The organism is Comamonas flocculans, from assembly GCF_007954405.1.
GTDB lineage: Bacteria > Pseudomonadota > Gammaproteobacteria > Burkholderiales > Burkholderiaceae_C > Comamonas_C > Comamonas_C flocculans.
This window is the reverse complement of sequence record NZ_CP042344.1, coordinates 3,067,030-3,121,965: the sequence shown is the minus strand read 5'-3', so window position 1 is coordinate 3,121,965 and position 54,936 is coordinate 3,067,030. Positions and strand designations below refer to the sequence as shown.

At 68.6% G+C, this 54,936-nt stretch carries 51 protein-coding genes and 1 pseudogene (2 of these 52 cut by a window edge); 24 read left to right on the top strand and 28 right to left on the bottom strand.

Going from position 1 to position 54,936, the window contains the following annotated elements:
• Window positions 1-1,491, top strand: the 3' portion of a protein-coding gene (locus FOZ74_RS14885) for a phospholipase D-like domain-containing protein (RefSeq protein ID WP_255437664.1). It extends 3 nt beyond the left edge of the window; 1,491 of the gene's 1,494 nt are visible here — the last part of the coding sequence; its start codon lies beyond the left edge, outside the window; the stop codon is at window positions 1,489-1,491.
• On the opposite strand, the pseudogene FOZ74_RS14880 reads toward FOZ74_RS14885, so the two are convergent.
• Window positions 1,482-2,057, bottom strand: a pseudogene (locus FOZ74_RS14880) (ABC transporter ATP-binding protein); the annotation flags it as partial. The gene FOZ74_RS14885 and the pseudogene FOZ74_RS14880 overlap by 10 nt on opposite strands.
• 124 nt (window positions 2,058-2,181) lie before the next feature.
• On the opposite strand from FOZ74_RS14880, the gene FOZ74_RS14875 reads away from it, so the two are divergent.
• Window positions 2,182-2,832, top strand: a complete 651-nt coding sequence (locus FOZ74_RS14875) for an arylesterase (protein WP_146913789.1) — start codon at window positions 2,182-2,184, stop codon at window positions 2,830-2,832.
• Between the two features lie 42 nt (window positions 2,833-2,874).
• Here FOZ74_RS14875 and FOZ74_RS14870 read toward each other — a convergent pair whose 3' ends face one another.
• Window positions 2,875-4,098, bottom strand: coding sequence for a PLP-dependent transferase (locus tag FOZ74_RS14870; protein ID WP_146913788.1), 1,224 nt, complete (start codon window positions 4,096-4,098; stop codon window positions 2,875-2,877).
• A gap of 30 nt (window positions 4,099-4,128) precedes the next feature.
• Between FOZ74_RS14870 and FOZ74_RS14865 the strand changes: the two genes are divergently transcribed.
• The 3 genes from FOZ74_RS14865 to FOZ74_RS14855 all read left to right on the top strand — a co-directional run bounded on the left by FOZ74_RS14865 (window position 4,129) and on the right by FOZ74_RS14855 (window position 7,477).
• On the top strand, window positions 4,129-5,805 hold the full coding sequence (locus tag FOZ74_RS14865; RefSeq protein WP_146913787.1) for a SulP family inorganic anion transporter: 1,677 nt from the start codon (window positions 4,129-4,131) through the stop codon (window positions 5,803-5,805).
• A 72-nt stretch (window positions 5,806-5,877) separates the two neighbouring features.
• Window positions 5,878-6,624, top strand: a complete 747-nt coding sequence (locus FOZ74_RS14860; protein ID WP_146913786.1) for a GGDEF domain-containing protein — start codon at window positions 5,878-5,880, stop codon at window positions 6,622-6,624.
• A 10-nt stretch (window positions 6,625-6,634) separates the two neighbouring features.
• Entirely contained in the window at window positions 6,635-7,477 is an 843-nt protein-coding gene (locus tag FOZ74_RS14855) for a MinD/ParA family protein (RefSeq protein WP_146913785.1), read from the top strand.
• 16 nt (window positions 7,478-7,493) lie between these two features.
• Here the strand turns inward: FOZ74_RS14855 and FOZ74_RS14850 are convergent, their stop codons facing one another.
• The 5 genes from FOZ74_RS14850 to FOZ74_RS14830 all read right to left on the bottom strand — a co-directional run bounded on the left by FOZ74_RS14850 (window position 7,494) and on the right by FOZ74_RS14830 (window position 11,029).
• Complete coding sequence (locus FOZ74_RS14850) at window positions 7,494-8,465, bottom strand: adenylate/guanylate cyclase domain-containing protein (RefSeq protein WP_146913784.1); 972 nt, start codon at window positions 8,463-8,465, stop codon at window positions 7,494-7,496.
• Between the two features lie 98 nt (window positions 8,466-8,563).
• Window positions 8,564-9,532, bottom strand: coding sequence for an LD-carboxypeptidase (locus FOZ74_RS14845; protein ID WP_146913783.1), 969 nt, complete (start codon window positions 9,530-9,532; stop codon window positions 8,564-8,566).
• Window positions 9,519-10,538 carry a tRNA adenosine(34) deaminase TadA gene (gene tadA / locus FOZ74_RS14840; RefSeq protein WP_222434212.1) on the bottom strand — a complete coding sequence of 340 codons (1,020 nt, stop codon included), beginning with the start codon at window positions 10,536-10,538 and terminating at the stop codon, window positions 9,519-9,521. Before tadA ends, FOZ74_RS14845 begins: the two co-directional genes overlap by 14 nt.
• Window positions 10,539-10,625: 87 nt before the next feature.
• The gene (locus FOZ74_RS14835) at window positions 10,626-10,859 is read right to left on the bottom strand and encodes a hypothetical protein (RefSeq protein ID WP_146913782.1); all 234 of its coding nucleotides are present in this window, start codon (window positions 10,857-10,859) and stop codon (window positions 10,626-10,628) included.
• Complete coding sequence (locus FOZ74_RS14830; protein WP_146913781.1) at window positions 10,847-11,029, bottom strand: hypothetical protein; 183 nt, start codon at window positions 11,027-11,029, stop codon at window positions 10,847-10,849. The genes FOZ74_RS14835 and FOZ74_RS14830 overlap by 13 nt, the downstream gene beginning before the upstream one ends.
• A 241-nt stretch (window positions 11,030-11,270) precedes the next feature.
• Between FOZ74_RS14830 and FOZ74_RS14825 the strand changes: the two genes are divergently transcribed.
• Entirely contained in the window at window positions 11,271-12,551 is a 1,281-nt protein-coding gene (locus FOZ74_RS14825; RefSeq protein WP_146913780.1) for an O-acetylhomoserine aminocarboxypropyltransferase/cysteine synthase family protein, read from the top strand.
• A gap of 62 nt (window positions 12,552-12,613) precedes the next feature.
• Here the strand turns inward: FOZ74_RS14825 and FOZ74_RS14820 are convergent, their stop codons facing one another.
• The 4 genes from FOZ74_RS14820 to FOZ74_RS14805 all read right to left on the bottom strand — a co-directional run bounded on the left by FOZ74_RS14820 (window position 12,614) and on the right by FOZ74_RS14805 (window position 16,651).
• A complete protein-coding gene (locus FOZ74_RS14820; protein WP_146913779.1) occupies window positions 12,614-13,891 on the bottom strand; it encodes a TRAP transporter large permease in 1,278 nt (425 codons plus the stop codon).
• Entirely contained in the window at window positions 13,888-14,406 is a 519-nt protein-coding gene (locus tag FOZ74_RS14815) for a TRAP transporter small permease (RefSeq protein ID WP_255437661.1), read from the bottom strand. Before FOZ74_RS14815 ends, FOZ74_RS14820 begins: the two co-directional genes overlap by 4 nt.
• A gap of 109 nt (window positions 14,407-14,515) precedes the next feature.
• Complete coding sequence (locus tag FOZ74_RS14810; RefSeq protein WP_146913777.1) at window positions 14,516-15,508, bottom strand: TRAP transporter substrate-binding protein; 993 nt, start codon at window positions 15,506-15,508, stop codon at window positions 14,516-14,518.
• 138 nt (window positions 15,509-15,646) lie between these two features.
• Complete coding sequence (locus FOZ74_RS14805) at window positions 15,647-16,651, bottom strand: DctP family TRAP transporter solute-binding subunit (protein WP_255437660.1); 1,005 nt, start codon at window positions 16,649-16,651, stop codon at window positions 15,647-15,649.
• Between the two features lie 20 nt (window positions 16,652-16,671).
• Between FOZ74_RS14805 and FOZ74_RS14800 the strand changes: the two genes are divergently transcribed.
• Both FOZ74_RS14800 and FOZ74_RS14795 read left to right on the top strand, forming a co-directional pair.
• On the top strand, window positions 16,672-18,705 hold the full coding sequence (locus FOZ74_RS14800) for a sensor histidine kinase (protein WP_146913776.1): 2,034 nt from the start codon (window positions 16,672-16,674) through the stop codon (window positions 18,703-18,705).
• The gene (locus tag FOZ74_RS14795) at window positions 18,702-19,355 is read left to right on the top strand and encodes a response regulator transcription factor (RefSeq protein WP_146913775.1); all 654 of its coding nucleotides are present in this window, start codon (window positions 18,702-18,704) and stop codon (window positions 19,353-19,355) included. Before FOZ74_RS14800 ends, FOZ74_RS14795 begins: the two co-directional genes overlap by 4 nt.
• 119 nt (window positions 19,356-19,474) lie before the next feature.
• Here FOZ74_RS14795 and FOZ74_RS14790 read toward each other — a convergent pair whose 3' ends face one another.
• Window positions 19,475-20,590 (bottom strand): NAD(P)/FAD-dependent oxidoreductase, encoded by a 1,116-nt coding sequence (locus FOZ74_RS14790; protein WP_146913774.1) that lies wholly within the window; start codon window positions 20,588-20,590, stop codon window positions 19,475-19,477.
• A gap of 140 nt (window positions 20,591-20,730) precedes the next feature.
• Here FOZ74_RS14790 and imuA point away from each other — a divergent pair, with 140 nt between their 5' ends.
• From imuA to FOZ74_RS14775, 3 genes are read left to right on the top strand one after another with little or no spacing between them, the layout of a single operon-like run.
• A complete protein-coding gene (imuA, locus tag FOZ74_RS14785; RefSeq protein ID WP_146913773.1) occupies window positions 20,731-21,561 on the top strand; it encodes a translesion DNA synthesis-associated protein ImuA in 831 nt (276 codons plus the stop codon).
• A gap of 4 nt (window positions 21,562-21,565) precedes the next feature.
• Window positions 21,566-22,852 (top strand): DNA polymerase Y subunit UmuC family protein, encoded by a 1,287-nt coding sequence (locus FOZ74_RS16425; protein ID WP_255437659.1) that lies wholly within the window; start codon window positions 21,566-21,568, stop codon window positions 22,850-22,852.
• A complete protein-coding gene (locus FOZ74_RS14775; protein ID WP_255437657.1) occupies window positions 22,845-26,159 on the top strand; it encodes an error-prone DNA polymerase in 3,315 nt (1,104 codons plus the stop codon). The genes FOZ74_RS16425 and FOZ74_RS14775 overlap by 8 nt, the downstream gene beginning before the upstream one ends.
• A gap of 13 nt (window positions 26,160-26,172) precedes the next feature.
• Here the strand turns inward: FOZ74_RS14775 and FOZ74_RS14770 are convergent, their stop codons facing one another.
• Window positions 26,173-26,637, bottom strand: coding sequence for a VOC family protein (locus FOZ74_RS14770; RefSeq protein ID WP_146913771.1), 465 nt, complete (start codon window positions 26,635-26,637; stop codon window positions 26,173-26,175).
• A 5-nt stretch (window positions 26,638-26,642) separates the two neighbouring features.
• Complete coding sequence (locus FOZ74_RS14765; RefSeq protein WP_146913770.1) at window positions 26,643-26,960, bottom strand: DUF167 domain-containing protein; 318 nt, start codon at window positions 26,958-26,960, stop codon at window positions 26,643-26,645.
• A gap of 144 nt (window positions 26,961-27,104) precedes the next feature.
• Here FOZ74_RS14765 and FOZ74_RS14760 point away from each other — a divergent pair, with 144 nt between their 5' ends.
• Window positions 27,105-27,440 carry a ubiquitin-like protein gene (locus tag FOZ74_RS14760; protein WP_146913769.1) on the top strand — a complete coding sequence of 112 codons (336 nt, stop codon included), beginning with the start codon at window positions 27,105-27,107 and terminating at the stop codon, window positions 27,438-27,440.
• A 29-nt stretch (window positions 27,441-27,469) separates the two neighbouring features.
• Here FOZ74_RS14760 and FOZ74_RS14755 read toward each other — a convergent pair whose 3' ends face one another.
• The 9 genes from FOZ74_RS14755 to scpA form a co-directional block, all read right to left on the bottom strand.
• On the bottom strand, window positions 27,470-27,868 hold the full coding sequence (locus FOZ74_RS14755; RefSeq protein ID WP_146913768.1) for a type II toxin-antitoxin system death-on-curing family toxin: 399 nt from the start codon (window positions 27,866-27,868) through the stop codon (window positions 27,470-27,472).
• Window positions 27,865-28,098, bottom strand: a complete 234-nt coding sequence (locus tag FOZ74_RS14750; RefSeq protein WP_146913767.1) for an AbrB/MazE/SpoVT family DNA-binding domain-containing protein — start codon at window positions 28,096-28,098, stop codon at window positions 27,865-27,867. The genes FOZ74_RS14755 and FOZ74_RS14750 overlap by 4 nt, the downstream gene beginning before the upstream one ends.
• A gap of 78 nt (window positions 28,099-28,176) precedes the next feature.
• Window positions 28,177-30,225, bottom strand: a complete 2,049-nt coding sequence (gene accC / locus FOZ74_RS14745) for an acetyl-CoA carboxylase biotin carboxylase subunit (RefSeq protein ID WP_146913766.1) — start codon at window positions 30,223-30,225, stop codon at window positions 28,177-28,179.
• Window positions 30,218-30,340: a hypothetical protein gene (locus FOZ74_RS16420; RefSeq protein ID WP_255437656.1), complete on the bottom strand. Its 123-nt coding sequence runs from the start codon at window positions 30,338-30,340 to the stop codon at window positions 30,218-30,220. The genes accC and FOZ74_RS16420 overlap by 8 nt, the downstream gene beginning before the upstream one ends.
• 19 nt (window positions 30,341-30,359) lie before the next feature.
• A complete protein-coding gene (locus tag FOZ74_RS14740) occupies window positions 30,360-31,892 on the bottom strand; it encodes an acyl-CoA carboxylase subunit beta (RefSeq protein WP_146913765.1) in 1,533 nt (510 codons plus the stop codon).
• Between the two features lie 32 nt (window positions 31,893-31,924).
• The gene (gene meaB / locus FOZ74_RS14735) at window positions 31,925-32,953 is read right to left on the bottom strand and encodes a methylmalonyl Co-A mutase-associated GTPase MeaB (RefSeq protein ID WP_146913764.1); all 1,029 of its coding nucleotides are present in this window, start codon (window positions 32,951-32,953) and stop codon (window positions 31,925-31,927) included.
• 7 nt (window positions 32,954-32,960) lie between these two features.
• On the bottom strand, window positions 32,961-33,377 hold the full coding sequence (locus tag FOZ74_RS14730) for a type II toxin-antitoxin system VapC family toxin (RefSeq protein WP_146913763.1): 417 nt from the start codon (window positions 33,375-33,377) through the stop codon (window positions 32,961-32,963).
• On the bottom strand, window positions 33,374-33,721 hold the full coding sequence (locus tag FOZ74_RS14725) for a ribbon-helix-helix protein, CopG family (protein ID WP_146913762.1): 348 nt from the start codon (window positions 33,719-33,721) through the stop codon (window positions 33,374-33,376). Before FOZ74_RS14725 ends, FOZ74_RS14730 begins: the two co-directional genes overlap by 4 nt.
• Before the next feature lie 50 nt (window positions 33,722-33,771).
• Window positions 33,772-35,928 carry a methylmalonyl-CoA mutase gene (gene scpA / locus FOZ74_RS14720; protein WP_146913761.1) on the bottom strand — a complete coding sequence of 719 codons (2,157 nt, stop codon included), beginning with the start codon at window positions 35,926-35,928 and terminating at the stop codon, window positions 33,772-33,774.
• Window positions 35,929-36,072: 144 nt separating this feature from the next.
• Between scpA and FOZ74_RS14715 the strand changes: the two genes are divergently transcribed.
• The 4 genes from FOZ74_RS14715 to FOZ74_RS14700 all read left to right on the top strand — a co-directional run bounded on the left by FOZ74_RS14715 (window position 36,073) and on the right by FOZ74_RS14700 (window position 40,033).
• Entirely contained in the window at window positions 36,073-36,708 is a 636-nt protein-coding gene (locus FOZ74_RS14715; protein ID WP_146913760.1) for a GntR family transcriptional regulator, read from the top strand.
• Window positions 36,709-36,849: 141 nt separating this feature from the next.
• Window positions 36,850-37,812: a tRNA dihydrouridine(20/20a) synthase DusA gene (gene dusA / locus FOZ74_RS14710; protein WP_255437654.1), complete on the top strand. Its 963-nt coding sequence runs from the start codon at window positions 36,850-36,852 to the stop codon at window positions 37,810-37,812.
• Between the two features lie 251 nt (window positions 37,813-38,063).
• On the top strand, window positions 38,064-39,401 hold the full coding sequence (locus tag FOZ74_RS14705) for a polyhydroxyalkanoate depolymerase (protein ID WP_146913758.1): 1,338 nt from the start codon (window positions 38,064-38,066) through the stop codon (window positions 39,399-39,401).
• On the top strand, window positions 39,398-40,033 hold the full coding sequence (locus tag FOZ74_RS14700; protein WP_146913757.1) for an RnfABCDGE type electron transport complex subunit B: 636 nt from the start codon (window positions 39,398-39,400) through the stop codon (window positions 40,031-40,033). The genes FOZ74_RS14705 and FOZ74_RS14700 overlap by 4 nt, the downstream gene beginning before the upstream one ends.
• Before the next feature lie 166 nt (window positions 40,034-40,199).
• Here the strand turns inward: FOZ74_RS14700 and FOZ74_RS14695 are convergent, their stop codons facing one another.
• Window positions 40,200-41,693 (bottom strand): methyl-accepting chemotaxis protein, encoded by a 1,494-nt coding sequence (locus FOZ74_RS14695; protein ID WP_146913756.1) that lies wholly within the window; start codon window positions 41,691-41,693, stop codon window positions 40,200-40,202.
• A gap of 141 nt (window positions 41,694-41,834) precedes the next feature.
• Here FOZ74_RS14695 and FOZ74_RS14690 point away from each other — a divergent pair, with 141 nt between their 5' ends.
• Together FOZ74_RS14690 and FOZ74_RS14685 are read left to right on the top strand one after the other, a co-directional pair.
• On the top strand, window positions 41,835-42,998 hold the full coding sequence (locus tag FOZ74_RS14690) for a PilT/PilU family type 4a pilus ATPase (protein WP_146913755.1): 1,164 nt from the start codon (window positions 41,835-41,837) through the stop codon (window positions 42,996-42,998).
• A 72-nt stretch (window positions 42,999-43,070) separates the two neighbouring features.
• Window positions 43,071-45,038, top strand: a complete 1,968-nt coding sequence (locus FOZ74_RS14685) for an ABC-F family ATP-binding cassette domain-containing protein (protein ID WP_146913754.1) — start codon at window positions 43,071-43,073, stop codon at window positions 45,036-45,038.
• Window positions 45,039-45,386: 348 nt separating this feature from the next.
• On the opposite strand, the gene phbB is transcribed toward FOZ74_RS14685, so the two are convergent.
• The 3 genes from phbB to FOZ74_RS14670 form a co-directional block, all read right to left on the bottom strand.
• On the bottom strand, window positions 45,387-46,124 hold the full coding sequence (gene phbB / locus FOZ74_RS14680) for an acetoacetyl-CoA reductase (protein WP_146913753.1): 738 nt from the start codon (window positions 46,122-46,124) through the stop codon (window positions 45,387-45,389).
• A 99-nt stretch (window positions 46,125-46,223) separates the two neighbouring features.
• On the bottom strand, window positions 46,224-47,405 hold the full coding sequence (locus tag FOZ74_RS14675; RefSeq protein WP_146913752.1) for an acetyl-CoA C-acetyltransferase: 1,182 nt from the start codon (window positions 47,403-47,405) through the stop codon (window positions 46,224-46,226).
• Between the two features lie 99 nt (window positions 47,406-47,504).
• Window positions 47,505-49,220: a PHA/PHB synthase family protein gene (locus FOZ74_RS14670; RefSeq protein WP_146913751.1), complete on the bottom strand. Its 1,716-nt coding sequence runs from the start codon at window positions 49,218-49,220 to the stop codon at window positions 47,505-47,507.
• Window positions 49,221-49,307: 87 nt separating this feature from the next.
• Between FOZ74_RS14670 and FOZ74_RS14665 the strand changes: the two genes are divergently transcribed.
• A complete protein-coding gene (locus FOZ74_RS14665; RefSeq protein ID WP_146913750.1) occupies window positions 49,308-49,595 on the top strand; it encodes a hypothetical protein in 288 nt (95 codons plus the stop codon).
• Here FOZ74_RS14665 and pgeF read toward each other — a convergent pair.
• Complete coding sequence (gene pgeF, locus FOZ74_RS14660) at window positions 49,512-50,318, bottom strand: peptidoglycan editing factor PgeF (RefSeq protein WP_146914223.1); 807 nt, start codon at window positions 50,316-50,318, stop codon at window positions 49,512-49,514. The two genes, FOZ74_RS14665 and pgeF, sit on opposite strands and share 84 nt — an antisense overlap.
• Window positions 50,319-50,387: 69 nt before the next feature.
• On the opposite strand from pgeF, the gene FOZ74_RS14655 reads away from it, so the two are divergent.
• The 5 genes from FOZ74_RS14655 to FOZ74_RS14635 form a co-directional block, all read left to right on the top strand.
• Entirely contained in the window at window positions 50,388-51,083 is a 696-nt protein-coding gene (locus FOZ74_RS14655; RefSeq protein ID WP_146913749.1) for a fumarylacetoacetate hydrolase family protein, read from the top strand.
• A gap of 67 nt (window positions 51,084-51,150) precedes the next feature.
• Entirely contained in the window at window positions 51,151-51,699 is a 549-nt protein-coding gene (locus FOZ74_RS14650; protein ID WP_146913748.1) for an NUDIX hydrolase, read from the top strand.
• Window positions 51,700-51,720: 21 nt separating this feature from the next.
• Window positions 51,721-53,196, top strand: coding sequence for a glycosyltransferase family 39 protein (locus tag FOZ74_RS14645; RefSeq protein WP_146913747.1), 1,476 nt, complete (start codon window positions 51,721-51,723; stop codon window positions 53,194-53,196).
• Complete coding sequence (locus tag FOZ74_RS14640; protein WP_146913746.1) at window positions 53,193-54,056, top strand: ChbG/HpnK family deacetylase; 864 nt, start codon at window positions 53,193-53,195, stop codon at window positions 54,054-54,056. The genes FOZ74_RS14645 and FOZ74_RS14640 overlap by 4 nt, the downstream gene beginning before the upstream one ends.
• Window positions 54,053-54,936, top strand: partial view of an ArnT family glycosyltransferase gene (locus FOZ74_RS14635; RefSeq protein WP_146913745.1) — the 5' portion only. 694 nt of this gene lie beyond the right edge of the window; the window shows 884 of its 1,578 coding nt (coding positions 1-884); it begins with the start codon at window positions 54,053-54,055; its stop codon lies beyond the right edge, outside the window. Before FOZ74_RS14640 ends, FOZ74_RS14635 begins: the two co-directional genes overlap by 4 nt.

Genomic DNA, 54,936 nt, shown 5'->3' with positions numbered 1-54,936 from the left:
ATCAGGCCCGCCCGCCCCGCCTGGTCCCGCATGCTGCAACTGCCCCATATCTCGCCGCTGGAACACACCGCCTTCGTGGCTGCGGGGCTGCTCACCTACGTGGTGGTCACGCGCATCCGCCAGCAGCGGCGCCACCCCTACGCGGCCATGGCCTGGGTGCTGGGCATCGCGGCCTTTCCCTATCTGGGCCTGCCCCTGTTTCTGGTCTTCGGCACGCGCAAGCTGATCCGCCCGCAAACCCCGGCCCAGCCCGCCCCCGCCGGCCCCTGGGCGCACGCCGCGCCGATCTGGGCCACGCGGCTGCTGGCCTCGCTCGGCGTGGCCGGCGCGCGGCCGCAGCGCAGCGTGCGCTTCGCCGCCGAAGGCCCCGAGGCGCTGGCGCAGTTGCGCGCGGTGATCGCGGCCAGCCGGCACACACTGGACATCTGCACCTACGTGCTCGGCGATGACGAGGTGGGCGCGGCGGTGGCCAGCGCGCTGGCCGAGCGAGCGCGCGCCGGCGTGCGCGTGCGCCTGCTGGTGGACAGCATAGGAAGCCTCAAGAGCGCGCACCGCCACGACGCCATGCTGCAGGCCATGGGCGTGCGCATGCGCCTGTTCGTGCCGGCGCTGGGTCTGCCCGGGCGCGGACGCACCAATCTGCGCAACCACCGCAAGGCGGTGATCGCGGACAGCACGCTGCTGTGGGCCGGCGGGCGCAACATCGCCAATGAATACTTCATCCGCGCCGGCGACGGCCCGCCCTGGCCGGACCTGAGCTTCGTCGCCGAAGGGCCGCTGGCCGCGCAGGCGCAGGCGCTGTTCGACGGCGACTGGCGCATCGCCCGCGGCGCGCGCAGGGCGCCGCGTCTGGGCTATGCCGAGCGTTTTGCGCGCCAGGAGGCCGCGCAGGCCGACCTGGCGGCGCAGCCGCCGGCCACGCACACACCCCTGCACAGCGACGAACCGCGCACGCTGCGTCTGGCGCAGTGGGTGGCCAGCGGCCCGGACTTCCATGAAGACGTGCTGCACGCGCTGGTGATGTCCGCCGCCTTCCACGCCGAGCGGCGCCTGCTGCTAGCCACGCCCTACTTCGTGCCCGACGAGGGCCTGCTGGAGGCACTGGTGCTGGCCGCCAAGCGCGGGCTGAACATCACCCTGGTGCTGCCGGCGCGCTCCAACCACCGCCTGGCGGACTGGGCGCGCGGGCGCGCGGTGCGCACGCTGGTGGATGCCGGGGTGAACGTGCGCCTGCTGCCCGCCATGGTGCACGCCAAGGCGGTGGTGGTGGACGACGCGCTGGCGCTGTGCGGCTCAGCCAATCTGGACAGCCGCAGCCTGTTCATCAACTACGAAGCCATGGCCGCGTTCTATGGCCCCGACGAAATCGAATGGCTGGGTCAGTGGATAGTGCAGACCGCCGAGCAGGGCGAGCGGGCGGCGTCAGGCACGCCGAACTGGCTGCGCGACCTGGCCGAAGGCATCGTCACCACCATCGGCTTTCAGCTCTGAGTGCGCTCCAGAATGCGCCCCGCCTGCAGCGTGATGCGCTGCTCGCAGCGCGCGGCAATGCCCTGGTCGTGCGTGACCAGCACCAGCGCCGTGCCCTGCTCGCGGTTGAGCTGCAGCATGAGCTGCATCACGCTCTCGCCGCTGGCGTGGTCCAGACTGCCGGTAGGCTCGTCGGCCAGCAGCAAGGCCGGCTGCACCACGAAGGCGCGCGCCAGCGCCACGCGCTGCTGCTCGCCGCCCGAGAGCACCCGCGGGTAGGCGCGCGCGCGCTGCGCCAGGCCTACGCGCTCGAGCATCTGCGCGGACCGGGCACGCGCGTCGCGCCGGCCCGCGAGCTCCAGCGGCAGCATCACGTTTTCCAGCGCGCTCAGGTGGCCGAGCAGCTGAAAGCTCTGGAACACGAAGCCGAGTTCGCGCGCGCGCAGTGCGGCGCGCCCGTCTTCATCCAGTGCGAACAGGTCCTGCCCGGCCAGCCGCACGCTGCCGCGCGTGGGCACGTCGAGCCCGGCGATCAGCGACAGCAGCGTGCTTTTGCCCGAGCCCGAGGCACCCACGATGGCCAGGGTCTGCGCGCGCGCCAGCGTCAGATCGATATCCGTGAGAATGTCGAAGCTGCCCGTGGCGTCGGTCACCGTCTTGCCCAGGCCTTGCACCTGCACCAGCGGGGTTTCGGAAGATGGATCCAATGACATGAAGAGCTTTCAGCGGCGCGCGGCCAATCGGCGCGACTTTATCCTGCTTGCCTGCACGGCCTGCGCGCTGCCGGCGCGCGCCGCGGACGCCGCGCCGGTGATTCTGGTGGTGGGCGACTCGATGAGCGCCGAATACGGCCTGCCCCAGGGCAGCGGCTGGGTGGCGCTGCTGCGCCAGCGCCTGGCAAAGCAGCTGCCGCAAGCCAGCGTGGTCAACGCCAGCGTCAGCGGCGACACCACGGCGGGCGGGCGCTCGCGCCTGGCGGCGGCGCTGGCGCGGCACAAACCGGACATCGTCATCCTGGAGCTCGGCGGCAACGACGCGCTGCGCGGCCTGCCGCTGTCCTCCACCGAGGACAACCTCGCGGCCATGGCGCGCCAGGTGCGCCAGGCGGGCGCGCGGCTGCTGCTCGTGGGCATGCAGGTGCCGCCCAACTACGGCGCCGACTACACGCGGCGCTTCGCCGGCCTGTTCGAGACCCTGGCGCGCGAGCACCAGGCCGCGCTCGTACCCTTTTTGCTCGAAGGCGTGGCCAATGCGCCCGACCCCACGGCGCTGTTCCAGGCCGACCGCATCCACCCCAGCGTGCAGGCGCAGCCGCTGCTGCTGGACAACGTCTGGAAGGAGCTTCAGCCGCTGCTGTCTTGAACGCTATTGATGCAATAGCTTTCAGCTCTTTACCAGCAAGGGCTAGAGGCCAAAAACACGCTCCATTGCCTGGGCCAGGTCGGCGCGCAGATCCTGCACCCCCTCCAGGCCGATCGCAAAGCGCACCACCGTGCCCGGCGCCAGTTGCGCCGGGGCGCGCCCGCGCATGGCCGCGAGCTGGTAGGGCATCACCAGGCTCAGCGGCCCGCCCCAGCTGTAGCCTAGGCGAAAGTGCTGCAGCGCGTCGCAGAAGGCGTCGACCTGCGCGCCGGTGTAGCGTGCGTCGATCACCACACTGAAGATGCCCGCGGCCAGACCCTCGCCGCCCGGGGCGCACAGCAGCTGCCAGTGCGCATGCCCCGGGCTGCCGGCAAGCGCCGGGTGCAGCACCTGGGCCACCGCGCCCTGCCCCTGCATCCAGCGCGCGAGCTCGCGCGCGGCCGCATCCTGCGCTCGGTAGCGCAGCGCCATGCCGGGCAGCGCGCGCAGCACCGCCTCGACGTCGTTGCCCGCCACGCCCATGCCCAAATGCATGTGGCAGCGCTGGATGCGCTCGTGCAGCGCGCTGCTGCGCGTGCTGATCGCGCCCATCAGCAGGTCGCCGCCGCCGCTGGGGTATTTGGTCAGCGCGTGCACCGACACGTCCACTCCGAGGCTGGCGTCGCCCAGCAGGTCGAAGGGCGCAAACGCCAGGCCCGCGCCCCAGGTGTTGTCCAGCGCCGTCGCAACTGCGCGCTCCTGGCACACGCGCACCAGCGCGGGCAAATCGGGGAACTCCATGGTGACCGAGCCCGGCGGCTCCAGCCAGACCAGGCGCGTGGCCTTGCCGATGCGCGCGGCCAGGTCCTGCGCATCCATGGGGTCGTACAGGCCGCAGCCTATGCCGTAGCGCCGCAGCAGCTCCTGACTCAGCGCCTTGTTCGGGCCATAGACGTTGTCCGGCAGCAGCACCTCGTCGCCCTGGCTCAGCAGCGCCAGCGCGGTCACGCTGATCGCCGCCAGGCCGCTGGGCGCCAGCAGGCAGTGGCTGGCGCCTTCGAGCGCGGCGATGCGCTGCTCCAGCAGGTAGCTGGCCGGCGTGCCGTGCAGGCCGTAGGTGTAGCCGCTGCGGTCTTCCCAGCGGCTGGCGCGCAGGGCGGCGGTGTCGGCAAACAGCACGGTGGAGGCCTTGTACACCGGCGGCTGCACGCTTTCGAAGCCTGCCGGCGGGCGGTAGCTGTCGTGGATGAGCCGAGTGGCGACGTCGGAGCGGGTGGTATCGGGCATGGCGCGATGGTAGCGCTGCAAAATACGTCGATGTCCATACCGCGCACGCTGAGCAGCTGGCTGCCCTTTCTGGCCTGGCCAAGGCCGAGCCGCGAGCTGCTGCGCGGCGAATTCTGGGCCGGCATGACGGTGGGCCTGATGCTGGTGCCGCAGGGCGTGGCCTACGCGCAGCTGGCCGGCATGCCGCTCGTGACCGGCATGTATGCCTCTCTCATTCCCATGCTGGTGGCGGTGCTCTGGGGCTCTTCGGTGCGCCTGGGCGTGGGGCCGACGGCGCTCACCAGCCTGCTTACCGGCACGTCGCTCATCGGCTTGGCGCAGCCGGGCAGCGCGCATTGGGTGACGCTGGCGGTGTGGCTGGCGCTGCTCTCGGGCCTGCTGCAGGCGCTGCTGGGCGTGGTGCGCTTTGGCTGGCTGCTGAGCCTGGTGACCTCGCCCATCCTCAATGGCTTCACCCAAGCGGCGGCGCTGCTCATCCTGATGTCGCAGCTGCCGGCACTGCTGGGTCTGACGACGCCGTGGCGCGCTTTCCTGCACGATCCCTCATGGCAGGCGCTCGACGGGCATGCGGCCGCCTTCGGCCTGGGGAGCCTGGCGCTGCTCTGGCTGGCCGCGCGCTGGCGGCGCAGTTTTCCCGCGGCCATCGTGGTCATCGCCTTGACCGCCACGCTCAGCTGGGCCACGGGCTTCGCCGACGCGGGTGGCAAGGTCGTGGGCGCGCTGCCCCAAGGGCTGCCGGCGCCGTACCTGCCGGGCTGGCTCAGCTGGGACGAATTCAGCACGCTCGTGATGCCGGTGATGGTGATCACGCTGGTGAGCTTTCTGGAAACCGCCTCCAGCGCCAAGGTGGACCACCGCGAGGGCGGCACGCAATGGAACGAGAACCAGGACCTGATCGCCCATGGCCTGGCCAAGGTCAGCTCGGGCCTGTGCGGCGCCTTTGCGGTGAGTGCCTCGTTCTCGCGCTCGGCGCTGAACCTCTATGCGGGTGCGCGCACCGGCTGGGCCACGCTGTTCGCCTTTGCGCTGGTGCTGGCCGCCCTGCTGTGGCTGCTGCCGCTGCTCTACCACGTGCCGCAGTCGGTGCTCGCGGCCATCGTCATCGTGGCGATCAAGGGCTTGATACAGCCGCGCGGCATGCTGAGCCTGTGGCGCGTCTCGCGCGTGGAAACGGCCACCGGGCTGCTGACCTTCGCCATCACGCTGCTGAGCGCGCCGCGCATCTACTGGGGCGTGCTCACCGGGCTGCTGGTCAACCTCAGCCATTTCATCTACCAGCGCCTGCACCCGCGCATCATCGAGGTGGGCCTGCACCCGGACGGCACGCTGCGCGACCGCGCGCTCTGGGGCCTGGGCGCGCTGGACGAGGCGGTGCTGGCGCTGCGCATGGACGCGGCGCTGGACTTCGCCTCGGCCACGGCGCTGGAAAAGCGCGTGGCGGATGCCTTTTCTGCCCGCCCCGCGCTCAAGCACCTGTGCCTGTTCGCCCAGCCGATCAACCGCATCGACGTCACCGGCGTAGAAGCTTTCATGCGCCTGCTGCTGTTCGTGCAGGGGCACGGCGGCACCTTGTACCTGAGCGGGTTGAAGCTGCCGGTGCAGCAGACGCTGCAGGCCGCCGGTGCCCTCGAACCCGGGCCCCATCTGCTGCTGTGTCGCAGCGATGGCGAAACCCTGCAGCGCCTGGGCCACGACCCGGCAAATTGAGCCAGGGCGCAGCCATGCGCACTGCTACACTTGCGTGAGCCTCACCCCCGTACGGCCCTGCCCTCACTGTCCATGGATTCTGGTGACCTGCGTCTAGCCACTGCCCATGCCCTGGTCACCGAAACCCTGGGGGATTGTCTGCCGCCCGTCAGCAGCGGTTCGGCGCATTACCTGCAGGCCTTGATCGACGCGTTGTGCGAACTCTCGCTCAAGGACCCGCTGACCGGGCTGCACAACCGCCGTTTTTTCGACGCCGCGATAGAGAGCGAAATCGACCGCGTGGCACGCACCGGTGAAGCTGCGCTGCTGCTGATGCTGGACATCGACCATTTCAAGCGGGTCAACGATGCGCACGGCCATCTGGTGGGCGACCTGGTGCTGCAGACCGTGGCACACACCATCCGGGGCTGCATGCGCCCCATGGACACCGTGGCCCGCTATGGCGGCGAGGAATTCGCCATCATCTTGCCGGCCTGCCAGCTGAGCTTCGGCGCACGCGTGGCCGAGCGCCTGTGCGAAGCGATAGCGGCCGCGCCGATCGCACTCACCCCGACGCAGCAGCTGGGCGTGAGCGTGAGCGTGGGCGGCGCCTACGCCATTCCGTGGATACGCAGCACCCCCAAACTCTGGATAGAGCGCGCAGACCTGCAGCTCTACCACGCCAAGGAGGCTGGCCGCAACCGCGTCAGCATCGAGGAGCCGCGCGACAGCACCGTCACCGCGGACGAGAAAAACATGCTTCTGGCCCCCCTTTACACTTCTTCAGCCTGGGGCGAACTGTCGTCCAATCAGACTCCGCCCCATGGCAGCGCCCACTGAATCCCCGAACATGTCCGACGTGCCGCTCGCGCCCCCCAACGCCGATGCCGATGCCGCGCCCCAGGCCCGGCCGATCAGCGGTGCGCGCATCGTGGCGATCACCAGCGGCAAGGGCGGCGTGGGCAAGACCTTCGTGTCCGCCAATCTGGCCGCGGCACTCACGCGCCGGGGTTTGCGCGTGCTGGTGCTCGACGCGGATCTGGGCCTGGCCAACCTGGACGTGGTGCTCAACCTCTACCCCAAGCTCACGCTGCACGACGTGTTCACCGGCAAGGCACAGCTCAGGGACGTGGTGCTGCCCACGCCCGGCGGTTTTTCGGTGGTGCTGGCGGGTTCGGGCATGGTCGAGTATTCGCGCCTCACGCCCGAGGTGCGCAGCGAATTCCTGCACGTGATCCAGACCATCACGCCCGACTACGACATCGTGCTGCTGGATACCGGCGCGGGCATCTCCGACGTGGTGCTGTTCTCGATCTCGCTGGCTTCCGAGGTGCTGGTGGTGGCCACGCCCGAGCCGACCTCGCTGACCGACGCCTACGCCGCGATCAAGGTGCTGGCCGCACAGCAAAACCGCAGCCACATCCGCATGGTGATCAACCAGACGGTGCGCCCGGGCGACGGGCGCGCCATCACCGGGCAGCTGCAGCAGGTGCTCAACCGCTTCGTGGCCACGGGCAGCGGCCAGCCTCTGCGCCTCATCCACATGGGCGACATCCCCGCCGACCCGAGCGTGCGCGACGCGGTGATGCGCCGCCAGCTGCTGCTGCAGCAAATGCCCGGCTGCCCTGCCGCCCTGGCCATAGGGCAGCTGGCAAGCAAGCTGCAAAGCACCTTGCTCGACCAGCCGCGCTGACGCGAAGGCGGCGCTCTCAGACCGAGAGCGCGCCCATGCTGGAGACGCCGAAGCGCAGCACGGGCGCGGCCGCATCGGCAAAGGGCACGCTCATCGCGATCTCGCCTGCGCCGTGCAGCAGGCAGCTTTCGCGGCGCAGCTGCACCGGCGCCGCACCATCGGCAAAACGCACCCAGGTGCCGAAGCTGCTCAGGTCGGTGAGCACGGCGCTGCCCTGGCGCCAGTCCACGCGCGCATGCATGCGCGAGACGCGCGGGTCGTCCACGCGCACATGGCAGTTGGCGCCGCGCCCGATGTAGAGCGTGCCGGCCGCGGCCAAAAAGCTCTGCTGGGTGCCGCGCCAGTCAAAATCCAGCTTGCCGTGCGCGGCGACCACGCCGAGCGCGCCGATCTCGCTGGGCAGGCCGCCCTGCACGGTCATGAAGTCGGTAGCCTCGTCCTCGCGCCATTCGAGCTGGTAGGCGAGCACCGGATCGCTCTTGCCGCGCACCTCCATGTGGCCCATGCGCACCAGCGCGACCAGGCCCGGGGGCAGGGTCTGCACCGTTTCCTGCGAGGCGAGGATCTCGCCCGGCGCGGCGATCTCGCACAGCCTGGCGGCCACGTTGACCGCGTCGCCATAGGTGTCGCCATCCACCTCGACCACCTCACCGCTGCACAGGCCCACGCGCACGGCCAGGCGGTGCGACTGCGGCAGTGCGCGCGTGGCCAGGTGTTGTTCGCGCATGAGCTGCACCACGCCAGCGGCCGCGGCCGCGCCGTCGCCAAAGAGCCCGAAGACCCCGTCACCGAGCTTCTTGACCACGCGCCCGCCGGCATGCTTGATGGCCAGGCCCATCTGGCGCGTGAGCGTGGTCACCGCACGGGTCGCCTCGGCATTGCCCAGAGCGTCGTAGAGCGCGGTGCTGCCGGAAATGTCGGCAAATACCACGGTCTTGATCTGGCTGGCCTGGGTATTCGGCGCGAGGGGTGTTCCAGCAGGGTTCATGGACAGCAATCACCGGCCCTGCGGGGCGGGGCCGCCACCACATTATGGATACGAAGCGTGTCCGGGTGTAAACCCAAACGTCGAAGATTGTCAGCTCCTCAGTGCAAATGCCCCCATACCAGCAGCGCCTCGCGATCCTGCACCGCGAGCGACACCGGCGCGCCCACCGGCAGCAGCACCTTGGTCGGAACATGACCGAAGGGCAAATTGGTGAGCACCGGCGCCTTGATGCGCGTGCGCAGCCAGTCCACCACGCTCTGCAGCCTGTAGCCCTTGTCGTGCGCCGCCAGCCTGTACTGGGTGAACTGGCCCAGGAGCACGGCCTTCTGCCGCGCCAGCACGCCGGCGTAGAGCAACTGGGTCAGCATGCGCTCGATGCGGTAGGGGTGCTCGCCGATGTCCTCCAGGAACAGGATACCGCCCTTGATCTGCGGGAAGTAAGGCGTGCCGATGAGCGAGGTCAGCACCGCCAGGTTGCCGCCCCACAGCGGCGCCGGCTTCAGATGGATTTCGGGCATCGCCGCAGACCCGTCGGCCCCGGGCCTTTCGCGGCCCAGGCGCCAGCCCGTGCCTTCGCCGTGGCCGGTGAGCAGGTCGTCGAAGCAGGCGGCCATGATCTCGTCCGGTTCGTCCTTGGACCCCCAGTCGATTTCCAGCGACGGGCCGGCCCAGGTGATGGCACCGGTGCGCGCCAGCACGGCGCATTGGAAGGCGGTGAAGTCGCTCATGCCCACGAAACGCGTGCCGCGCTCTATGGCCCTGGCGACCTTCTTGTACTGGATGCCCGGCAGGATGCGCGTGCACCCGTAGGCGGCGCGCGCTATCAGCGCCACGTCGGCTCCGCTGGCGGCAGCGCGGTGGACGGCCGCCAGGCGCGTGGCGTCGTCGCCCGCAAAGCGCGTGTGACGGGCGAGCGCGTCGGCGTCCACCTCCACCTCGTGCCCCAGAGCCTCCAGGCGTGCAAGGGCGCGGCGAAACGCCGCCTTGTCGCGCACCGCACTGGCCGGGGAATAGATGTAGATGTGCTTGGGCCCGTGGTCGTGGCCGCAGTGGTCAGGGTGGTGCATGGTGGGCGAAGTATTCCATAGCAGCCTCGGCCGAAGCCGCGCTGGCATCGGGCAGGGTGAGCAGGGCCGGCGGCTCGTCCACGGCAAACCGCGCAAAGGCGCGCGGCCCGGCGCGGTGGCCGGCATCGGGGAATGGCGCATCGTCTGGCGCTGCCGCCTCGAGCACGCGCACGAGCGGCGCCGGCAGCGGCGCCAGTGGCGCACCCGGCTGGGCCAGGAGCACCACGCGGCGCAGCGCGAGCCGTTCAACCAGTTGCGCCAGCACCTGCCGGTGCCAGCCGAGCGTGTGCGCAGCCTCTTTCTTGGGCTTGTCGCTGCGACCGAAGCCGATCAGATCGGGGGCGACCACGCGCTGGCCCGCCGCGGCGAACACGGGCGCCATGCGCCGCCAGACCTCGCCCGACGCGGGGCTCGCGTGCAGGCACAGCCAGGTGAGGGGGGCCTCGCGCGGGCCGATGTCGCGGTAGTGCAGCCGCAGCCCGTCGAAGTAATCGTAGTGCCCTTCAGGGCTGGCAAAACGCTCCGCAGGCGTGCGCAGCGCGTCCGCGCGCAGCGGCTGGGCCAGCGCGCGCCGGGCGCTGCGGCGTTCGCTGAAAAACGCCTGCAGCAAGGCGGCGCACTGGGCCGCCAGCACGCCGCCGGTCAGCCGCGTCTGGTGATTGAGCCGGGGCTGGGCAAACAGGTTGAGCACCGAGCCCGCAGCCCCCGTCCTGGGGTCGGGCGCGCCATAGACCACGCGCGCCAGCCGCGCATGCAGCATGGCGCCGGCGCACATGGCGCAGGGCTCCAGCGTCACGTAGAGCGTGCAGCCCTCGAGCCGGTAGTTGCCCAGGCGCGCGGCCGCCGCGCGCAAGGCCGCAATCTCGGCATGCGCCGTCGGGTCGTCCTGCGCCAGCGGGGCGTTGCGGCCGCTGGCAATGAGGACGCCGTCCCGCACCAGCACCGCGCCCACCGGCACCTCGCCGGCCTGCGCCGCTTCGCGCGCGGCGTCGAGCGCGGCGCGCATCCAGCGCTCATCGTCTTCGGTCGTGCAGTGCTGTGCTACCACGGAAATAGCTGCACGCGCTTTGTCCACAAGGGCTGAGGCGCGATTTCATTGCTCATCGTCTGGCATGGGCCGGGCCTGCTGCATCAGCGTCTGCACCTGCTCGCGCACCTGCTGCTGCACCTGCTGACTCTGCGCCCGCACGGTGTCCGCGGGCGCGCCGGCGCCCGGTGTCTGCAGCGCCGGCATCGGCGCCCGGGTGGCGGCCAGCTGCTTCCTGGCGAGAAGACCGACGAAGACCAGCACCACAAGCAGGCCGACGATACCCATCAGCGCACGCATGAAAACCCCTTGAGCGGCAAAACAGGAACGAATGGCATGGCGGCGGGCAAGCTGGCAGTGGCGATGGCGGACTCAAGTGGCGAGGTCTGGCTTGCGGCCCGGGCGCCTTCGGGCACCTCGCGAAACTCCGCCCAGGCCTTCTGCCCCTCTTCGCCCAGCGGCGGCTGCATGGGCACGGCGGGCTGATCGCAAGGCCGCTTCATGTCGTCCCGCCGCAATCGACGGGAGTGCGCATCCTAGCGGGAAAGCGGGGCGGCTGTACAGCCGGGTCTGCGCGGCGCACGGCCATCGTCCGCGGGCAAGCCGCATCGAAAGCCGAACCCATCCGCATAAGCACATAGCCAATGTATCGTTTGCTCCGCGTGCGTTGCGCCGACAATCGGGCCTTTTGCACTCTTGGAGGCCGCGCCCATGCATCTTGACACCCTGGCGATCCACGCCGGCTATACCCCCGAGCCCACGACCAAGTCTGCTGCGGTACCGATCTACCAGACCACCTCCTACGTCTTCGACAGCGCGCAGCACGGCGCCGATCTGTTCGACCTGAAGGTGCCGGGCAACATCTACACCCGCATCATGAACCCGACCACCGACGTGCTGGAAAAGCGCCTGGCGGCGCTCGAAGGCGGCGTGGGCGCACTGGCCTTCGCCTCGGGCATGTCGGCCATTACCGCGGCCATCCAGACGATAGCCGAGGCGGGCGACAACATCGTGGCCGCCAGCACGCTGTACGGCGGCACCTACAACCTGTTCGCCCACACCTTCCCGCAGCAGGGCATCACCGTGCGCTTCGCCGATCCGCGCAAGCCCGAAAGCTTCGGCGCGCTGATCGACGCGCGCACCAAGGCGGTGTTCTGCGAATCCATCGGCAACCCGCTGGGCAACGTCACCGACATCGCCGCGCTGGCCGAGGTCGCGCACGCGCATGGCGTGCCGCTGATCGTGGACAACACCGTGCCCAGCCCCTACCTGCTGCGCCCCATCGAGCACGGCGCCGACATCGTGGTGCATGCGCTGACCAAATACCTGAACGGCCACGGCAACAGCATAGGCGGCGCCATCGTCGACAGCGGCAAATTCCCTTGGGGCCAGCACAAGGCGCGCTTCAAGCGCCTGAACGAGCCCGACGTGAGCTACCACGGCGTGGTCTACACCGAGGCGCTGGGCCCGGCGGCCTACATCGGCCGCGCGCGCGTGGTGCCGCTGAGGAACACCGGCGCGGCGCTCTCCCCGTTCAACGCCTGGCAGATCCTGCAGGGCATAGAAACCCTGGGTCTGCGCATGGAGCGCACCTGCGAGAACGCGCAAAAAATAGCCGAAACGCTGGAGCAGCACCCCAAGGTGGAGTGGGTGCGCTACGCGGGGCTGCCGGGCCACCCGGACCACGCCATCGCCCAGCGCCTGCTCGGTGGCAAGGCCTCGGGTATCGTCTCGTTCAACCTCAAGACCGAGGGCGATCCGCGCGCCGCGGGGGCGCGCTTCCTTGACGCGCTCAAACTCTTCTACCGCTTGGTGAACATCGGCGACACGCGGTCTCTGGCCACCCACCCGGCATCGACCACGCACCGCCAGCTCGACGCGGAGGAGCTCCTCAGCGCGGGCGTGAGCGAGGGCATGATCCGCCTGTCGATCGGCATAGAACACATCAGCGACCTGCTCGCGGACCTGAACCAGGCGCTGGACGCGGTCTGATCCGGTTTTGGCATCAAAAACGCGGCTGGCGCCTGTGGGGCAAGCGTCAGCCGCTATTTTTTTCAGTGCAGCAATTGCGGCACGATGGTCGACAGCGCCGGCACGTAGGTGACGATCATCAGGAAAATCAGCAGCAGCAGCGTCCAGGGTAGCGCCGCCCGTACCACCTGCCCTATCGTCATGTGCGTGATGCCCGAGGTGACGAAGAGGTTAAGCCCCACGGGTGGCGTGACCATGCCGATCTCCAGGTTCACCACCATGATGATGCCCAGATGCACCGGGTCTATGCCCAGCTTCTCGGCGATGGGAAACAGGATGGGCGCCATGATCAGGATGATGCCGGTGGGCTCCATGAACATGCCCGCCACCAGCAGCAGGATGTTGACGACGATCAGGAACTGCCACGGGGCCATGCCCATGCCGGCGATCGATTCGGCGATCTGCTGCGGTATGCGCTCCGTGGTGAGCACGTGGGCGAACAGCAGCGCATTGGCGATGATGAACATCAGCATCACCGTGACCTTGGCCGATTCCAGCAGCACGCCGGGAATGTCGCCCCACTTGAGGTCGCGGTAGATGAACACCGCCACGACGAAGGCATAGACCGCCGCCACCGCAGCCGCCTCGGTGGGCGTGAACACCCCGCCATAGATGCCGCCCAGGATGATGACCACCAGCAGCAGGCCCCACAGCGACTGGCGTCCGGCGACGAACACCTCGTTCATGCTGGCCTTGGGCTGGCGCGGCAGCTTGAGCACGCGGGCGCGCCAGTAAATGGCCACCATCAGGATCAGCCCCAGCACGATGCCCGGCAGGATGCCCGCGAGGAACAGCGCCCCCACCGAGGTTTCCGTGACCGCGCCATAGACCACGAGCACGATGGAGGGCGGAACCAGGATGCCGAGCGTGCCGGCGTTGCAGATCACGCCCGCGGCGAATTCCTTGCTGTAGCCGGCCTTGACCATGCCGGCAATCACGATGGAGCCCACCGCCACCACCGTCGCGGGCGAAGAGCCCGATACCGCCGCGAACAGCATGCAGGCCAGCACCGAGGCCATGGCCAGGCCGCCCGGGAAATGCCCCACGCAGGCATTGGCAAAGCGGATCATGCGCCGCGCCACGCCGCCCGTAGTCATGAACACGCCGCCGACGATGAAGAAGGGAATCGCCAGCAGCGTGTAGTGCTCGGACGTCTCGTAGATCTTGAGCGTGAGCGAAGCCAGCGAATCGTTGGTGAAGCCCAGTATCACCGCCAGCGAGGACAGGCCCAGCGCCACGCCCACGGGCATGCCCATGAACATGAAGACGAAGAGCAGCACGAAGAGAACCAGGGTGTTCATGGCTTGGCCTCCATCTCTTCGCGCATCTTCAGCGCGTCTTCGGCCTCGTCGCCGAGCAGGTGCACGTCCTGCCCGCTCAGGAGCTTGTAGAACACCACGCCAAAGCGCAGCGCCAGCAGGATGAAACCGAAGGGCAGCACGATCTTGGGCACCCACTGCGGCACCGGAATGTCCTGCATGTACACGCCCACGGTGTAGAGCTTGGACAGGTACTGCCAACCCCCAAAGGCGAGCACGCACGAATACAGGATGCACAGCGCCGTGGCCGCCAGCGCGACGGCGCGCGCCAGGCGCGGGTTCATGACCCTGATCAAGGCGTCGATGCCGATGTGCGCGCTCACGCGCACGCCGTAGGACGCGCCGATGAAGATCATCCAGGCGAACATCACCCCGGTGAGCTCCATCGCCCAGGTGAAGCTGTAGTTGAACACGTAGCGCGCAACCACCTGGCCAAAGGTGACCAGGGTCATGCCCGCCAGCATCAGCGCGAGGAAGTACTCCTCAAGTCGATCCATCCAGCGCATGCTCGGATACCCTCAAGTGAAATTAACAGGCCAAAAAAAGCGACCCAGTGTGCGGGTCGCTTCCCTCTTTGGGCTTGGCAAATGCAAGGCCCCCTGACGCTCACTGGTTGGACTTGAGGGCCGCGTCGATCAGGTCCTTGCCGATGTCGCCTTCAAACTTCTTCCACACCGGCTCCATGGCCTTGCGCCAGGCAGCGACGTCGTCCTTGGTCAGCTGCTGGATGCGCGCCTTGCCGGCCTCGCTGATGAGCTTCTTGTCGCGCTCGTTGAAGTCGCCGGCGAGCTTGTTGCCGTATTCGGTGGCTTCGGCCATGGCCTCGGACAGGCCCTTCCTCACGTCGGCGGGCAGGCCTTCCCACCACTTGGAGTTGGTCACCACCATGTAGTCGAGCACGCCGTGGTTGGTCTCGGCGATGGTCTTCTGCACCTCGTGGAATTTCTGCGAATACATGTTCGACCAGGTGTTCTCCTGGCCGTCGACCACGCCGGTCTGCAGCGCCTGGTAGACCTCGGAGAAGGCCATCTTCTGCGGGTTGGCGTTCATCGCGCGGAACTGCGCCTCCAGCACGTCGGACGCCTGGATGCGGAACTTCAGGCCCTTGACGTCCTCGGGACGCTCGAGCTTGTCCTTGTTGGTCGACAGCTGCTTCATGCCGTTGTGCCAGAAGGCCAGGCCCTGCAGACCGCGGCCCTTGATCGAGTCGAGCAGCGACTTGCCCGCCTCGCTGGCCTGGAAGCGGTCCACCGCGGCCATGTCGTCGAACAGGAAGGGCAGATCGAACAGCTGGATCTTCTTGGTGTAGCGGTCGAACTTGGACAGCGAGGGCGCAATCATCTGCACGTCGCCCAGCAGCAGCGCTTCCATTTCCTTGCCGTCGCCAAACAGCTGCGAGTTGGGGAAGACCTGAACCTGCACCTTGCCCGGCAGCTTGGCCTCGGCCAGTTCCTTGAATTTGAGCGAGGCCTGCCCCTTGGGCGTCTTGTCGGCCACCACGTGGCTGAACTTGACCACGATGGGCTGCGCATGGGCCGCCACGGTGGCGCCGAAAGCCAGCACGGCGCAGGCCAGAATGTGTTTCAGGGGCAATCGCATCGGAAGTCTCCTCGCAACAGGTACAACGAACAAGCCTTGCACTTTAGGCCAGCCGGGTGCCCAGCGTAACTGTGGCCTTCCACAGCTAGGGTTTACACCTAAGGTACTCCTAAGACGCCAATCCCGGGCAGCCTTGCCCTAAGTTTCGAGAGCCGCGCGCACCCGCTCCAGCCAGGCGGCGGTACGCGGCTCCAGTTGCTCGTACACCGCCTGCGTGCCTTGCCGCAGGCGCTCGCGCCGGCCCTCGTCCAGCAGGTGGATGCGCGTTGCGCCGCTGGCGCGCAGCGCGGCCAGGGCGGCGTCGTTTTCCTGCTGGGCAATGGTGTTGCCCCAGGCCAGCGCCTCCTGCAGCGCCGTCAACACGAGGTGGCGGTCGTGCGCGCCAAGGAAATCCCAGAAGCGCCGCTGCGCCACCACCGCGTAGCCCAGCCAGGCGTGCGCGGTCAGGCTCAGGTCGAGCTGGGCCTCGTGCATGCGCTGGGTCCAGAAGTTGGAGATCGGGTTTTCCGTGCCGTCCACCACCCCCAGCGCCAGCGCGCGCCGCGCCTCGCCGAAGGCCAGCACCACCGGGCGCGCGCCCAGCACCCGCATCTGCCGCGCAATCACGCGCGAGCTTTGCACGCGCATGCGCAGGCCCGCGAAGTCCTGCGGCGCCAGCAGCGGCCGGTTGGCGCTCATGTGCTTGAAGCCGTTGTCCAGATAGCCCAGGCCCACCAGGCCCTGGTGCGCCAGGCCGTCGAGCAGCGCCTGCCCGACCGGCCCCCGAGTGATGCGGTGCACCTGCGCGCGCGCGCCGAACAGGAAGGGCAGATCAAACAGCTCGAACTCGGGAAAGCCGATGGCGCCGAACTTGGACAGCGAAGGCGCCAGCATGTCCACCGCGCCCAGCTGCAGTGCCTGCATCTCGTCGGCGTCGCCATAGAGCAGCGAATTCGGGTAGATCACCACCTGGATGCGCCCCGCGCTCGCCTGCTGCACGTTCTGCTGGAAGCGCTCCATGGTCAGCCCCTTGGGGGTCTGGCGCGTGACCACGTGCGACAGGCGGATGGTCACGCGCGCCGGTTGCGCGGCCGCGGGCAGCGGCACGGCCGTGGCCGCGAGGGCCCCGAGCAGACGGCGGCGGGAAGCGAGCGAAGCAGGCACGGCCGCTATTATCCAAAGCCGTGCCGCTGACCGCCCCGCATCCCGCCGAAGACTTCGCGCTCCTGCACGCCGCCACCCGCCCGCTGGGCGAGCGCGGCAGCCGGCGCGCCACGCTCTGGATGCTGGGCCTGGCCTTGCTGACCGTGCTGACCGTGCTGGCCCTGGCCTGGTATCTGCACCGTGTCGAAGTGCAGGAAGAAGAACGTCGGCGCGGCGCGGACGCGCAGTGGCTGGAGCAAAGCGTGCAGTTCCACTTCCGCCGTCTTGAAGGCGATCTGGCGCAGCGCGCGCGCCAGCTCGCGATCGATGGCCCGCAGGCGCTGCAGACGCCGGGCCAGGGCGAGGCCGACACCCACCCTGCCGGCCTGCTGTGGCGCAGTCCCGCCGTGGTGCAGGCGCAGGCCTGGCTGGCCCAGCCGGGCGACCCGCGCGGCAGCGCCGGGGACCTCGCCATCTGGCGGGCCGACCTGGAGTCGAATGCCGAAAACCACCAGCAGCTGCAGCTGCTGCAGGACACCGCCGCCAGCCTGCGGCGGGCAAGCTACGCCGGGCCCCTGCGGGATGCGGACGGCGGCCAGGACGGGCGCGTCTGGCTGGCCGTCCCCTCGTTCGACGGCGCCCGCCTGGCCGGGCTCTACGTGGTGGCGCTGTCCATGCAGCAGGCGCTGGTCGCCCTGCTGCCGCCCTGGTTCATCGCGCAGCAGCAGGTGCGCATCGTGGCGGACGCGGGCCTGCCGGGCGGCACTGCGCCGGACGGCGCCAGCTACCTCACGCCCATGAACCTGCCCGGCGTGGAGCTGCTGCTGCAGGTGACGCCGCTGGGTTCGCACACCTCCTCCACGCCGCGGCTGTTCTTCGCCGTCGCCCTGGTGTTCCTGCTCGGCCTGCTGGTGAGCCTGCTGGCGCTGCGGCGCGACTTTGCCAAGCGCCAGCAGGTGCAGCAGCGCCTGCAGGCCGAGGTGGCGCTGCGCTCGGCCATGGAGCGCTCAGTCAGCATAGGCATGCGCGCCTGGGACCTGCAGGGCACCATCCTCTACGTGAACCAGGCCTTCTGCGCCATGGTGGGCTACGGCGCGCAGGAGCTGCGCGGCGCGCGCGCGCCCATGCCCTACTGGCCGGACGAGCAGGCGGGCGAGCTGGCCGTGCTGCACGGTGGCATCCTGCATGCGGGCACGCAGCCGCAGGGCCTGGAGGCGCAGTACCGCCACCGCGACGGCCACCTGGTGGACGTGCTGATTCACGAGGCGCCGCTGCTTGCCGCCGACGGACGCCAGCTCGGCTGGATGAGTTCGGTGCTGGACATCAGCGAACGCAAGCATGCGCAGCGGCTGGCCGCCGAGCAGCAGGAAAAGCTCGAAGCCTCCGAGCGCCTGGTGGCCGTGGGCGAGGTGGCCTCCACGCTGGCGCACGAGCTCAACCAACCGCTGGGCGCGCTGGCCAGCTTTGCCAACGGCCTACTCAACCGCCTGCGCGCGGGCACGATTGCCCTGGCCGACATGGAACCCGTGGTGCGGCGCATGGCGCAGCTGGCCGAGCGCGCCGGCGGCGTGACGCAGCGCGTGAACGCCTTTGCGCGCAAGCGCGAGCTGCACCTGACGCGGCTGGACCTGGCGGCGCTGGTGCGCCGCGCGGTAAGCACGGCGCAGGAAGGCCAGGCCACGCCCATCGCCCTGCAGCTGCCAAGCCGCCCCGTGCTGGTGCGCGGCGACGCCCTGCTGCTGGAACACCTGGTGCACAACCTGTGCTCCAACGCGCTGGACTGGGCGGGCGAAGCCGCGACCGCCCCGGCCCGGGTACAGGTGCGCCTGCAGGCCGACACGACCACGGGCGAAGCGAGCCTGGCGGTGGCCGACAGCGGCCCCGGCGTGTCCGAGGCCGCCCAGGCCCGGCTGTTTGACGCCTTCTTCAGCACCAAGCACGGTGGCATGGGCATGGGCCTGGCCATCTGCCGCTCGATTGCCGAGGCGCACCACGGGCGCATCCAGGTGGAGCGCGACGCACTGCTGGGCGGCGCGCTGTTCACCGCCATCCTGCCCTTGGAGAGCGACGCATGAACACCACCGCCATGGACATCCACATCGTCGATGACGATGCCGACGTGCGCGACGGCCTGGCCTGGCTGTTCGATTCACGCGGCTGGAAGACCCGGGTATGGCAGGGCGGCGACGTCTTTCTGGATGCCGCCCGCGCGCTGCAGGGCCAGTGGGGCCTGGCGGTGGTGCTGCTGGACATCCGCATGCAGCCGCTCTCGGGCCTCGTGACTTTCGAGCGTCTCAAGACCCTGGGCTGCCCCTGGCCCGTGCTCTTCCTGACCGGGCATGGTGACGTGGCCACGGCGGTGCAGGCGGTCAAGGAAGGCGCCTGGGACTTTCTGGAAAAGCCCTTCCAGGACAACATGCTGGTGGACCGCGTGGAGCAGGCCATGCAGGCGCTGCTGACACGCAGCGCCGGCGAGCGCGAGCTGCAGCGCCTGCGCCAGGCGCTGGCGTCCCTGAGCCCGCGCGAACGCGAGGTGCTGGGCGAGCTGCTGCGCGGCCACTACAACAAGAACATCGCCGAGCACCTGGGCATCAGCGCGCGCACGGTGGAATTCCACCGCGCCAACATCTTCGAGAAAATGGGCGTGGAGTCGGCCATCGAACTGGCGCACAAGCTGGGCCAGCTGCAGCCCGCGGGACGTGACGGCGAGCCTGGCCCGCCCTGATCCGGCAGCGCCTCCTGCGGATTTGCAATCCACAAGAGAACAAGGCGCGACGCCGCAGACAGTACGCCTGGTACGGCAAGGCGAAGCAAGGCAGTTGTCTTTTTGATAGCGAAGTCGTCTCAGCGCGCATCCGCCACGCCCGGCAAGGCAGCCACGCATTCGCCCAGCGCCAGGCAGCTGGTGAGCCCGGGCGACTCGATACCAAACAGGTTCACCAGCCCGGGCAGGCCATGCGCGCTCGGACCCTGGATCAGGAAATCCGCCGCCGGCTCGCCCGGCCCGCTGATCTTGGGGCGCATGCCGGCGTAGTTGGGCAGCAGCGCGCCGTCGGGCAGCGCAGGCCAGTAGCGGCGCACTTCGGCGTAGAAGCCCAGTGCGCGCTCGCCGTCCACCTGCAGGTCGTCAGGAGAGTCCACCCACTGCACGTCCGGGCCGAAGCGCGCCCGCCCGGCCAGGTCCAGCGTGAGGTGCACGCCCAGGCCCGCCGCCTCGGGCAAGGGGTAGATCAAGTGCGAGAACGGCACGCGCGCGCCGCAGGCAAAGTAGCTGCCCTTGGCATGGAAGGCGCGCGGCACCAGCGCCGGCGGCAGGCCCGGGGTGCGCCGCGCCAGGGCGGGTGCATGCAGGCCGGCGGCGTTCACCACCAGGTTGGCCGCCAGCTCGGCGCCCTCCTGCGTGCGCAGCCGCAGCGCGCCCCGGGTGGCATCGAGCTGCACTACCTTGGTATTGAGGACCACCATGGCCCCGTGTTGCTGCAGGTCGGCTTGCAGCGCAAGCATGAGCGCGTGGCTGTCGATGATGCCGGTGCCGGGCGAAAGCAGGGCCGCATGGCATTGCAGCGCGGGCTCCAGCCGGTGGGCGGCGGCGGCGCCCAGCCACTGCAGGTCGTGCACGCCATTGGCCTGGGCCCTGGCGGCCACAGCCTGCAGCGCCTCGGTCTGCCGCGCCGAGGTGGCCACGATGAGCTTGCCGCAGCGCCGGTGCGGCACCTGGCGGCGAGCGCAATAGTCGTAGAGCATCGCGCTGCCCTGCACGCACAGGCGCGCCTTGAGCGAGCCTGGCGGGTAGTAGATGCCCGCGTGGATCACCTCGCTGCTGCGTGCGCTGGTCTGCGTGCCGACGGCCGCCTCGGCCTCCAGCACCAGCACCTCGCGCCCGCGCAGGGCCAGCGCGCGCGCCACCGCCAGGCCGACGACACCCGCGCCCACCACCACGCATTGCACGCTGTCCACCATGGTCTGCCCCTGTGCCTGCATCCCGCGAAAAGCCGCCCAAAGAAGCGGCTGATTATCCGTGGCAGACCTGACAGAGGGTGGCACAATACTGTATAAATCAACAGCCAATTAACGAAAAACCAGGCGCTCCGCCCGCTGCCATGTCTGCCCCTCGCCCCCTCGTTCCGGATGGCCCGCGCCCTGCGCTGGCGTCCCTGCCCGCTCAGGTCTGGCGCGGCGGCACGCTGGGCGCGGCCGAGGGCGCGGTGCTCTGCAGCCGCCACGCCCCGCTGGACGCCGAACTGCCCGGTGGCGGCTGGCCGCTGGGGGCGCTGGTGGAGCTGCTGCAGCGCCGCCCCGGCCTGCATGAATGGGCGCTGCTGCTGCCCGCCCTGGCGCAGCTGGCCGGCGGGCAGCGCGGCGTGATCGCGCTCGTGGGCGCGCCCCACCTGCCCTTTGGCCCGGCGCTGGCCGCGCGCGGCCTGCCCGCCGAGCGGCTCTTGTGCGTTCCCGCGGCAGCGCCGCTGCAGCGCCTGTGGGCCGCGGAGCAGGCGCTGCGCTGCCCCGACGTGCTCGCGCTGCTGCTGTGGCTGCCCCACGCGCAAGACCACGCGCTGCGCCGCCTGCATCTGGCGGCGCGCGGCCGGGCGCGGCCGCTGTTCGCCCTGCGCCCGCACACCGCACGTGTTCAGCCCTCGCCCGCGCCGCTGCGCCTGCTGCTGGAGGGCGACGGCGAAAGCCTGACGCTGGACCTGTTCAAGCGCCACGGTCCGCCCTTGAGCGCGCCGCTGCGGCTGCCCGCCCAGCCCCCGGCCCTGCGCGCGCTGCTGGCCGCCAGCCGCCAGCCCCGCGAAGCCCCGGGCCAAGAGACGCCACAGGCCTTGCGCAGTCGAGCGCCCGCGCAGGCGCTTTGCGCAGACCCTGTCGCTGGCAGGAGCCGTGGGCCGCAAGACCGCCCACCACCCCGGGCGGTGCTGGCAAAGGCTGTTTAGCGCCATGCACTGGATCGCCCTGCACCCGCGCGATGACACGCCCGAGGGCCGCCAATTGCTGGCCTGGCGCATGCTGGGCTACACCCCGCGCGTGGCGCTGGTGGAAGAGGCGGTGCTGATGGAGGTGCAAAGCTGTTTGCGCCTGTGGGGCGGGCTGAAGCGCCTGCTGGCCAGAATATCTGAGCAAAAATCGGCTCCAGCGCCCGCCAGACAAGCGCAAGGCGCTTCATCCCTGATAGCACTGGCACGCCTGCGCCTGCCGCCTGCGCAAAACCCGGATACACCGCCCCATGCCCTGCCGCTGGCCACCCTGAGCGCCGCCCGGCCCCATCTGCCGGTGCTGGCCCGCCTGGGCTGCCGCACCTGGGGCGATCTGCGCGCCCTGCCCCGCGCCGGGGTGGCGCGGCGCCTGGGTGCTGACTTGCTGGCGGCGCTGGACCAGGCCGAAGGCCGTGCGCCCGACATCCACGCCTGGGAGCAGCTGCCCGAGCGCTTTGATGAAGCGCTGGAGCTGCCCGTGCTGGCCACCACCACGGCCGAGCTGCACCCGGCGCTGGAACACCTGCTGCTGCGGCTGCAGGTCTGGCTCACGGCGCGGGTGCTGGGCGCGTCGGCGATTGCGCTGCACTGGCGCTTCGACCAGCGGCGCCTGAACGGCGCAGAGCTGCCCCCCGGCGCGGCGCTGGACATCCGCACCGCCCAGCCGGTGCAGGGCATGGCCCATCTGCGCCGTCTCATCGACGAACACCTGGCGCGCACGCCGCTGGCCGCGCCGGTCAACCGCCTGGGCCTGCGCACGCTGCAGCTCGCGCCCTGGCAAGGCCAGGCAGCCGGCCTGCTGCCGGGTGAACAAGGCCGGGGCGAGGCGCTGCATGAGCTGGTCGAGCGCCTGAGCGCCCGCCTGGGCCCCACGCAAGTGTTGATGGCGCAGCCCCACGCCGACCACCGGCCCGAGCGCATGCAGCGCTGGGTGCCGGCGCAGCAAGTGCTTGCGCAGGCGCAGCGCGCAGCGCCCCCCTGCACCGCCCTGCCGCTGGCCCCCACCTGGCTGCTGGCCACGCCCCAGCCCCTGACCACCCAGGACGAGCGCCCGCAGTGGCAAGGGCGGGCGCTCGCGCGGCTCACCCCCGCGCAGCGCATCGAAACCGGCTGGTGGGAAGAAGCCCATGCGCCGCCGCGGCGCGACTACTTCATCGCCCAGGCACCCGGCCAGGGCCTGGTGTGGATCTACCGCGAACAAAACCCCGGCGACGCCACGCCGCGCTGGTATCTGCACGGCCTGTATGCCTGAGCCCGCCGCCCTGCCCGGCTATGCCGAGCTGCATGCGATCAGCGCCTTCAGCTTCGGGCGCGGCGCCTCGCTGCCGCAGGAGCTGGTGCAGCGCGCGGTGGAGCTTGGCTACGCCGGCCTGGCGCTGACCGACGAATGCTCGGTGGCGGGCGTGGTGCGCGCCTGGGCCAGGCTGCGCGAACTCAGGGAAGAAGGCCGCGTGCCCGAGGGCTTTGCCCTGCTGTACGGCAGCGAGTTCGCCCTGCCCGGCGGGCGGCTGATCGCCATCGCGCGCCATCTGCAGGGCTGGGGCGGGCTGTGCCGCTTCATCACCGCCGCGCGCACCGGGGGCGCCGCCAAGGGCAGCTACCAAATCGACTGGCAGCACGGTAGCTTCAGCCTGCTGGCCGGCTGCGAAATCCTCTGGGTGCCCGAACCACCCACCAACAGCGCTATCGATGAAGAAGCTGTCAGCGCTTGCCTGGCAAGCGTTACAGCCAGATTTGACCCTGAACATCTGTGGCTGGCCGTGGAGCTGCTGCGCAGCCCTGAAGACCCGCTGTGGCTGGCTACGCTGCGCCTGCTGGGCGCTCGCCACGGCCTGCCGCTGGTGGCCGCGGGCGGGGTCTGCATGCACCGGCGCTCGCGCAAGCCGCTGCAGGACGTGCTGACCGCCACGCGCCTGAACCGCCCCGTGGCCGACTGCGGCCTGCAGCTTCAGCCCAGCGCCGAGCGCCACCTGCGCCACCGCCTGCTGCTCTCGCGCATCTACCCGCGCGCGCTCCTGCAGGCCACGCTGCAGGTGGTGCAGCGCTGCAGCGGCTTTGACCTGGCGCAGATCCACTACGACTACCCGCAGGAGAGCCTGCCCGCCGGCCTCACGCCCAGCCAGGCGCTGCGCCAGCGCGTGCTGCAGGGCATGGCCGAGCGCTACCCGCGCGGCACGCCCGTGCAAATCAGGCGCTACCTGGTCAAGGAGCTCAGGCTGATCGCCGCCTGCCGCTACGAGATGTTCTTCCTCACGGTGCACGACATCGTGTGTTTTGCGCGCGAGCGGGGCATCCTGTGCCAGGGGCGCGGCTCGGCGGCCAACTCGGTGGTCTGCTGGTGCCTGGGCATCACCGCGGCCAACCCCGAGCATTCGCACCCGCTGCTGGAGCGCTTCATCAGCCGCGAGCGGCGCCACGAGCCGCCCGACATCGACGTGGACTTCGAGCATGAGCGGCGCGAGGAGGTCATCCAGTACCTCTACGCCAAGTACGGGCGCGAACGCGCCGCGCTGGCCGCGGCCGTCATCACCTGGCGCCCGCGCAGCGCCATCCGCGCGGTGGGCGCGGCGCTCGGCCTGCCCCAGACCCTGATCGACGCCTATGCCCAGGACCACCCGGGCTTTCATGAAGCGCCCGGCGCCGCCCACCTGCAGGCGCTGGCGGTGCGCACCGGCGGCCAGCCGCTGAGCGAGCGCAGCGCCCTGCTCTGGCCCCTGCTGGCGCGCCAGCTTTTGGGCCTGCCGCGCCACCTGAGTCAGCACGTGGGCGGCTTCGTGCTCACGCAGACCCCGCTCACCTGCCTGGTGCCGGTGGAAAACGCCGCCATGGCGGGGCGCTCCGTCATCCAGTGGGACAAGAACGACATCAAAGACCTGGGCCTGATGAAGGTGGACGTGCTGGCGCTGGGCATGCTCAGCGCGATCCGCCGCACGCTGGAGCTGGTCAGTGAGCGCCGGGGCGCGCCCTTCACGCGCTACGACATCCCGCCGGACGACCCCGCCACCTACGCCATGGCGCGCCGCGCCGACACCGTGGGCGTGTTCCAGATCGAAAGCCGCGCGCAGATGGCCATGCTGCCGCGCCTGAAACCCGCCACCTTCTACGATCTGGTGGTGCAGGTGGCCTTGGTGCGTCCCGGTCCAGTGGCGGGCGGCATGGTGCGCCCCTACCTGCTGGCGCGCAGCCGCCGCGCGGCGGGCCGGGCCACGCGCTACGAACGCTCGGCCCTGGAAGACCCTGCGCAGCCGCCGCGCCTGATGCAGGCGCTGGCGCGCACCCTGGGCGTGCCCATCTTCCAGGAGCAGGTGATGCAGATGGCTATCCTCGCCGCGGGTTTTTCACCCGGCGAGGCCGACGCGCTGCGCCGCGGCATGGCCACCTTCAAGTACGGCGGCAACGTGCACAAGTTCGAGGCGCGCTTCATCGGCGGCATGGTGGCGGGCGGCTACCGGCCGGACTTCGCGCGGCGCATCTTCGAGCAGATCAAGGGCTTTGGCGAATACGGATTCCCGGAAAGCCATGCCTGGAGCTTTGCGCTGCTGGCCTACGAAAGCGCCTGGCTCAAGTGCCACGAGCCCGAGGCCTTCCTGGCCGCGCTGCTCAACGCCCAGCCCATGGGCTTTTACACCCCCTCGCAACTCATCCAGGACGCGCGCCGCCACGGCGTCGCAGTGCTGCCGGTGGACGTCACGCAAAGCGACTGGGACTGCCGTCTGCAGTACCCGCAGGCGGTGGTGCAGGATTGCAAGCCAAATCGGCCACAAACGCTTGCTGGTAAAGCGCTTTCAGCTATCGAAAACAAAGCTGATGCCGACCTTCGCCCCGCGGTGCGCCTGGGGCTGCGCCTGGTCGGCTCGCTGGGGCGCGAGGCCGGCGCGCGCATCGTGCAGGCGCGCACCCTGCGGCCCCTGGCCGGCACCGAAGACCTAGCGCTGCGCGCGCGGCTTGGCCGCGGCGAACTCAACGCCCTGGCCGCGGCCGATGCGCTGGCCAGTCTCGCAGGCCACCGGCGCCAGCAGACCTGGGAGGCCGCCGCGCTGCACGGCACCCCCCGGCTGCTGCAGGACGCGCCGGTGGGTGAGGCGCGGCTGTGCCTGCCCGCGGCCGCCGAGGCCGAGGAAATCATCCACGACTACGCCGCCCTGGGCCTGACGCTGCGCCGCCATCCGCTGGCGCTGCTGCGCCCGCACCTGGCGCGCCGGCGCCTGAGCAGCGCCGCCGCCCTGCTGGCCCTGCCGAGCGGGCGCAGCGTGCGCGCCTGCGGCCTGGTCACCGTGCGCCAGCGCCCGCAGACCGCGGGCGGCACGGTCTTCGTCACGCTGGAAGATGAAACCGGCACCGTGAACGTCATCATCGGGGCCGAACTGCGCGAGCGCCAGCGCCAAGTGCTGCTGCACGCTCGCTTGCTCGCGGTGCAGGGCCGCTGGCAGCGCACGTGCGCAGCGGAACCCGGCGCGGGCAGCGCCGCCTGCCATCTGGTGGCGGGGCAACTGGCCGATCTCACGCCGCTGCTCGGCCGGCTTGCCGGGCACAGCGGCAGGAGCCGCGACTTTCGCTGAAGCCGCCGCTGCCTCAGCCCAGGGCGGCAATCACCTCGGGCGGGGCCTGCACCAGCTCCAGCAGCACGCCTTCGCCGCTGATCGGAAACTGCTCATTGCCCCTGGGGTGCATGAAGCACACGTCATGGCCCGAAGCGCCCTTGCGTATCCCGCCCGGCGCAAAGCGCACGCCCTGCGCCGTCAGCCAGTCGACCGCCCCGGGCAGGTCGTCTATCCACAGGCCGATGTGGTTCAGCGGCGGAATATGCACCGCCGGCTTCTTGTCGATGTCCAGCGGCTGCATCAGGTCGACCTCCACCCTGGAGGCGCCGCTGCCCATGACCAGAATGTCTTCATCCACGTTCTCGCGCTCGCTCTGGAAGCTGCCGGTGGGCGTGAGGCCGAACATGTCCACCCACAAGCGGCGCAGGGCCGCTTTGTCAGTGCCGCCGATAGCGACCTGCTGTATGCCGAGAACCTTGAATGGACGACTTGCCATGCGCTTTACTCCTTGAAAATTTCATCGGCGCCACCCTGGCGCATCCAGACTGCCACCTGCTCGCGCGCGCGGGCCAGTTCCTGCTCCGACGCAAATTCCAGCCCCAGGCGCTTGCGCCGCGCCGCCGCGCCGGCCAGCAGCCGCACCCGGGCGCGGGGCAGACCGAAGACCTGCGCCGCCCAGGCCAGCAAGGCGGCATTGGCCTTGCCATCGACCGGCGGCGCGGCCAGGCACACGCGCAGCGCCGCACCATGGGCGCCGGCCGGCCCGGTGCGCCGCGCACCCGGCGTGGCGTGGATGGACAGCATGAGCGTGGGCGGCATGCCCGCCATTGTCAGGCCAGAGCGGCCCCACCCATAATCCCGGGTGACGCCACGCGTCAGCGGGCCTTCTGCAGCACCCCTGCGAGCACGATGGCGAGCGTGTAGCCAGTTCCTGCACGCGCCGTCCAGCGGCAGACACCCAACATGCAAATATTCATCAAAACCCTGACCGGCCAGACGATCACCCTCGAAGTCTCTTCCAGCGACAGCATCCAGCAGGTCAAATACCGGATACTGGACAAGACAGGCATACCCGTGGACCAGCAACTCCTGATTTTTGCCGGCAAGCAGCTCGAAGACGGCCGCACGCTGTCCGACTACAACATTCAAAAAGAGTCCACCTTGCATCTGGTGCTGCGCCTGCACGCTGCGGGGATCGCGCCCATTCCCTCGCTTTCGACCTGGGGGCTGATGGCCACAGCCAGCGGCATCGCGGCATTGGCACTCATCCGGCTGCGCAGCAGGCGCGCGCCCCGCTGACGTACCGCCGCGACAAAGCCTCTTTGCCATCAACGCGGCAGCAGGTATTGGCGCAGCCAGGCGGCGAAGTCGGCCTCTTGCAGATCGCCGGCAGCCAGGGCGAGGGTCTGCAGCGTTGCACTTTCGTCGCTGGCCGTCATGTCGTAGCCGTTGGCCACCAAAAACAGTTCAGCGCAAACGTAGGCGGTGCGCTTGTTGCCATCTATGAAAGGATGGTTGCGCACCAGGCCGTAGGCGTAGGCCGCGGCCAAATCGGCGGCATCGGGTTCGCCGTACAGCGCGAGATTGCGGGGGCGTGTCAGAGCGGACTCGAACAGACCGGCGTCGCGCAGACCGGCCGCGCCGCCATGTTCAGCCAACTGCTCCTCATGCACGGCCATCAACACTTCGTGCGTGACCCAGCGCCAGGAGGCATTGGCCGCCTTCATTTGGCCAGCTCACGCAGAACGTTGCGCCGCTTGCGCATGATCTCGCGCGCCATGGCCATCTGCTCGGCAAACTCCTCGTCATAGGGGCGCAAGGCCACCCCGTCGGGCAAGTCGCTCAGAAAGAGCGAATCGCCCTTTTGCACCTTCAGGCGCGCCAGCACCTCCTTGGGCAGGATGACGCCCATGGAGTTGCCGATCTGGGTGACTTTCAAGGCGGTGGCGGTGGACATGAGAGACCTCGCAAGCAAGTTATAACGTTCGTTATATTTTATGCCTGCCTTCGTCCTCGCGCCACCTGCAGCCTTCACTCACTCAAATTCGACGATGGGCTGGTCCACCGCCAGGCTCTCGCCCTGCGCTGCCTTGATCTCCTTGACCACGCCATCGGCACTGGCAAAGAGCACGTTCTCCATCTTCATCGCCTCGATTACCGCCACGCGCTCGCCCGCCTGTACCTTCTGCCCGGGCTTGACCGCCACGTTCACCAGCAGGCCAGGCATGGGCGAGAGCACGTACTTGCTCATGTCCGGCGGCGCCTTGTAGGGCATGAGCTTGAACAGCTCGGCGCGCGCGGGCGTGAGCACCAGCGCGTCGATCTGCGTGCCGTCGTGGATGATGCGCAGCGCCAGCGGGTTGCCGGCCAGGCCGCGCTCGACCTGGGCGGTGAAGCCCTTGCCGTTGCAGGCGCCTTGCACACGGATGCTGCCCAGGTGCGCGCTGCTACTGATGCGATAGCTCTTGCCGCCCACCAGCACTGCGCTGGAGCCCGATTGGTCCACATAGTCGGTGACGCTCACCTCATGCGGCACGTGCTGGCCTTCGGCGCCCAGCACCACGACGGTGAAGGCCTCGCCGACCTTGATCTCGTGCCCCACCATCTGCCCGCTGATGCCGCAGGCGCGCGCGCGGTAGCGCCGGTGCATGTAGGCGGCCAGCGCGACGAGGAAGTCCGGGTCCTCGTGCGGCACGTCCTCGGCGCGAAAGCCGTGCGGGTAGTGCTCGGCGATGAAGCCGGTGTTGAAGTTGCCGCTGGCAAAGTCCGGATGGCCGAGCAGCGCCGCCTGGAAGGGAATGCTGCTCATCACCCCGCGAATCACGAAGGCGTTGAGCGCGGCGCGCATCTTCTGGATGGCGTCGGCGCGGTCCTGCCCGTGCACGATGAGCTTGGCGATCATCGAGTCGTAGTACATCGGGATTTCGCCGCCCTCGTACACGCCGGTGTCCACGCGCACGCCGTAGCGCTTGTCCATGTCAGCCTGGAACATGGTCTGCTCGGGCGGCTCGAAGCGCACGAGCCGCCCGGTGGAGGGCAGGAAGTTGCGAAACGGGTCTTCGGCGTTGATGCGGCACTCGATGGCCCAGCCCTCGCGCTTGACCTGCGACTGCGTGAGGGTGAGCTGCTCGCCCGCGGCGATGCGGATCATCCACTCCACCAGGTCCAGTCCGGTGATGCTCTCGGTCACCGGGTGCTCCACCTGCAGGCGGGTATTCATCTCCAGGAAGTAGAAATCCTGATCCTTGCCGACGACGAACTCCACCGTGCCCGCACTCTGGTACTTGACCGCCTTGGCCAGCTGCACCGCCTGCTCGCCCATGGCCTTGCGCGTCGCCTCGGAGATGAAGGGCGAAGGTGCCTCCTCGATCACCTTCTGGTGGCGCCGCTGGATCGAACATTCGCGCTCGTTCAGATAAATGACATTGCCGAAACCGTCACCCAGCACCTGGATTTCGATGTGGCGCGGCTGCTGCACGAATTTTTCGATGAACACGCGGTCGTCGCCAAAGGCCGACAGCGCCTCGTGCTTGCAGGAGGCAAAGCCCTCGTGCGCCTCCTGGTCGTTCCAGGCCACGCGCAGTCCCTTGCCGCCGCCGCCGGCGCTGGCCTTGATCATTACCGGATAGCCCACGTCCCTGGCGATCTCCACCGCGTGTTCGGGCGAATCGATGGCTTCGTTCCAGCCAGGGATGCAGTTCACGCCCGCTTCCTTGGCCAGCTTCTTGGAAGCGATCTTGTCGCCCATCGCGGCAATCGCGTGGTGCTTGGGGCCGATGAAGGCCAGGCCCTCTTCTTCGACGCGGCGCGCAAAGCCCTCGTTCTCGCTCAGGAAGCCGTAGCCCGGGTGGATCGCCTGCGCGCCGGTCTGTTTGGCCGCGGCAATGATCTTGTCGGCCTGCAGGTAGGACTCGCGCGAGGGCGCCGGGCCGATGTGCACCGCCTCGTCGGCGAGCTTGACGTGGCGCGCCTCCTTGTCGGCGTCGGAATAGACCGCCACGGTGGCAATGCCCATCTTCTTGGCCGTCGCAATCACGCGGCAGGCGATTTCGCCACGGTTGGCGATCAGGATTTTTTCAAACATGGTGGTTCTCCGTGGCGAAATCGCCCGTGCCCGCTTCGCGTGCCATGCAATGTGCAGAAACGCCCACTCCGTGGCCGTTTTCGCCACGGTTGGCGATCAGGATTTTTTCAAACATGGTGGTTCTCCCCGCCTGCTCACAGCGGCATGTTGCCGTGCTTGCGCCACGGGTTTTCGAGTTGCTTGTTCTGCAGCATGCCCAGGGAGCGGCAGATGCGCTTGCGCGTCTCGTGCGGCTGGATCACGTCGTCGATGAAGCCGCGCGCACCCGCGACGAAGGGGTTGGCGAAGCGGGTCTTGTATTCGGCCTCGCGCGCGGCGAGCTTTTCCGGGTCGCCCTTGTCCTGGCGGAAGATGATCTCCACCGCGCCCTTGGCGCCCATGACGGCGATCTCGGCGTTGGGCCAGGCCAGGTTCACGTCGCCGCGCAGGTGCTTGGAGCTCATCACGTCGTACGCGCCGCCGTAGGCCTTGCGCGTGATCACCGTCACCTTGGGCACCGTGGCTTCGGCGTAGGCGAACAAGAGTTTGGCGCCATGGCGGATGATGCCGCCCCATTCCTGCGAGGTGCCGGGCATGAAGCCGGGCACGTCCACGAAAGTGATGATGGGAATGTTGAAGGCATCGCAAAAGCGCACGAAGCGCGCGGCCTTGATGGAGCTGCGAATGTCCAGGCAGCCGGCGAGCACCAGCGGCTGGTTGGCGACGATGCCCACGGGGTGGCCGTCCATGCGCCCGAACCCGATGACGATGTTCTTCGCGTAGTCGGGCTGCAGCTCGAAGAAGTCTCCGTCGTCCACGGTCTTGAGGATCAGCTCCTTCATGTCGTAGGGCTGGTTGGGGTTGGCCGGCACCAGGGTATCGAGGCTCAGGTCGGCGCGCTCTATCGGGTCCTTGCTCGGTCGCACCGGCGGCTTTTCGCGGTTGCTCAAAGGCAGGTAGTTGTACAGACGGCGCAGCATCAGGAGCGCCTCGACGTCGTTGTCAAAGGCCATGTCGGCCACGCCGCTCTTGGTGGTGTGGGTGATGGCTCCACCCAGTTCTTCGGACGTGACTTCCTCGTGCGTGACAGTCTTGACCACCTCGGGACCGGTCACGAACATGTAGCTGCTGTCCTTGACCATGAAGATGAAGTCCGTCATCGCCGGGCTGTAGACCGCGCCGCCCGCGCACGGGCCCATGATCATGGAAATCTGCGGCACCACGCCGCTGGCGAGCACGTTGCGCTGGAACACCTCGGCGTAGCCGCCGAGCGAGGCCACGCCTTCCTGGATGCGCGCGCCACCCGAATCGTTCAAGCCGATGACCGGCGCACCGACCTTGATCGCCTGGTCCATGATCTTGCAGATCTTCTCGGCATGCGCCTCGCTCAATGCACCGCCAAAGACCGTGAAGTCCTGGCTGAAGACGAACACTAGCCGGCCGTTGATCATGCCGTAGCCGGTGACCACGCCGTCGCCCGGAATCTTGTTGTCCTGCATGCCGAAGTCCGCGCAGCGGTGCTCGACGAACATGTCCCACTCTTCGAAGGTGCCTTCGTCGAGCAGCAGCTCGATACGCTCGCGCGCGGTGAGCTTGCCCTTGGCGTGCTGCGCATCGATGCGCTTTTGCCCGCCCCCCAGGCGCGCAAGTTCGCGCTTTTGCTCCAGTTGTTCCAGGATGGTTTGCATGCTTGGTCCTTGCTTGTGATCGGGTTGACTCTTCAACGGATAGCTTGCGGCGCTTGCCCTGCCTGCGCCGCAAGCAGATTTCGTGCTGCCGTACTGGCGGCGATGCGCCCGGCGACGACGTCGGCCTGCAGTTGCGGCAAGAGTTGCCGCACCGCGGGGTGCTGGCGGAAGGCGCTGCGCAGGCCGGCGTCGATGCGCTCCCACATCCAGGCCAGCGCCTGGCGCTCGCGGCGCGCGGCCAGTTCGCCATTGGCGCTTTGCAGGCGGCGGTATTCGCTCACCGCCGCCCAGAAGTCCTGCACGCCCTCGCCCTTGAGGGCGCTGATCGTCACCACCTTGGGATGCCAGCGCTGCGGGTCGTTCTGGGCGTGCTTGGGGTTGCCCTGCATCGCCATGATGCGCAGGCTGGAGGTGATCTGCGTGCGCGTGCGGATCGCCGCGCGCGGGTCGATGTCTGCCTTGTTGACCACCACCAGGTCCGCCAGCTCCATCACGCCCTTCTTGATCGCCTGCAAGTCGTCGCCGGCGTTGGGCAGCTGCAGCACGCAGAACATGTCGGTCATGCCGTGCGCCGCCGTCTCGCTCTGGCCCACGCCCACGGTCTCGACGATGACCACGTCGTAGCCCGCGGCCTCGCACACCAGAATGGCTTCGCGCGTCTTCTCGGCCACGCCGCCCAGCGTGCCGCTGGAGGGACTGGGGCGGATGTAGGCATGCTCCTGGCTCGCGAGCTGCTCCATGCGCGTCTTGTCGCCCAGGATCGAGCCGCCCGAGACGGTGGAGGAAGGGTCGATCGCCAGCACCGCCACCTTCAGCCCCTGGGCAATCAGGTACAGGCCCAGCGCCTCGATGAAGGTGGACTTGCCCACACCCGGCACACCGCTGATGCCCAGGCGCAGCGCGCGGCCGGTGTGCGCCAGCAGCTCGGTCAGCAGGGCATCGCCCTGCGCCCGGTGGTCGGCGCGCGTGGATTCCAGCAGCGTGATGGCCTTGGCCATGGCGCGCCGACGTGCCATGGGCGTGCCATGCAGCAGGGGTTCAAGCAGCGAAGGGACAACCATGGGTAGATCAGAGAATTTCAAACGCGCGCCCGTCGGGCAGGCGGTAGCGTGAGAAGTCGCGCACATCGATGGTCCAGACCTGCGCGATGGCAGTTTCGCCTGCTGCCCAGACCAGGCTCGCATCCGCAAAGTCCATTCGGGTACGGCGACCGTCGGTGTAGCGTTGCATCAGCGCGCGCATCTCTTGCAGATGCTCGGGATCAAACGGAAAGACCGAGACGCCGCCCTGCTCCACCCAGAGCAGCATGCGCGTGCCTATCTGCACGGGCAGGAAGTGCGAAGCCTCGACCACGCACGGCCAGGTGGTCGTGAGATGCCATCCGGCCCGCTCTTGCTGCAGCAACTGACGGTAATGGTCATGGGCGATGTCGTCCTCATCGAACAAGGCGACGAGTGGGCCGGTATCGAGCAGCGCGACGTTCACTGCGCACCGTCCTCGTTGTCGGGCACCCAGGCGACGCCTTTCTTGCGCGCTGCCTGGTATGCCAGCCAGTCACGGCTCTGCGCCTCGTTCTGGGAGCGCAGTTTGTCCCGCAGGCGCTCGCCGGTGCTCTGCGGCTGCGCCGATGCATCGTCGGGCGCGGGGTCGGCTACGCGATATTGCGCCGCGGATGCCATGACCTCGTGATAGAGCTGCGCCGGGTCCTTGCGCCCCAGCGCGCGCTCGACCGCGTCGATGATGAACTGCGACTTGGTTTTCCCCAGGCGGCGCGCGGCCTGCTCCAGCTCCTTTTCAAGCAAGGGGTCCATGCGAACGGAAACGGCCATGGTGCATCCTCCGGTTGAAATACGGTATTACTGTATCTCAACTGCCCGGCTCAGGCAATTGCCTGCTTGATCTTTTCCAGCACGTCCCTGGCGCAAGCCGGTATCGGCGTGCCCGGGCCGTAAATGCCCTGGGCGCCCGCCTGGTAGAGGAAGTCGTAGTCCTGGCGCGGCACCACGCCGCCGACAAAGACCACGATGTCGTCCGCGCCCTGCTTTCTCAGTTCGTTGATGATGGCCGGCACCAGCGTCTTGTGACCGGCCGCGAGCGTGGAGACGCCAATCGCGTGCACGTCGTTCTCTATCGCCTGGCGCGCGCATTCCTCGGGCGTCTGGAACAGGCTGCCGATGTCCACGTCGAAGCCCAGGTCGGCAAAGGCCGTGGCGACCACCTTGGCGCCGCGGTCGTGCCCGTCCTGGCCGAGCTTGGCCACCATCAGTCGCGGGCGGCGGCCTTGCGCGTGAGCGAAGGCATCGATCTCGGCCTGGATGGCGTTCCAGCTCTCGGGGGAATCGTAAGCGGCTGCATACACACCGGTCACCTTTTGCGTGTCGGCGCGGTGGCGCCCGAAAATCTTTTCCAGCGCGTCGCTGACCTCGCCCACCGTGGCGCGCAGGCGTATGGCCTGGATGGACAAGTCCAGCAGGTTGCCTTCACCGGTTTTTGCTACATTCGTGAGAGCTGCCAGCGCTTGCTCCACCTTGGCTGAGTCGCGTTTTTGCTTCAAATCCTTCAGGCGTGCAATCTGGCTCTCGCGCACCTTGACGTTGTCCACCTCCAGGATGTCCACCGCGTCTTCCTTGGCCAGCTTGTACTTGTTGACGCCGACGATCACTTCCTTGCCCGAGTCGATCAGCGCCTGCTTCTCGGCCGCCGCCGCCTCGATCTTGAGCTTGGCCCAGCCGGAATCGACCGCGGCGGTCATGCCGCCCATGTCTTCCACTTCCTCGATGATCTTCCACGCGGCGTCCGCCATGTCCTGCGTGAGCTTTTCCATCATGTAGGAGCCCGCCCAGGGGTCGATCACCTTGGTGATGTGGGTTTCTTCCTGGATGATGAGCTGGGTGTTGCGCGCGATGCGGGCGGAGAACTCGGTGGGCAGCGCAATCGCCTCGTCGAAGGAATTGGTGTGCAGGCTCTGCGTGCCGCCAAAGACCGCCGCCATCGCCTCGATGGTGGTGCGCACCACGTTGTTGTACGGGTCCTGCTCGGTGAGCGACCAGCCCGAGGTCTGGCAGTGCGTGCGCAGCATCAGGCTCTTGGGCTTCTTCGCATCGAACCCTTTCATGATGCGGCACCACAGCAGGCGTGCGGCGCGCATCTTGGCGATCTCCAGATAGAAATTCATGCCGATCGCCCAGAAGAAACTCAGGCGCCCGGCAAAGTCGTCCACGTCCATGCCCTTGGCGATCGCGGTCTTCACGTATTCCTTGCCGTCGGCCAGGGTAAAGGCCAGCTCCAGCGCCTGGTTGGCCCCCGCCTCCTGCATGTGGTAGCCGCTGATCGAGATCGAGTTGAATTTCGGCATGTGTTTGGCCGTGTACTCGATGATGTCGCCCACGATGCGCATGCTGGGCTGCGGCGGGTAGATGTAGGTGTTGCGCACCATGAACTCTTTCAGAATGTCGTTCTGAATGGTTCCGGAAAGCTGATCCTGCGCCACCCCCTGCTCTTCGGCGGCCACGACGTAGCCTGCGAGCACCGGCAGCACCGCGCCGTTCATGGTCATGCTGACGCTGACCTTGTCCAGCGGAATGCCGTCGAACAGCACCTTCATGTCCTCCACGCTGTCGATCGCCACACCCGCCTTGCCTACGTCGCCGGTCACGCGCGGATGGTCGCTGTCGTAGCCGCGGTGCGTTGCCAGGTCGAACGCCACCGACACGCCCTGCCCGCCGGCGGCCAGCGCCTTGCGGTAGAAGGCGTTGGACTCCTCGGCAGTGGAAAAGCCCGCGTACTGGCGGATGGTCCAGGGTCGCCCGGCGTACATCGTCGCCTGCGGGCCGCGCAGGTAAGGCTCGAAGCCCGGCAGCGTGTTGGCATAAGGCAGTTGCGCCGTGTCCGCCGCGGTGTACAGGGGCTTCACGGTGATGCCGTCGGCCGTCACCCAGTTGAGCCGGCCCACGTCACCGCCGGGCGCGGATTTGGCAGCCGCCTTGGCCCATGCGGCGAGGTCGGCGGATTGGAATGAGGGGAAAGGTTCACTCATGGTGGCTGCGAGGTGTGGAGAAAGGGGCAGGACGTGCCCGACGGGCACGCACGACCGGCCCTGGGCCTGCCGAAATGCAATGGACGAAGTCTAACAGAGTCTGTAATTATTAATTCATTATTCCATTTCGGTTACAGTGCGCCCATGCCCCACGCTACCCTGAACCACCGCGCGCTCTACGAAGAAGTGGCCGAGCAGTTGCGCCAGCGCATCTTCCAGCGCGAACTGGAGCCGGGCAGCTGGATAGACGAGCTCAGGATCGCCGAGGAATTCGGCATCAGCCGCACGCCCCTGCGCGAGGCGCTGAAGGTGCTCGCCACCGAGGGACTGGTCACGATGAAGGTACGCCGCGGCGCCTACGTGACCGAGACTTCCGAAAAAGACCTGCGCGACATCTACCACCTGCTGGCCCTGCTCGAAAGCGACGCGGCCGCCGAAGTGGCGCGCGCTGCCAGCGGCGCCGAGTTGGCCGAGCTGCAGGCGCTGCACGACGAACTGGAAGGCGCGGCGGACCAGCACGAGCGCTTCTTCGCACTCAACGAACACTTTCACATCCGTGTGCTGGAGCTTGCCGACAACCGCTGGCGCCAGCAGATGGTGGGCGATTTGCGCAAGGTGATGAAGCTCAACCGCCACAATTCGCTGTTCAAGCGCGGGCGCATCGCCGATTCGCTGGCCGAGCACCGCGCCATCATGGCCGCGCTGCGCGAGCGCCAGCCTGAAGCCGCCGCGCAGGCCGTGCGCGAGCACTTTGCCAACGGCCTGCAAGCCGCCGGTTGATACTACGTTTTTCATAGCTGCTTGCGCTTGATGGCAAAGCGCAGGAAGCCAAATTCATTAGAATACGGCTCCCCTCCCGCCTGCTTGCCCGTGCCTGAAGTCTCCTTGTCCTGTTCACCCTGGCGCCTGTCCGTTGCCCCCATGATGGAATGGACGGACCGCCACTGCCGTTACTTTCACCGCCTGCTCACGCGCCACGCCCTGCTCTATACCGAGATGGTGACCACCGGCGCGCTGCTGCATGGCGATGTGGCACGCCACCTGCGCTTTGATGCGCTCGAACACCCCGTTGCGCTGCAGCTGGGAGGCAGCGAGCCGGCCGAGCTGGCGCAGGCCGCCCAGATCGGGCAGCGCTGGGGCTATGACGAAATCAACCTCAACTGCGGTTGCCCGAGCGAGCGCGTGCAGCGCGGCGCCTTTGGCGCCTGCCTGATGCGCGAGCCGCAACTCGTGGCCGACTGCGTCAAGGCGATGGTGGATGCGGTCCAGCTCCCCGTCACCGTCAAGCATCGCATCGGCATAGACCAGGACGAGAGCTACGCCTTCGTGCGCGACTTCGTCGGCACCGTGGCCGATGCGGGCTGCCGCGTCTTCATCGTCCATGCACGCAATGCCTGGCTGCAAGGCCTCTCGCCCAAGGAAAACCGCGAGATCCCGCCGCTGCGCCATGAGGTCGCGCAGCGGCTCAAGCAGGACTTCCCCGGGCTGTGCATCGTGGTCAACGGCGGACTCAAGACCAACGCAACCATTGCCGCGCAACTGGCCCTGCTCGATGGCGTGATGGTGGGACGCGAGGCCTACCACAATCCCTGGCTGCTCGCCTCGTGGGACGGCGCCTTCTTCGGCCTCAGTGGCCCCGCGCCCGAGCGCGACGCGGTGGAGCGCGCGATGGTCGGCTACATGCAGCGCGAGGCGCAAGCGCATGGCACCCCCTGGGCAACGATCGCGCGGCACATGCTCGGCCTCAGAAGCGGCCTGCCGGGCGCACGCCACTGGCGGCGCACCTGGAGCGACCATCGGCTCAGGCACCTTGCCCCGCAGGAAGTGATGGCGCGCGCGCACGCGGCGCCGGTGCGCGAAGCGGCCGACGCCCTGGCACCGTGACAGCGCCGCCAGCGCGAAGCCCGAGCCCCTGAATTGCCCTGCTGCGCCGAGCATGTTCACCCGATTGCCGGTCCGCGCAGGCCGCACAATGCAGCGACCAAGCCCGCGGCATCCGCGGCCGCCCGGCCCGCGCAAAACGTAAACAGCTGCTACTTCCGAGTCCCATGTGTGACAGGCCATGGGGGGAAGCCCCCGGTACACGCTTCTTCGATTATTGATATATTGCGCCGCAACATAGCCACGGTACTGCCATGCTCTACACGCTTTACGAGACCCAGCGCACCTTGATGGAGCCCATCTCCTACATGGCCAAGGGCCTGTCCAAGTTCTACAGCAACCCGCAGTGGCCCTTCAGCGAAACCCAGCTGGCGCACCGCGTTTCCGCCGGTTACGACCTGCTCTACCGCCTGGGCAAGGATTACGAGAAGCCCGGCTTCGACATCCGCAAGGTGCCGGTGGACGGCGTGGATGTGGCGATCGACGAGCGCATCGAAGTCGACAAGCCGTTTTGCGAGCTGCGCCGCTTCAAGCGCTTCTCGGACGATCCGCCGACGCTGGAAAAACTCAAGGCCCAGCCGGTGGTGCTGGTGGTCGCGCCACTGTCGGGCCACCACGCGACGCTGCTGCGCGAGACGGTGCGCATGCTGCTGACGGGCCACAAGGTCTACATCACCGACTGGAAGAATGCGCGCGACGTGCCGCTCGATGACGGCATCTTCGGCCTGGATGACTACGTCAACTACGTGCAGGAGTTCGTCCGCCACGTACAGGGCATCTACGGCTACTGCCACGTGATCAGCGTGTGCCAGCCCACGGTGCCGGTGCTCGCCGCCATCTCGCTCATGGCCAGCCGCGGCGAACAGACGCCGCAGACCATGACCATGATGGGCGGGCCCATCGACGCGCGCCGCTCGCCCACCTCGGTGAACAACCTGGCCATCCAGCACAGCTTCGAGTGGTTCGAGAACAACGTCATCTACCGCGTGCCCAGCCGCTTTGCGGGCAGCGGTCGCGCGGTCTATCCGGGCTTCCTGCAGCACGCGGGCTTCATCGCCATGAACCCGGACCGCCACGCATCCAGCCACTACGACTACTTCCTGAACCTGATCAAGGACGACGACAACAACGCCGAAGCCCATCGCAAGTTCTACGACGAATACAACGCGGTGCTGGACATGGACGCCGCCTACTATCTGGACACGATACGCACGGTGTTCCAGGACTACAGCCTGGTCAATGGCACCTGGGACGTGGTCTCGCCCGCGGGCGAGACCGAACGCGTGCGCCCACAGGACATTGCACGCACGGCATTGCTGACGGTCGAGGGCGAGCTCGACGACATCTCCGGCTGCGGCCAGACCCGGGCCGCGCACGACCTGTGCACGGCGATCGCCGCCGACCGCCGCCAGCACCTGGAAGTCCAGGGCGCGGGCCATTACGGCATCTTCAGCGGCCGTCGCTGGCGCGAGATCGTCTACCCGGTGGTACGCGACTTCATCCTGAAGCACCAGGCCAGCCCGCCGGCTGCTGCGGTTGTGCCGGTCACCGCCCGCAGGAGCACCCCGGCGCGCAAGCGCAAGGCAGCGTGAGCATCCCGCCCGAAGATTCGAAGACAGCGCACCTGGCCGAGCGCATCAACGCAGCGCTGCCGCAGACGCAGTGCACGCGCTGCGGTTTTGCCGACTGCGCCGCCTACGCCCACGCCATCGCCAGCGGCGAAGCCGCCATCAACCAGTGCCCACCCGGCGGCGCCGAGGGTGTGGCGCGCCTGGCGGCCATCACCGGCCAGAGCGCGCTGGCGCTGAACCCCGAACACGGCCTGGAAAAGCCGCGCGCGCTTGCGGTCATCGATGAAGACTGGTGCATAGGCTGCACGCGCTGCATGAAGGTCTGCCCGACGGACGCCATCGTCGGCATCCACAAGCGCATGCACACCATCCTGGACGAGCATTGCACCGGCTGCGAGCTCTGCGTGGACGCCTGCCCGGTCGATTGCATCAGCATGGAAGACGTGACCGGAGAGGCAACCGGCTGGGCCGCCTGGTCGGAGCAACTGCAGGAACATGCGCGCAGCCGCTACACCGCGCGCCAGGCGCGGCTGAGCGCGGACAGGGAACTGGGCTACGTCGCACGCACGCCCGCGCGGCCCGCGCCGTCCGACGCCGAGGCGCGCCATGCCACCATCGACGCGATCGTGGCCCAGGTACGCCAGACGCAATAGCCGGGGAAGGCCTGCGTGACCCTCACGTGGGCGGGCGACAGCGCAGGCCGGGCAAGATGCCAAGTGCTTTCTGCGGCCGACGGCGGCGGCCATCAGCCAGAAGGGCAAGGCCCCGGACCGCCCGGAGCTGCGCCGGCAACCCACGCAGGCAGTCTGCCGGCCTTTCCTAGGCGCTGGCCAGCGTCTTGTAGACGCCGCAGCCGACGTAGTAATTTTCCCCAGCCAGGCGCACGTAGGACATCTTGGTCTGTACCTTGCCGTTGGTGGGATTGGTGTAGTCGTATTCCACCCAGCCAGGGCCGCGGCGCGCCTGCTCGACGATGGCCCGCGTCAGGCCGTCGCCGTCGACACCCGGCACTTCCTGCACGCGCGTGCCGACGCGGGCCGGGTTGCCGCCGAAGGCCAGATACTTGCCACTGGCGTCCAGCACGAAGACGTACATGTCGCGGTCGTGAAAGGGCTGATTCCTGTCCGTCAGCGTCTGCAGGAAGACTTCGTCGGAACTGTTGCCATACAGCGCATGCGCGCGCTCCACCAGCGCCACCGCCTCCTCGGCCGTGCCCTGCTGCAGGCGGAACTTGCGCACCGCCTGGGTGAGCGTGGACGCCCGCGCCTGCAAGGCCTGCGCCTGCTGCACCGCGTCGCCCACCATGTCGGCATTGCTCTGGGTGATGCTCTCGAGCTGCTGCACCGCGTCGCCGATCTCGTTCAGACCCAGGTGCTGCTCATGCACCGAATTGGAAATGCCCCCGAGCCGGTCGGCCACCGAGCGTATCCCCGTGGCCATCGCCTGGATGCCGTCGCCCGCGGTGCGGATCTGGTCGGCGCTGGCCTGCACCTGCGTCACCGACGTGCCGATCAGGCCGCGTATCTCGCGCGCCGCCTCGGCAGAACGCCCTGCCAGAGAACGCACCTCGCCGGCTACCACCGCGAAGCCGCGCCCCTGCTCGCCCGCGCGTGCGGCCTCGACGGCAGCGTTCAGCGCCAGGATATTGGTCTGGAACGCAATCCCGTCGATCACGCCGATGATCTCGTTCATGCGCTTGGCACCGTTCTGGATGGTGTGCACCGACTCGACCGCACGCTCCATGGCCTGCACGCCCGCATCGGCCGCGTGGCGCACCCGGCCCGCCTGCTCGTCCGCATCGCGTGCAGCCTGGGCGTCGTTTTCCAGGGCGGTGGTCAACTCATGCACGCTGGCCGTGGTGCGCTCCAGGTGGTCGCCCTGCTGATCGGTGCGCTGGGCAAGCTGCTCGTTGTCCGCCAGCAAGCACTGGCCGGCGTGGGCCACCAATGCGGCGTTGCTGCGTATGTCCGCCACCATGGCCGACAGCGTCAGCACCATCTGGTTGAGACGCTCACCGAGCTGCGCGAGTTGTCCGCGGCCGACGACCGCGGCGCGCACCGACAAGTCACCCTGGGCAACGCTTTCCATGACGCGATCAAGCTGTGCCAGATCGCCCTCCAGCCCTTGCCAGACGCAGGCCATCAAATACAGCCACAGCGCCCCCGCCAGGCACCAGAGCCAGACCGCGGCTGGCGCCAGCACTGCCAGCGCCAGCGCCAGCAACGCCAGCAGGCCCAGCAGCGTGAATCGCCCGCCCAACGCGAATCGATGCAGTAGCCAGATGCCGGGACGCAGAAATACGGTGCCATTCATGCCACTTGCCTCGTGTGACGAATCGTGTCTGAACAGTGTACAGATTCCCGCCCGTCAACTCCAGCATGCGGGGCGCGGATCGTGCCTGCACGCGCACGCATGTCCGATAATGAACACTGGACAGCACCGGGAGGGCGGCACATGGGCACGATGGAACGCATATTGCGACTGATGGGGGAAAAGCAGGCCTCCGACGTCTACCTTTCGGCCGGCGCGCCGGCGCTGATCCGCATCAACGGCGACTGCGTACCCATCAACAACCAGTCGCTCGCGCCCGATGCCCCCAAAAGCCTGCTGGCCGAAATCATTGCCCCCGAACGCATTGAAGAGCTGGAGGAAACCGGTGAGCTGAACATGGGCGTGCCACTGACCGGCGTGGGGCGCTTTCGCATCAGCGCCATGCGCCAGCGCGGCAGCTATGCCGTCGTGATCCGCTTCATCACCTACCAGATCCCGGAACTCGCCAAGCTTGGCCTGCCGCCGGTGCTCAGCGACCTGATCATGGAAAAGCGCGGCCTCATCCTCGTCGTCGGCGCCACCGGCTCGGGCAAGAGCACGACCCTGGCAGCCATGATCGACAAGCGCAATGGCGAATCGACGGGCCACATCCTGACGGTGGAAGAGCCCATCGAATACCAGTTCAAGAACCGCAAGTCCATCGTCAACCAGCGCGAAGTGGGCAGCGACACGCGCAGCCTGCAGACCGCGTTGAAGAACGCGCTGCGCCAGGCGCCCGACGTGATCCTGATCGGCGAAATCCGCGACCGCGAGACCATGTCGGCCGCCATTGCCTACGCGCAGTCGGGCCACCTGTGCCTGGCCACGCTGCACGGCAACAACAGCTACCACGCGCTCAATCGCATCCTGTCCTTCTACCCGGTGGAAGTGCGGCCCACCATGCTCACCGACCTCGCCTCCGCGCTCAAATCCATCATCTCGCAGCGCCTGGTGCGCACCACGACGGGCGGGCGCGTGCCGGCCGTCGAAGTCATGCTCAACACCAAGCTGGTGAGCGACCTGATCGAACAGGGCGATTTCTCCGGCGTGCGCGACGCCATGGAAAAGTCCATGGCTGAAGGTTCACAAACCTTCGAAGAGTCGCTCGCCAAGCTCATCATGGAAGACAAGATCACGCGCAAGGAAGGCCTGGCCAATTCCGACTCGCCCACCAACCTGCTCTGGCGTCTGCAAAACGACTTCAGCGTGGCCGCCAAGGCCGCGCAGGCGCAAAAGCAGAGCCAGGCGCCGGTGGAAGAATCGGGCCCGTCGTTCACCGAGATCGTGCTCGACGTCAAGCCCGGCTGACCCTCTCCAGCGGGCGCACGCCCGCTTCACCTCCTCTCCTGACGGGCCGGCTTGCATGCCGGCCTCCGTTTCATGCTGATCCTGAGCAACCTGACCCTGCGCCGCGGCACCAAGGTGCTGCTCGACGGCGCCAGCACCACCATCCAGGCGGGCGAACGCGTGGCCCTCGTCGGGCGCAACGGTGCCGGCAAGTCGTCCCTGTTCGCGCTGCTGCAGGGCCAGCTGCACGAAGACGGCGGCGAGCTGCAGCTGCCGGCGCATTGGCGCAGCGCCAGCGTGGCCCAGGAGATGCCCGAAACCGCGCAAGACGCCACCACCTTCGTGCTGGCGGGCGACGAGCGGCTGGAGCAGTTGCAGGCGCGGCTGGCGGGCGCCGAGCAGGCGGGCGACGGCATGGCCATGGCCCAGCTGCATGCCGACCTGCACGACGCGGGCGCGCACGACGCCCGGGCGCGCGCGCAGGCGCTGATCCTCGGCCTCGGTTTCCAGGTGGCGCAGCTGGAGCAGCCGGTCAACAGCTTCTCCGGCGGCTGGCGCATGCGCCTGCAACTGGCCCGCGCGCTCATGAGCCCGAGTGATCTGTTGTTGCTGGATGAACCCACCAACCACCTCGACCTGGACGCCCTGGTCTGGCTGGAGGGCTGGCTCAGGCGCTACCCGGGCACACTGCTGATGATCAGCCACGACCGCGAATTCCTCGACGCCATCGCCCAGGTCACCCTGCACATCGAGCATGCCAGGCTGACGCGCTACAGCGGCAACTACAGCGCCTTTGAAGAGCAGCGCGCCCAGCAGCTGCTGCTGCAACAGGCGGCCTACGAGCGCCAGCAGGAAAAAATCGCCCACCTGCAGCATTTCATCGACCGCTTCAAGGCCAAGGCGACCAAGGCCAGACAGGCGCAGAGCCGCGTCAAGCAGATCGAACGCATGGAAAAGGTGGCGCCGGTGCTGGCCGAGGCGGATTTTTCCTTTACCTTCCGCGAGCCGGCGAACCTGCCCAACCCGATGCTGGCCATCCGCGACGCAAGCTTCGGCTACCGCGGCGAGGACGGGCGCGCGCTGCCCATCGTGCGGGGCGTCACCCAGACCGTGCTGGCGGGCCAGCGCATAGGCATTCTCGGCGCCAACGGCCAGGGCAAATCCACGCTGGTCAAGACGATTGCGCGCACGCTCGCGCCGCTGTCGGGCACGCTGACCGAGGGCAAGGGACTGAGCATCGGCTACTTCGCGCAGCAGGAGCTCGACGTACTGCGTCCGCAGGACACTCCGCTGGAACACCTCATCGGACTGGCGCGCGAAATGGGCGCTGGCGGCGAGCAGTCGCGCGAGCAGGACTTGCGCAATTACCTGGGCAGCTTCAACTTCAGCGGCGACATGGTGGGACAGAGCGTGGGCAGCATGAGCGGCGGAGAGAAGGCCAGGCTGGTGCTGGCGCTCATCGTCTGGCAGCGCCCCAACCTGCTGCTGCTGGACGAGCCGACCAACCACCTGGACCTGGCCACGCGCGAGGCGCTGGCCATGGCGCTCAACGACTTCGACGGCACGCTCATGCTGGTAAGCCACGACCGGCACCTGCTGCGCGCGGTATGCGACGATTTCTGGCTGGTGGCGGATGGCGCCGTGCAGCCTTTTGACGGCGATCTGGACGCCTACCAGCGCTACCTGCTGGACGATGCCCGGCGCACGCGCGAGCCGGCCCGGCGCGCAGCGCAAGACGGCGTTGCCCCGTCCAGCTCCGCAGGCGTGGACCCGCGCGAGCAACGCCGACTGGCCGCCCAGGCGCGCCAGCAGGCGGCGCAAAAGACCCGGCCGCTGAAGCAGGAGTTGGCCACGCTGGAGCGCGAAATGGCCCGCCTGGAAGCAGAAAAGAGCACGCTGGAAGAGTTGCTGTGCAGCAGCCCGCAGGCCCAGGACATCGCCCAGGCGGGCAAGCGCCTGAAGGTGATCACCGATACGCTGCAGGCCAGCGAAGAGCGCTGGCTGCAACTGTCTGAAACCATGGAAAAGCTGTCAGCCGCGCTCGTCGCCGACGCGCCCTGATAAAAAACCGTTGTTTGACAGCTGCTTGGCGGACATACTTGAACTTCACTGCAAGTAGGTATAAACCCGAACTTTTTAACATCACAGTGTCAACCAGCGCGGTGCAGCGGCGTTGAACAGGCAATCAAAGGAGTTATGCCCATGTTCATCGCAACTACCCCCGCCGCCCAGACCAGCCTCTGGCCCGATGACGAGCGCGACCGCAAGCGCGCCCCGGTTCGCGGCGCGTTGTAAGCACGCCCCTGCGGCCGACCGGCCTCCCGGTCTGCCGGCGCCAGGAATGAAAAAGCCCCGCCAAGCGGGGCTTTTTGAAGTCGTTCTTCCTCTGCGCTTGCGGGCAAAGCCGTCTCAAGCCATGTGCAGGCCACCATTGACCGAAAACTCGGCCCCGGTGGCGTAGCCGCCTTCATCGGATGCCAGCCAGGAGATGATGGAGGCGATCTCGCTGGGCTCGCCCAGGCGTTTGACCGGCACCGTGGCGACGATTTTCTCCAGCACGTCCGGGCGGATCGCCCGCACCATGTCGGTGCCGATATAGCCCGGCGCCACGGTATTGACCGTCACGCCCTTGGTGGCCAGCTCTTGCGCCAGCGCCATCGTGAAGCCGTGCATGCCGGCCTTGGCGGCCGAATAATTGGTCTGGCCCGCCTGGCCCTTTTCCCCGTTGACGCTGCTGATGTTGATGATGCGCCCCCAGCCGCGCTCCACCATGTCGGCCACCACCTGCTTGGTGACGTTGAACATGCTGTTGAGGTTGGTGTCTATCACCTGGCGCCAGTCCTCGGGGCTCATCTTCACGAACATGCGGTCGCGCGTGATGCCCGCGTTGTTCACCAGCACGTCGATGGCGCCGTGTTCGGCCTTGGCCTTCTCGAAGGCCTGCACCGTGGAGTCCCAGTCGCTCACGTTGCCCACCGAGGCGTGAAAGGTGTAGTCCTGCGCCTTCTGCTCGTCCAGCCATTTCTGGAAGTCGCGCGTCGGGCCGCAGCCCGCGATCACCTTGTAGCCGTCCTTGTGCAGACGCTGGCAGATCGCGGTGCCTATGCCGCCCATGCCGCCGGTGACGTATGCCGTTCTTTGAGCCATGACCTGTTCTCCTTCTGTCTTGTTCGCCCCACTCTAACCGAGATTGGCGGCGGCCCGCCCCATGGAAAACACCAAGCCCGCGCCGCCGCCCGCTGCGCCTCAGCCGCGCTCCACAGCCATCGAAACGCCCATGCCGCCGCCTATGCACAGCGCCGCCAGGCCCTTGTGGACACCGCGGCGCTGCATCTCGTGCAGCAGCGTCACGAGAATGCGGCAACCCGACGCACCGATGGGGTGGCCAATGGCGATCGAGCCGCCGTTGACATTGACCTTGGACGCATCGACCGCCAGCTCCTTGTTCACCGCGCAGGCCTGTGCCGCGAAGGCTTCGTTGAGCTCGAACAGGTCGACGTCGGCCACGTTCCAGCCTGCCCGCTTGAGCGCCTTGCGCGAGGCCGGCACCGGCCCCATGCCCATGGTCGCCGGGTCGAGCCCGGTGATGCCATAGGCCTTGATGCGCGCCAGCGGCGTGATGCCGAGTTGCGCCGCCTTCTTCGCGCTCATCACCACCACCGCGGCCGCGCCGTCGTTGATACCCGAAGCATTGCCGGCCGTCACCGTGCCCGCCTTGTCGAAGGCCGGGCGCAACTTGGCCAGCACCTCGGCACTGGTCTTGCGGTTGACGAATTCATCCACCTCGAAGGTGATGGGGTCGCCCTTCTTCTGCGCCAGGCTGACCGGCACGATCTCGTCGGCGAAGCGGCCCGCGTCCTGCGCCGCGGCGGCCTTTTGCTGGCTGGCCAGGGCCAGCGCGTCCTGCATGTCGCGGGTGATCGCGTGCTCCCTGGCGACGTTCTCGGCGGTGATGCCCATGTGGTACTGGTTGTACACGTCCCACAGGCCGTCGACGATCATGGAATCGACCATCTTCCAGTCACCCATGCGCTGACCGGTGCGCGAGCCGTGCAGCACGTGCGGCGCCAGGCTCATGTTCTCTTGCCCGCCGGCCACGACGATGTCGCTGTCGCCGGTGGCCACGGCCTGGGCCGCCAGGATCACCGCCTTCAGGCCCGAGCCGCAGACCGCGTTGATGGTCATGGCCGGCGTTTCCTTGGCCACGCCGGCCTTCATCATGGCCTGGCGCGCGGGGTTCTGGCCACTGCCTGCGGCCAGCACCTGGCCCATGATGACCTCGCCCACCTGGTCCAGCGGCACCTTGGCGCGCGCCAGGGCCTCCTTGATGACGATGGCGCCGAGCTCGGTCGCCGGGGTGTGCGACAGGGCGCCGCCGAACTTGCCTATGGCCGTGCGCACGGCCGATGCGATGACGATGTCTTCCATGATGGTCCTTTCTGCAAAATCCGCCGTGGCAGCCACGCGCCGCCACGGTCACGAAACCATTGTGCCGCCGCGCCCATGGCAGCGGGCGCGAGGTCCTTTTCAGGCCTTTTGCCGCACGTAGCTGCCGGGTGCGGCCTCCAGCGCCTTGTAGCGCGGCGCCTTGCCGTAGGCCTTGGGCGCGGCGATCTGCCTGCCGCCGTGGCCTTTGAGCCACGCGGCCCAGTCCTCCCACCAGCTGCCGGGATGCTCGGTGGCGCCCTTGATCCAGGCGTCGACTTCGCGCGGGAACTTGCCGTCCTCGCGCAGCCAGTGGCTGCGCTTCTTTCTGGCCGGCGGGTTGATGACGCCGGCGATGTGGCCCGATGCGCCCATGACGAAGCGCTTCTTGCCCGGCAGCACCTGGGTGGAAGCATAGGCGCCGCCTATGGGCACGATGTGGTCCTCGCGCGAGCCATAGATGTAGACCGGCAGCTTGACCTGGGCAAGGTCGATCTTTTCACCGCACACGGTCACGCCGCCGGGCTGCACCAGGCGGTTTTCCAGATAGAAGTTGCGCAGGTACCAGGCGTAATAGGGCCCGGGCAGGTTGGTGCTGTCGCAGTTCCAGTACAGCAGGTCGAAGGCCGGCGGCGTCTCGCCCTTGAGGTAGTTGCCCACGACGTAGTTCCAGACCAGATCGTTGGGCCGCAGGAAGCTGAAGGTCGAAGCCAGGTCCTGCCCCTTCATCAGCCCGCCCTGCCCCATCTGCAGCTCGCGCAGGCGCACGAAGTTCTCGTCGATGAAGACGTCCAGCACCCCGGTTTCGGTGAAGTCGATCAGCGTGGTGAGGAAGGTGCTGCTAGCCACCGAGTCGTCACCGCGCGCGGCCAGTACGGCCAGCGCAGTGGCCAGCATGGTGCCGCCCACGCAAAAGCCCAGGGCGTTGATCTGCGCGGCCCCGGTGATGGCCTTGACCGTCTCGATGGCTTCGATGACCGCGTCCTCGATGTAGTCGTCCCAGGTCTTGTCCGCCAGCGTCATGTCGGGGTTGCGCCAGCTCACGACGAAGGTGCGCTGGCCCTGCTGCACCGCATAGCGGATCAGCGAGTTGTCCGGCTGCAGGTCGAGGATGTAGTACTTGTTGATGCACGGCGGCACCATCAGGAAGGGCCGCTCGTGCACCTTGGCGGTGAGCGGCTTGTATTCGATCAGCTGAAACAGCGCGTTCTGGTAGACCACCGCACCCTCGGTGGTGGCGACGTTCGTGCCGACCTCGAACTGGCTCTCGTCGGTCATCGAGATATGGCCCTGCTGGATGTCCTTGAGCAGGTTGGCCATGCCTTGCGCCAGGCTCTCGCCCTGGGTTTGCAGCGCCTTCTTCTGCGCTTCGACGTTGAAGGCCAGGAAGTTGCTCGGCGCGCTCGCCGCCAGGTACTGCTCCACGCCGAAGCGGATGCGCTCGCGCGTCTTCTCGTCCGCCTGCACCGCGTCGGTCATGGCGCGCAGCGTGCGTGCCTGCAGTTCGTAGGCGGACACGGTGAAGGCCGAGACCGGGTTGCTGCTCCACGAACCCGCGCTAAAGCGCCGGTCGTCCGAAGGCTGGAGGGCGGCGGTGCCCCAGTTGCGTCCCCAGAGCTCGCGCACGCCGTCCAGGTATTCCTGCTGCAACTGCGCGAGCCTTTCCGGCGAGAAGCTCACGGCTTGCAGCGGCTGCATGCTGGTGGCCAGGGCGCCCACGTCCACGGGCTTGTATGCCTGCAGCATCTGGCCCCAGGCCTGCGCCCAGAGCTGCTGCAAGGCGCCCGCGTTGCGGGCCCAGTCAGGGTCGAATGACATGGCGGCTCCTTTGCTCGGTTGTACGTGACAAGCCACTATATGCCGAGAAAGCCCTGCTGCGGCAGCGGGCGCGGCATACTTCCACGGATGCTGCTCGTACTCGTCGCCTGGCTCTACGTGACCGTGCTGATGGCGCTGGCAGAAGCCACGGCGCCCCGGGGCTCGCTTGCGGGCGCGCTGGCCACCCTCGTCTTCTACGGCCTGCTGCCCGGCGCGCTGATGGGCTACTTCCTGCTGCGCGCGCGGCGCAAGCGCCGCAGCGCCGATGCGCAGGGCGCTGCGCCGCCTCCTTCAGGGCTGCAGCCAGACACAGGCGGCCATGCGCCCGCTGCTGCCCAGGGAGACGGCGTCGCGCCGGTGCGAGAAGAACCGTGAAGGGTTGCTGACGGTGCACCAGCGCGGGCTGGCGTCGTTGCCGTGCAGGGACTGCACACCGGCGCGGCGCAGGCGCTGACGCGCCAGCCCTGCCAGATCGGCGAGGAACTTGCCCGGCTGGCCCGTGGGGACGAAATGCCGCGCCGCGTCGGCATCGACGGCGCAAAACGCCGCGCGCACCTCGGCACCCACCTCGAAGGCCCGCGGGCCTATGCAGGGACCCAGCCAGGCAATGACTTCGTTTTCAGGAGCTGGTTGCGCTTGCCCATCAACGGTTTGAGCCCGAAAAGGCTGCAAAACCGCTTCCAGCACACCCGCCGCCAGTCCGCGCCAGCCCGCATGGGCGGCGGCCACGCGCGTGCCGGCGCGGTTGCACAGCAGCACCGGCAGACAGTCGGCCGCCATCACGGTGCAGGCCAGGCCCGCCTCGGTGCTGGTGCTGGCGTCGGCCTGCAGGCCGTCGGGCAGCGCGGCATGCAGCTCGGCCACGCGGCAGCCGTGCACCTGGCGCAGGAAGACCGGGCGCACCGGGGCCGATGGCGCCTGCAGCGCGGCGTGCAGCAGGCGGCGGTTGGCCGCCACCGCGGCCGGTGCGTCGCCCACGTATTCACCCAGGTTGCAGCCCTGCCAGGGCGCAGCGCTGACCCCGCCCGCGCGCGTGGTGCACAGGGCGCGCACGCCGGGCGGCGCGGGCCAGTCGGGGACGATCCAGTCGCTGGGCATGGCAGACATGGCGCCAGCATAAGCCAACGCGTGGCACACTCGCTTGCGCACTTTCCTCCCAGCCCAGACATGAACCACGTCTTTCCTCCCGCCGCCAGCGCGAGCGTGCCGGTCACCGGCTCGGCGCAGCGTTTTCCGGTCCACCGCATCTATTGCGTCGGACGCAACTACGCCGAGCACGCGCGCGAAATGGGCGCCAGCGGCCGCGAGGCGCCCTTCTTCTTCATGAAGCCGGCCGACGCCGTCCTGCCCGCGGCCGCGGATGCCTGCGCCGCCATGCCCTACCCGCCGCAGACCGCCGAGCTGCACCACGAGGTGGAGCTGGTGCTGGCCCTGGGCCGCGGCGGCAGCGATATCGCGGTGCAGGACGCGCCCGGCCACATCTGGGGCTATGCGGTGGGCCTGGACATGACGCGGCGCGACCTGCAGGCCGAAGCCAAGAAGCTCGGCCGTCCCTGGTGCACCGCCAAGGGCTTTGACGCCAGCGCGCCGATCAGCGCAATCACGCCCGCGGCGCAGGCGGGTGACATCGACGGCGCCGCGATCACCCTCAGCGTCAACGGCGCGCTGCGCCAGAGCGGGCGCATCGAGCAGATGATCTGGAGCTGCGCCGAGGTCATCAGCCACCTGAGCCGCCTGTGGGCGCTGCAGCCGGGCGACCTGGTATTCACCGGCACGCCCGCGGGCGTGGCCGCGGTGGTGCGTGGCGACCGGCTGCGCGCCGAGGTCACGGGCCTGGCGCCGCTGCAGCTCGAGATGGTTTGACGGCTATCCAAAAAAGTAGCTGCTGTCGCAATACCCACGGGCGCAAACGCCCTGTTTCATACCCAAAATGTTTGCCCGCCGTCCTATCCTGCACTGCCGTGAATGCGGCGCCACCGTGGTCTATCGCCTGCCCGACGACGGCGACACCCACCCGCGCGCCGTCTGCACCCGCTGCGCCACGGTGCACTATGAAAACCCGCTGATGGTAGTGGGCACCGTTCCGGTGCTCGGCGAGCGCGTCTTGCTGTGCCAGCGCAACATCGAGCCGCGCCGCGGCCTGTGGACGCTGCCGGCCGGTTTCATGGAGCTCGACGAGACCACTGCCCAGGGCGCGGCGCGCGAAACCGACGAGGAAGCCGGCGCGCAGATCGAGATGGGTCCGCTGTTCACCCTGCTGAACGTGACCCAGGTCGGTCAGGTCCACCTCTACTACCGCGCCACGCTGCTGAGCGACGCCTTCGACCCCGGCCATGAAACCATGCAGGCGCGGCTGTTCACCGAAGACGAAATCCCGTGGGAGCAGCTGGCGTTTCGCACCGTGCGCAGGACGCTGGAGTGCTATTTCGCCGACCGGCGGACGGGCCGGTTCGGCTTTCACTGCATGGACCTGAGCTGAGGCGTGGGCAGGCAGCCTCCGATGCGCGGCCCGCATGCTCCGCCCCCGGCGGGGCGCGCGCCGCTGTCCGCGCGCACCGCCGCCTTGCTGCTGCTGGCCTTTGGCGCGGTCTGGCTGCTGGCACTGGCGGGCACCGCCGTCACCCCGCCGCTGGACAACGTGGAGCAGAGCATCTGGCTGCGCTCGCTGCAATGGGGCTATTACAAGCATCCGCCGCTGCCCACCTGGCTGGCCGCGGCCGCCACCGCCGCGGGCGGGCACGGCCCGCTGCCGCTGTACCTGCTGGGCGCGGCCTGCACGCTGGCGTCGCTGCTGATCTTCTGGCAGCTGCTGCGTGAATGCCGCGGCCCGCAATTCGCCCACGTCGCGCTGCTGGCCGCGCTGTGCGTGACCTTCTACAACGGGCGGCTGTACTACTTCAACCACAACGTGGTGATGATGCCCGCCATTGCCGCCATGGTCTGGGCCTGCTGGCGCCTGAGCGTGCGCCCCAGCCTGGCCACCTGGGCGCTGCTGGGGCTGTGCGCGGGCCTGGGCATGCTGGCCAAGTACCAGACGGCCGTGGCCGGTGTCTGCGTGCTGCTGTGGTGGCTGCAACTGCGCGGCTGGCGCCACCCGGTGCACCGCGTCGGGCTGTGGCTGGGCGCAGCGGTGGCCGCGCTGGTCTTCCTGCCGCATGCGCTGTGGCTGTGGCAGCACGACTTTGCGCCGCTGCATTACGCGCAGCACAGCTCGCTGGGCGTGGGCCTGGCGCCGCTGGCGCGCCTGAAGCACACGCTGCTGTGGCTGGCCGACTGGCTGTTCAACCGCCCGGTGCTCGCCTGGCTGGTACTGGCGGCCGCATGGTGGGGCGCACGCCCGCAGCCGGGCGACGGCGCGGCTGCGCCGACGGCGACTGCACCAGAGGCCTCGCGCCGCTTCCTGCTGCTGTGGGGCATGGCCCCGGCGCTGATGATGGCGCTGCTCGGCCTGGCGCTGGGCACCGATCTGCAGCTGCAGTGGCTGACCGCCTTCACGCTGTGGACGGTGGCGGCGGTCATGGTGCTGCTGCCCTCGCGCGCCCTCGCCTGGCCGGCCCGGCGTGCTGCCGGGCGGGCGTTTGCCGCGGCGCAGGTGCTGCTGCTGGCGCAGCTGCTGCTGTCTTCGGTTTACGGGCCCGAGCGCTGGCGCTCGGTGCACTGGCGCAACTTCCCGTCCGACCGCCTGGCGCAGGGCGTGGCGCAGCCCGCGCGCGAGCTGCTGGGCGGGCCGATAGACATCATCAGCGGCCCCTACAAGGAGGCCGGCGCGCTGGCGTTGCGCATGGCCGAGCACCCGCGCGTGCTGATCGACGGCAAGCTCGCGATCAGCCCCTGGATCAGCGCCGAGGAACTGCGCAGCGCCCGGGTGATCAGCCTGTTTCCCGCGGCCGAGCTGCCCGCCGGCGCCTACCGCGCCATGCCTGGCTGGGCCTGGCGCCCGGGCGGTCCGGACCACCCAAAGACTCCCTCCCCATGAGCACAGCACCCGCCACCGGCCCGAAACCCCTGGTGCTCTGCGCCGACGACTACGCCCAGGACAGCGGCGTGAGCCAGGCGATTCGCCGGCTTGCCGCGCAGGGGCGGCTGAGCGCCACCAGCGCCATGGTGCTGGCGCCGCGCTGGCCCGAAGAGGCGGCGGCGCTTGCGCCCCTGCGCGACCTGATCGACGTGGGCCTGCACCTGGACTGGACCAGCGCCTACGCCCGCGCCGCCGGCCATGGCCTGGGCCTGGGGGCGGCCATGGCGCGCGCGCTGCTCGGCGGCTTCGATCGCAGCCGGGCGCGCGAGGCCATCGAGCGCCAGCTCGACCTGTTCGAAGCCCATTGGCAGGCGCCGCCCGACCATGTGGACGGGCACCAGCACGTGCAGCAGTTCGCCGGCATTCGCGAGCCGCTGGTAGGGCTGCTGGTGCGCCGCTACGGCGCCGACTGCCCCTGGTTGCGCGTCTCGCGCCCCGCACCGGGGCAGGCCGACCTGAAGAGCCGCACCATCGCGCGCATGGGCGCAGATGCTCTCACGGCGATAGCTGCAGACGCAAGCGTGCCAAGCGCAAGATGGCTCTGCGGCATCTATGATTTCAAGGGCGATCAGGCGGGCTATGCGCGCCGCATGGGCCAGTGGCTGGCGAGCGCACCGGCCGGTGCGCTGCTGATGTGCCACCCGGGCGATGGCCATGCCGACCCCGACGCACCGCCCGACCCGATTGCCGGTGCGCGTGCGCACGAGGCCGCTCACCTGGGCAGCAGCGCCTTCGGTGCGCAGCTTGCCAGCGCCCGCGTGCGCCTGGTGCGCGGCAGCACCCTCTACCGCGGCGCGCGCGCGCCGCAACCCCGATGAAGCAAACCGTCCCCCCCGAAGCCACGGCGCCGCTGTGGCGCTGGCTCGCGCTGCTGCTGGGCCTACTCCTGCTGCTGGCCGCGCTGCGCCCGCTGAGCGTGCCCGACGAAGGGCGCTATGCCGAGATCAGCCGCTGGATGCTGGCCTCGGGCGACTGGCTCACGCCGCGCCTCGATGGCCTGCCCTTCTTCCACAAGCCGCCGCTGCTGCACTGGCTGCAGGCCGCGGCCATGGGCGTGGTGGGCGTGAGCGCCTGGTCCGCCCGGCTGGTGCCGGCCGCGGCCGCCGTGCTGATGGTGGCGAGCCTGTACCTGGCGGTGCGGCGCGTGGCCGACGCGGCGCTGGCGCGGCGCGCGGCGCTGGTGCTGGCGGCCAGCGGCGTCTTCCTGGTCGGGGGCCAGTACGTGAACCACGACATGCTGGTGGCCAGCTTCATCGCCAGCGCCATCTGGTGCTTTGCGCTGGCGCTGCTGCACGGGCCCCGGCCGCACGCCCGGCTTGCACGCCTGGGCTTTGCCTGCTGCGCGCTCGGGCTGCTGACCAAGGGACTGATCGGCGTGGCCCTGCCCGGCCTGGTACTGCTGGCGTGGATCAGCTGGGCGCGCCTGTGGCCGCGCGTGCTGCGCCTGCCCTGGTTCAGCGGGCTGCTGGTGTTCGCGCTGCTGGCCCTGCCCTGGTTCGTGCTGGCCGGCCAGCAGCACCCGGGGCTGTGGAGCTATCTGTTCGGCGCGCAGCAGTTCGGCCGCTACACCGGCACGGTGTTCAACAACCAGCACGGCCCCTGGTTCTACCCGGCGGTGCTGGCGCTGATGCTGCTGCCCTGGAGCTTTTTCCTGCCTTTTTCGCTCAAAACCCTTGCTGAGCCTGGGCAAGCAGCTCC

Bases quoted from the DNA above. Each gene is read 5' to 3' on its own strand.
- FOZ74_RS14875 (WP_146913789.1), top strand. From the start codon at position 2,182: ATGAAGAGCTTTCAGCGGCGCGCGGCCAATCGGCGCGACTTTATCCTG.
- FOZ74_RS14870 (WP_146913788.1), bottom strand. From the start codon at position 4,098: ATGCCCGATACCACCCGCTCCGACGTCGCCACTCGGCTCATCCACGAC.
- FOZ74_RS14865 (WP_146913787.1), top strand. From the start codon at position 4,129: ATGTCCATACCGCGCACGCTGAGCAGCTGGCTGCCCTTTCTGGCCTGG.
- FOZ74_RS14860 (WP_146913786.1), top strand. From the start codon at position 5,878: ATGGATTCTGGTGACCTGCGTCTAGCCACTGCCCATGCCCTGGTCACC.
- FOZ74_RS14855 (WP_146913785.1), top strand. From the start codon at position 6,635: ATGTCCGACGTGCCGCTCGCGCCCCCCAACGCCGATGCCGATGCCGCG.
- FOZ74_RS14850 (WP_146913784.1), bottom strand. From the start codon at position 8,465: ATGAACCCTGCTGGAACACCCCTCGCGCCGAATACCCAGGCCAGCCAG.
- FOZ74_RS14845 (WP_146913783.1), bottom strand. From the start codon at position 9,532: ATGCACCACCCTGACCACTGCGGCCACGACCACGGGCCCAAGCACATC.
- tadA (WP_222434212.1), bottom strand. From the start codon at position 10,538: ATGCGCGCCGCGCTCGACGCCGCGCGCGAAGCGGCGCAGGCCGGCGAG.
- FOZ74_RS14835 (WP_146913782.1), bottom strand. From the start codon at position 10,859: ATGCGTGCGCTGATGGGTATCGTCGGCCTGCTTGTGGTGCTGGTCTTC.
- FOZ74_RS14830 (WP_146913781.1), bottom strand. From the start codon at position 11,029: ATGCAGCCGCCGCTGGGCGAAGAGGGGCAGAAGGCCTGGGCGGAGTTT.
- FOZ74_RS14825 (WP_146913780.1), top strand. From the start codon at position 11,271: ATGCATCTTGACACCCTGGCGATCCACGCCGGCTATACCCCCGAGCCC.
- FOZ74_RS14820 (WP_146913779.1), bottom strand. From the start codon at position 13,891: ATGAACACCCTGGTTCTCTTCGTGCTGCTCTTCGTCTTCATGTTCATG.
- FOZ74_RS14815 (WP_255437661.1), bottom strand. From the start codon at position 14,406: ATGGATCGACTTGAGGAGTACTTCCTCGCGCTGATGCTGGCGGGCATG.
- FOZ74_RS14810 (WP_146913777.1), bottom strand. From the start codon at position 15,508: ATGCGATTGCCCCTGAAACACATTCTGGCCTGCGCCGTGCTGGCTTTC.
- FOZ74_RS14795 (WP_146913775.1), top strand. From the start codon at position 18,702: ATGAACACCACCGCCATGGACATCCACATCGTCGATGACGATGCCGAC.
- FOZ74_RS14790 (WP_146913774.1), bottom strand. From the start codon at position 20,590: ATGGTGGACAGCGTGCAATGCGTGGTGGTGGGCGCGGGTGTCGTCGGC.
- imuA (WP_146913773.1), top strand. From the start codon at position 20,731: ATGTCTGCCCCTCGCCCCCTCGTTCCGGATGGCCCGCGCCCTGCGCTG.
- FOZ74_RS16425 (WP_255437659.1), top strand. From the start codon at position 21,566: ATGCACTGGATCGCCCTGCACCCGCGCGATGACACGCCCGAGGGCCGC.
- FOZ74_RS14775 (WP_255437657.1), top strand. From the start codon at position 22,845: ATGCCTGAGCCCGCCGCCCTGCCCGGCTATGCCGAGCTGCATGCGATC.
- FOZ74_RS14770 (WP_146913771.1), bottom strand. From the start codon at position 26,637: ATGGCAAGTCGTCCATTCAAGGTTCTCGGCATACAGCAGGTCGCTATC.
- FOZ74_RS14765 (WP_146913770.1), bottom strand. From the start codon at position 26,960: ATGCCGCCCACGCTCATGCTGTCCATCCACGCCACGCCGGGTGCGCGG.
- FOZ74_RS14760 (WP_146913769.1), top strand. From the start codon at position 27,105: ATGCAAATATTCATCAAAACCCTGACCGGCCAGACGATCACCCTCGAA.
- FOZ74_RS14755 (WP_146913768.1), bottom strand. From the start codon at position 27,868: ATGAAGGCGGCCAATGCCTCCTGGCGCTGGGTCACGCACGAAGTGTTG.
- FOZ74_RS14750 (WP_146913767.1), bottom strand. From the start codon at position 28,098: ATGTCCACCGCCACCGCCTTGAAAGTCACCCAGATCGGCAACTCCATG.
- accC (WP_146913766.1), bottom strand. From the start codon at position 30,225: ATGTTTGAAAAAATCCTGATCGCCAACCGTGGCGAAATCGCCTGCCGC.
- FOZ74_RS16420 (WP_255437656.1), bottom strand. From the start codon at position 30,340: ATGTTTGAAAAAATCCTGATCGCCAACCGTGGCGAAAACGGCCACGGA.
- FOZ74_RS14740 (WP_146913765.1), bottom strand. From the start codon at position 31,892: ATGCAAACCATCCTGGAACAACTGGAGCAAAAGCGCGAACTTGCGCGC.
- meaB (WP_146913764.1), bottom strand. From the start codon at position 32,953: ATGGTTGTCCCTTCGCTGCTTGAACCCCTGCTGCATGGCACGCCCATG.
- FOZ74_RS14725 (WP_146913762.1), bottom strand. From the start codon at position 33,721: ATGGCCGTTTCCGTTCGCATGGACCCCTTGCTTGAAAAGGAGCTGGAG.
- scpA (WP_146913761.1), bottom strand. From the start codon at position 35,928: ATGAGTGAACCTTTCCCCTCATTCCAATCCGCCGACCTCGCCGCATGG.
- FOZ74_RS14715 (WP_146913760.1), top strand. From the start codon at position 36,073: ATGCCCCACGCTACCCTGAACCACCGCGCGCTCTACGAAGAAGTGGCC.
- dusA (WP_255437654.1), top strand. From the start codon at position 36,850: ATGATGGAATGGACGGACCGCCACTGCCGTTACTTTCACCGCCTGCTC.
- FOZ74_RS14705 (WP_146913758.1), top strand. From the start codon at position 38,064: ATGCTCTACACGCTTTACGAGACCCAGCGCACCTTGATGGAGCCCATC.
- FOZ74_RS14695 (WP_146913756.1), bottom strand. From the start codon at position 41,693: ATGAATGGCACCGTATTTCTGCGTCCCGGCATCTGGCTACTGCATCGA.
- FOZ74_RS14690 (WP_146913755.1), top strand. From the start codon at position 41,835: ATGGGCACGATGGAACGCATATTGCGACTGATGGGGGAAAAGCAGGCC.
- FOZ74_RS14685 (WP_146913754.1), top strand. From the start codon at position 43,071: ATGCTGATCCTGAGCAACCTGACCCTGCGCCGCGGCACCAAGGTGCTG.
- phbB (WP_146913753.1), bottom strand. From the start codon at position 46,124: ATGGCTCAAAGAACGGCATACGTCACCGGCGGCATGGGCGGCATAGGC.
- FOZ74_RS14675 (WP_146913752.1), bottom strand. From the start codon at position 47,405: ATGGAAGACATCGTCATCGCATCGGCCGTGCGCACGGCCATAGGCAAG.
- FOZ74_RS14670 (WP_146913751.1), bottom strand. From the start codon at position 49,220: ATGTCATTCGACCCTGACTGGGCCCGCAACGCGGGCGCCTTGCAGCAG.
- FOZ74_RS14665 (WP_146913750.1), top strand. From the start codon at position 49,308: ATGCTGCTCGTACTCGTCGCCTGGCTCTACGTGACCGTGCTGATGGCG.
- pgeF (WP_146914223.1), bottom strand. From the start codon at position 50,318: ATGCCCAGCGACTGGATCGTCCCCGACTGGCCCGCGCCGCCCGGCGTG.
- FOZ74_RS14655 (WP_146913749.1), top strand. From the start codon at position 50,388: ATGAACCACGTCTTTCCTCCCGCCGCCAGCGCGAGCGTGCCGGTCACC.
- FOZ74_RS14650 (WP_146913748.1), top strand. From the start codon at position 51,151: ATGTTTGCCCGCCGTCCTATCCTGCACTGCCGTGAATGCGGCGCCACC.
- FOZ74_RS14645 (WP_146913747.1), top strand. From the start codon at position 51,721: ATGCGCGGCCCGCATGCTCCGCCCCCGGCGGGGCGCGCGCCGCTGTCC.
- FOZ74_RS14640 (WP_146913746.1), top strand. From the start codon at position 53,193: ATGAGCACAGCACCCGCCACCGGCCCGAAACCCCTGGTGCTCTGCGCC.